Below are 53,451 nucleotides of genomic sequence, written 5' to 3'. Positions count from 1 at the left end.
GAGTCTCGGCATCAATGGCATGACCGTCACCTCCGTGCAGGGTTTCGGCAAGCAGATGGGGCACACCGAGGTCTATCGCGGCGTGAAGGTGGAGGCCAGATTGCTGCCCAAGGTCATGATCACCACGGTTGTCACCGACGCAGCCATGGCTGGGATGATTGAGGCGATCAAATCGACCGCCCAAACCGGCGAAGTGGGCGATGGCAAGATCATTGTCATGCCGGTTGAGGCCTCGATCCGCATCCGCACGGGCGAAACCGGCGACGTCACCCTGGATTGATTGAGCCTGGCCAGGCTGCCATCAAAAAACCAGCCAACCGGGCTCAAGTGAGCTCGGCTGGCTGGCTTCGATTAGCTGGCTGGAGCCAATCAGCCGACTGCAGCAGCAGCGCGGTCGAAGTAGGTGCCAACTTCGCTCATGAGGGCGGAGCAGTCGCCGGGGGTGATGCCGTTGCGATCGTTGGCGATCGAGATAGCGGCGTCCTTCATCTTGCGCACGCCTTCTGCCACGGAAGCACCGGGCACGCCGAGGGCGAGGTAGGTCTCACGCAGGCCGTTCAGGCAGCGGTCTTCCAGCACGGAAGCGTCGCCGGTGAAGATGGCGTAGGTGACGTAGCGAAGGATGATCTCCATGTCGCGCAGGCAAGCAGCCATGCGGCGATGGGTGTAGGCGTTGCCACCGGGTGCGATCAGGGCGGGCTGCTGATCGAAGAGATCGCGCGCCGCGTTGGTGACGATGGCGGAAGCGTTGGAGGTGATGCGGTTCACCGTGTCCATGCGCTTGTTGCTCTCGGCAACCATGGCGGCAAGGGCGTCGATCTGACCGGCATTGATGAATTCGCCACGGGCATCAGCCTGGGCAACAACCTTGGTGAAGGCGTCGAACATCGAATTGCATCGTCGAGAAGTCGATTTGCCCTAGGGAATGCCCCTCTGGTGCCGCGAGCCACTAGAAACGAGGCTGCTGCAGGGATGGGGATGGCGCCGATGGCGAACGCAGAGCTGAGCTGGCACGAGCTCGAACGTCTGGCGGCGCCCCCAGCCGATCCCGTCAACGGTCCCACCAGCGCCCAGGCCGGCCTGCGTCTGTTTGGCCAGCCGGAGCAGGCGGTGCGGGTCACCTTGTTCCGCGACCACCACGCCTGGTGCCCCTACTGCCAGAAGGTGTGGCTGTGGCTGGAGGAAAAGCGGATTCCCTACCGGATCCGCAAGGTCACCATGTTTTGCTACGGCGAGAAGGAGGCCTGGTTTCGACAGCTGGTGCCTTCCGGCATGTTGCCTGCTCTGGCGATCGATGGCCGACTGATCACCGAGAGCGACCGCATTCTTGAGGCCCTCGAAGCAGCCTTCGGCAGCCTGGGCCCGGGCATGGCCGACCCCGCAGTGCTGCCCCTGCGCCAGCTCGAACGCGTGTTGTTTCGCGCCTGGTGCCAGTGGCTGTGCAGTCCTGGCCTCCGTCCGCAGCAGGAGGCCTCGGCCCAGGCGGCCTTTCAGCGCATTGCTGCTGGATTTGAGCAGGCGCTCGACCAACACTCCGGCCCGTTTTTGCTGGATGAGCTGAGCACAGCTGATCTGGTGTTCGTGCCCTACGTGGAGCGGATGGCGGCCAGCCTGACCTACTACAAGGGCTTTCTGCTGCGGCAGGAGCATCCGGCCATTGATCGCTGGTTTGCAGCGCTGGAGCAGCGCTCCACCTACCTCGGCACCCAAAGCGATTTCCACACTCACGCCCACGACCTGCCGCCCCAGATGGGCGGCTGCTACGCCAGTGGCACGCCAGCTCAGCGCGATCTGGCCGCCCGCATCGATCAGGGCCCCTGGCCGATCGATGCATCCGATCCGGAAACCAGCCACGGCGAACCCTCCGATGCGGCGGCGGTAGCCCTTGCTCGGGTGCTCAAACACCGGCAAGCAATCCTGGCGCGCAGCCCCCTGGGGGCGGCCGGATTCGACCAGCCCCTGCGCACCGCCCTCACGGCCTTGATCCGTGGCGAAACGCAAAGGCGTGGCGAACCCCAAAGCTGGGGCGAGCGCCTGGTGCCGGCGGCCGGCAGCGCGGCCGCCCTGCGCTACCTGCGCGATCGCATCAGCGTGCCGCGGGACATGCCCCTGCATGCGGCCCGGCGCCTCCGTCAGGCCCTGGAGGCCACCGCCGGCCTCGATCCCGAGGACGGCACCGCCCAGGGCCCGCCCATTCCGGTGGCCCATCGCCGCGACCAGGACCCCCAGCCATTTCTGCAGGCCGCCTCTAGCGTTTTCCCAGCCGCCTAAAGCCCTGGTGCCTGTGCCCCGTCTTCGACGTGTCGCCGTTGCGCTCGGCTGGGCCCTGGCCAGCTGCGTTGCCGGGGCTCCGCTCCTGGGGCCGGGCGTGATCCCCGCCGCGCGGGCTCTGGAACTCCAGGGTGCCACCTACTTCACCAAGGCCCCCTGGAAGGTGGACCTGGTGAGCTACTACACCACCATCTGGCAGACCCGTGCGGAGTACTACTTCACGATCACGCTTGATCCGGAGGCGGGGGCAGCCCTCGGCGGCCTAACGATTCAGCAGACCCGCGGCGTCGACACCCGCTTTCCGTTCTTTGTGGATCGCACCTCCGCGTTCCTGGGCCGGCCGCGTCAGCAGGGCCCCCGCGTGCCGGTGCAGGCCCAGTTCGACAGCGCTGCGCGCCGCTTCACCCTCAGCTTCCCTGAGCCCGTTCCGCCCGGGGCCACGCTCACGGTGGTGCTCAAACCCTGGAACAACCCAGCCTTCTCGGACACCTACATGTTTCAGGTGACGGCCTACCCCGCTGGCCCCAACCCCTCGCCAGCGCCGGTGGGATTTGGCACCCTGCGGATCTACGACCCCGATTGGCGCTGAGCCCGATCCCCTGAGCCATGACCCACCGGAGCTGGCCCGTGCTGTTGCCGCTGCTTCTGGCCGCGGTGGCTGGCCAGTCGTCGCTGCGGGCTCAGAGCGCGGAGCCTCAGGCGCTGCTGCTGCCGATGCCCCAGGAGCTGCCGCGCCACGCTTCAGTGCCGGATGTGCGGCTCCCTGGATCGGTCGGCTCGGTGGCCCTGGGTGCATTGCGGGCGTCAGATCCGGATCCCGCGCCGCCGCCCCTGGCCTATCCCTTGGCCCAGCCGGCCGAAAGCCTGGACCCCTGGGGCTGGCGCTACTCGGAACGCCGCTCGGCGTGGCGGTTGCATACCGGCATTGATCTGGCGGCCCGGCAGGGCACGGCAGTGCTCGCCTCCCGGGCCGGACGGGTGCTGCTGGTGGAGTCGATCAGTGGCTACGGCACCACTGTGCTGCTCGACCATGGCGAGGGTTGGCAGACGCTGTATGCCCACCTGCATGAAGCCACGGTGCTCAGCGGCGCCTGGCTTGAGCAGGGGCATCCCCTGGGCACGGTGGGCATGACCGGCTCGGCCACGGGCCCCCACCTGCACTTCGAACTGCGCCGTCAGGGCGCGGAGTTGCTGGCCCTGGATCCCACGCCGCACCTGCCGCTCCTGCTGCCACCTCCAGCCCCGCCGCCGGCGCTTGCCACAATCAACCCTTGATTGCGCCCCAAGCCCCATGCAAGCCCAGTGGAACGGTCGGGTGATTGCCCGCAGCTACGACATCGTCAGCGTGGATGGCAACGCCTATTTCCCTGCCGAAGCCCTCGACCCCAGCTGCATCCGCCCCTCCTCCCACACCTCGGTGTGTGGCTGGAAGGGCACGGCCCACTACTACGACCTGGTGGTGGATGGCCAGGTGAACGCCAATGCCGTTTGGTTTTATCCCGAGCCCAAGGAGGCCGCCGCCAACATCCGCGGCCGGGTGGCCTTCTGGAAGGGCGTGCAGGTGAACTGATCCATTCCGCTGGTCGGTTTTGCAGCAGATCAGCTGGGCACCAGGGAGGAGTGGTGGTGCAGGATCCGCCACTCCCCCTCTCGCCTCCCGTAGACGAAGGTGTAGCGGGCGTCGACCTGGGCCTCGGGGTCGTGCAGGGCGAAGCGGTAGGTGCCCTCATCCACGGCCAGGTTGCAGCCCAGCTCGATCTGACGGTGAGTCACCGTGCCGCTGGGATGGCGGGCCAGAAAGGTGGCGAAATAGGCGGTGATGGCTTCGGGCGTGTCGCGAAGCTGCGCCGACAGGGTGGGCAGTAGCAGGGCGTGGCGGTCGTAGAGCTGGGCGACCTGGGCCGGATCACCACTGGCAAGGGCCTCGTTCCACCGCTCAAACCAGCCTTCCACCTGCCGCTCGTTGAGCGGGCTGCAGGCCTGAATGGGCGCCAGCTGGAGCGCCTGGGCTGCCGGAGCCTCCAGCGTCAGGGCGAGCACTGGCAGCATCAGCACCAGCACCAGCAGGACCGACCGGAGCTGGCGCGCCAGTGAGCTCAGCAGCCTGGAAAGCGCAAGGTGCGCCAGTTGCCACTGGCCGTGCTCACCTCCACGCCGATCTCGCAGGGCTCCTGGTTGCCACCGCAGTGCTCCTGCCACCAGCCCATCGCCTCGCTCCAGGCCGCATCGAGCGATTCGTAGAGATCGTCCAGCACCGGATGGGGCGCCCCCTGGCGGTCGACGAGACGGTAGTGCCGCACGTGGCTGGCGAAGGGGGGTCGCACGGTCTGGGTTTGTGGTGATGCCATGTCTGTCTGCACTACTGCTTGCTTGCATCATGGTCTGTGTGACAGATCGGAACTGTCACCTTCACAACATCTTTCGGTGTCGGGCGCCATGCGCGGCGGGCCCCTCAGCGCACGAACAGCATTTCCCGGTAGCTGGGCAGCGGCCAGAGGTCGTCGTCGACCAGGCCTTCGAGGCCATCCACCGCCGAACGCAGGACGCCGATCAGGGGCATCAGGGTGTCGGCGCAGTGGCGCATGTGGGCTTCGGTGTGGTCAGCCCCTTCGCCGTGACTGCCGCCGCTGAGCGCCTCTTCGAGCGCATCGCAGCCGTTGTTGAGCTGCTCGAGCAGCTCGCCCAGCTGGTTGCGCAGCTTGAGATTGGGATGCAGACCCATCGCCTGCTGCTCCTGCAGCGCCTGGCCCAGCTCGCCTAGGTAGCGCACAGCCGCTGGATATATCTGGGTGCGAGCGATCTGCAGGGCCAGCTTGGCCTCCACTTCGATGGCGAGCACATACTGCTCGCTGTACACCTCGAAGCGGCTCTCCAGTTCCACCGGGCTCAGCACCCCCTGGCGCTCGAACAGCTCCCGCACCTCCTGCCGTTGCAGCACGGGCAAGGCATCGGCGCAGGTGCGCAGGTTTTCCAGGCCACGCTCTTCAACAGCCAAGCGATGCCATTCGCTGGAGTAGCCATCGCCGCCAAACACCACGGCGCCGTGCTCGCGCATCACCTGCTGGAGCACGTGGAAGGCCGCTTCACTCAGGGCCATCCCGGCGTTGAGCTGGCTCTCCAGCTGGTCGGCCATCCAGCCGATCGAATCGGCCAGCACCGTGTTCATCGCCACTAGGGGCCCGGCTACCGATTGGTTGGAGCCAACGGCGCGGAATTCAAAGCGGTTGCCTGTGAAAGCAAACGGTGAGGTGCGGTTGCGATCGCCGGGGTCTTTGGTGAATTCCGGCAGGGTGTCCACCCCCAGGGTCATCACGCCGCCCTTGGCGGAACTCTGCAGGTTGCCCTCGCGGATCTGGTTGAACACATCCTCGAGCTGGCTGCCCAGGTACATCGAGATGATCGCCGGCGGTGCTTCGTTGGCACCAAGACGGTGGTCGTTGCCGGCGGTGGCGATCACGGCCCGCAGCAGCGGCCCGTAGCTGTGGACGCCGCGGATCACGGCGGCGCAGAACAGCAGGAACTGCAGGTTGTCGTGGGGCGTTTGGCCCGGGTCGAGCAGGTTGCCCTGGGTGGCGTTGCCGATCGACCAGTTGACGTGCTTACCCGAGCCGTTGATTCCCGCGAAGGGCTTTTCGTGCAGCAGGCAGGCGAAGCCGTGCTTTTTGGCCGTGGCCTTGAGCACGGTCATGGTGAGCTGCTGGTGGTCGGTGGCGACGTTGGCGGCCTCGTGGAAAGGCGCGATTTCAAACTGTCCGGGTGCCACTTCGTTGTGGCGGGTCTTGGCGGGAACGCCGAGCCGGTAGAGCTGGCGCTCCACGTCTTGCATGAACACCTGCACCCGCTCGGGGATGGCGCCGAAGTAGTGGTCGTCAAACTGCTGCCCTTTGGCGGGAGGAGCGCCAAAGAGGGTGCGTCCGGCGAGGAGTAGGTCGGGGCGGAGGGAGATGAAGGCGCTGTCAACGAGGAAGTACTCCTGCTCGGCGCCGCAGCTTGAGTTGACGGGGGCCACATCGGTTTCACCGAGGAGGCGGAGCAGGCGCTGGGCCTGCCGATTCATGGCGGCGTTGGAGCGGAGAAGAGGGGTTTTCTTGTCGAGGGCCTCACCGGTCCAGGAGACGAAGACCGTGGGGATGCAGAGGGTGACCCCGTTGGGGGTCTGCATCAGGTAAGCGGGGCTGGTGATGTCCCAGGCGGTGTAACCGCGGGCCTCGAAGGTGGAGCGGATGCCGCCGTTGGGGAAGGAGGAGCCGTCGGGCTCGCCCTGCACCAGCAGCTTGCCCGTGAATTCGGTGATCACCCGCCCATCGCTCTTGGGCGAGATGAAACCGTCGTGCTTCTCGGCGGTCGAGTTGGTGAGCGGATAGAAAACGTGGGCGTAGTAGAGGGCGCCACGGCCGGTGGCCCAGGTCTTCATGGCGTCGGCCACGGCATTGGCCAGCGACAGGTCGAGCTTGCCGCCCTCGCGGATCGTGCGCTGGATCGATTTGAAGATGCGTCCGGGCAACGCCTCCTTCATCGTCTCGAGGGTGAACACATCGCTCGCCCACAGCTCCCCGAATGGGGCGGCTGGTGCCGTCGCCGCCGGACGCCGCCGCTGAATCTGCTGCAGGGCGGCGAAGCGCTGGGGGCTGGGCATGGGAGGCGCCGTTCGGATGGGCTTCATCACACTGCCGCGCCCCGGCCCTTCCGTGTAGCTGTTGCTACCAAAATTTCGATCACCCCGTTGCGGTGCTCGGCCTCAGATCAGGTAGCGCCGGATGCTGGGTCGGCACCAATACACCAGTGCGGCCGTGGTCGCGGCCCAGAGCAGGGCGGAGAGCAGCGCCGTCAGCGGCCGTCCCTCACTCAGCAGCACCAGGCGCACGATGCCGTAGGGCAAGCCCACAGCCAAGGCCATGGCCAGCGCCACGATCGCCAGAATCTGTCCCCAGGCGCGCCACTTGAGCAGGGCGATCGAGGCCACCAGCCCCACCACGGCGGTGGGCAGCACGGCGCTGGCACCCACCACAATGTTGGTCACCCGCCAGGTGGGATCCAGCAAAATCACCGCCAGGCCCAGGGGAATGGCCAGGGCGTTGGCCACCAGGCCCAGCCAGGCCAGGGTCACGTAGCCGCGTGGGGGCTGCTGCAACATCGCAAACTCGGGGCAAGCGACCCACCATGGTCGGTCATCGGAGGACGGCAGGATGGTCGCTTCAGGAATGCATCAGCCCCTGCTCTCCAGTCCGTTCCCGTCGCTCTGGCGCGGCCCCCTCTCCACCCTCCAGGTGAACCTGGGCTACCGCTGCAACCAGGCCTGCAGCCACTGCCATGTGAATGCGGGGCCGACCCGCACCGAAATGATGGATCCGGCCACGGTCGCCCTGATCCCGCCGGTGCTGGCCGCCCGGTGGCTGGCCTGCCTCGATCTCACCGGTGGGGCCCCCGAGCTCCATCCCCAGTTTCGGGAGTTGGTGGTGGCGGCCCGGCGGCTGGGGGTGGAGGTGATCGATCGCTGCAACCTCACGATCCTGTCGGAACCTGGCCAGCACGACCTGGCCCCCTTCCTGGCGAATCAGGGCGTCACGGTGGTGGCCTCTTTGCCCTGCTATTCCGCCGACAACGTTGATCGCCAGCGGGGCTCCGGTGTGTTTACCCGCAGCATCGCGGCGCTGCAGCAGCTCAACGGGCTTGGCTACGGCCAGCCCGGCAGTGGCCTGCAGCTGCACCTCGTTTACAACCCTCAGGGGCCGACGCTGCCGCCTCCCCAGGCCCAGTTGGAAGCGGAGTACAAACGCGTGCTCGCCGCCGACTTCGGGCTGGTGTTCAACAGCCTCTATGCCCTGGCCAACATGCCGATTCAGCGGTTTGCCAGCTGGCTCCAGGCCCAGGGAAAGCTGGAGTCCTACCGAGCCCTGCTGCAGGCCCAGCATCGTCCCGACCATCTCGCCCAGGTCATGTGCCGCTCCCTGATCAGCGTTGATTGGCAGGGTTGGCTGTTCGATTGCGATTTCAACCAGCAGCTCGGTTTGCCTGCGGCGGAGTTAGGGCAGCCCCGGCGGCATCTGCGGGAGCTGCTCGAGCGCGATCCCGAGGGCGATCCGATTGCGGTGGCCGACCATTGTTTTGGTTGCACCGCCGGTGGGGGCTCCAGCTGCGGCGGAGCCCTGCAGGGCCCTTAGGGCGTCGCCCTCAGCTTCTGTCAGACGGCATTTTTTGCGTTCCGCTGCAAATGCTGCGCGCCGTTCTGCAAATGTCCGGCCAGGGATGTCGCTGCGTCAATCGCTCCCTATGGTTGATTCCAATCCGGCTTGCTGGTTCGCGAAGTTCTGCCCGGTTATGCAGATATTTCATTCAGATCGTTCATGCAGGCTGCGGGTGCTGCTGTTGTGCTCCGGCACGGCGTTCGGCGGATTCGGTTGATCAGACGATCCATCCCCTTTGCGCTCCTGACGTTCCTGGGGGTGGCTTTCGCCGCTCCGGGGTATGCCCTGCAGCGCCCGGTTGATCCGGTGGCGGTCTGTGTCGTGTCCCCCCGGGTGGAAGCGGTGGAGGAAGGGGATGCCGCGGGTGTGGTGCCCACGCCGAGTCCCCAGCTGGTGGTGATTGAACCGCTGCTGGAGTTGCGCATTGAGCGCCGAGGCCGGCTCGTGTGGCGGCGACTGGCGGCGGCGGGGCAGGCTCTCCCGGTTCCCTTGGCCTGGCCTTTGGAGCCGATCACCCCTGGCGAAGTGGTGCTGTTGCGGCTGCGACCCGAGCAGGCCCCGGAGGGGGCCTTTGCCCATGTGCACTTGGTGGGCGCCTCCGCCGAATGGATGGCGAGCACGTCCGCCCTGATCCGCTCCCTCGCTCAGAGCTCCCTGGCCTGGTTGGCGGCCATCGAAGCGGCCCTGGAGGCTGAGGATGTGCCGTTGGCTTGGACTTTGCTGTTTTCGCCGCAGCTGCCCGATGCTGCCGATCTCACGGCCCTGCGGGCTGAGGTGGTGCGGCGGGGCTGCGGCGACTGACGCCCGGCCTTGGTTCAGCTGTACTATTGCACCTGTTGTGTTGCGGAGGGTGGCGGCCATGGCCTATGCCCCCACCAGCGATCTGATTTGGTTGGGCCCCTTGCGCCAGGGGGATGGGCCCCTGCAGCTGCCCCTGGCGGTGGAGTCGGTGGCGGCGGGGTTCCCGAGTCCTGCCGACGACTATGTCGAGGCGGCTATCGACCTCAACGGCATTCTGATGCCCCGCCCGAGCTCCACCTTTCTGATGCGGGTGGATGGTGATGCGATGCGCGGCGACGGCATCCATCACGGTGATCTGCTGGTGGTGGATCGCAGCGTGGCGCCGCGCTCAGGCTCCACCGTGGTGGCGGTGCATGAGGGATGCTTTGTGCTGCGTCGGCTTGAGGGACGTCCCGCCCAGTGGTGTCTGGTGGCGAGTGATGCAACGATCGCCGCGATTGCCCTGCAAGGTGAAAACCCAGATCTGCTGATTTGGGGTGTGGTGATTCATGCGGTGCACCACCTCTCCACGCCGCTGTCGGGATCGCGACGGCGAGGTGCCGTTGCTGGAGGCTCACCAGAAGCCCTGGGAGTGGAGCCATAGCCCCAGCAGTCCCATCGGCACAAACACGGCACCGAGGATTTGCAGCTTGACCGTGCGAGGGGAGGGTTGCTTTTTGGGTGGCATGGAGGCTTAGGGGTGGCCGCAGGTGTAGGAGGGGTGGCCGCAGGCGAATCAACCGGAGTCCAGTTAGCTGAGGGCTTGCTGGAGGAGGCTGGCGAGCTCCTCGAGTTGGTCGTGGTTCAGCATCCAGTCTCCCTGGCCGTCCTTGGTGATGTGCTCAGCTTCCAGCATCCAGCCGTCTTCCAGCTGTTCCAGAACGAAGTGAAGGGATTGGTGGCGAGACATGGCGAAGGAAGGGGGGCGGCTCACGCCGAAGCAGAGAACAGAATCGGGCGGTAGGTGGGCTTTGCGGAGGGTGACAGGCTCCACTTCACCCGGCAGGTAAAGGTGCCGTATTCCCCCCTGATGGCCGTCGAGACGCGCATGGCCGTGACCGTGGCGTTCGGGGGAATGCGGGATTGGGCCTGGTTGCAGGAGTTCACCTCGGAGATGCAGGAGCTGTATTCGGCGGTGCCGCTGGTGGGAGTCTTCTGGGCGGCTGTTGGTTCGGCCTGGACCAGGCCAGGCTGGAGTAGGGCGGTGGCTGCACAGAGGGCGAGCAGCCGGGGGCCTACAGCGATGGGGCGCATGGCCAGAGAAGAAGGTGCATCCGTCCTAGCTGAACATGCCCTGATGTGCCTCTGGCGGCAGGCCGTGCGACTTGTTGGTCAGTCGCGCTGAGCCGGATCTCGTTGACCAGCTTGGCGGTGGCTTACCGCCATCCTGACTGATCCCGGTTTTCCGGTAGTGGTTGCTACAGCGATTGTCTGGTTTTTGGATTGGGGGGTCAAAGCAATTCATCCGGCCTGATGCCGAGCTTTGGATTGATCCAGATTTCGAATAGTTACAGGATAAAAATACACGAGGAACCGCATGTAGCCCTGCCCTGTTATGCCATGCGGGATTGCTGATCTCAAATTATATTGAGCTCTTGCACTCAGTCTGAGGTGGCTATAGGGTTAGGTTTCTTCCGCATACAGATGGCTGGCTTTGATCGTGATCAATTTGCATTTCTGAAGCCCAACAGACTGTCGGTCACGGTTCCTTTTTCTCTCTATGTCGCTCTGGAGCGGCGGGCCACGATGGAGGGTCGCTCTCTATCCAATCTGGCGGCCTATCTGCTCGAGAATTCCCTGGGCGGGCCACCGGCCAAGGGCTGACAACCTGGCTGACGGCCTCTGGCGATTGGGCCCTTTCTGCGGGGCGTGCGGCAGGTTTGCGGTGGAGTGGCCGCACGGCAGGCCAGGCCGGTAGATGGGCCCCATCCTTGGACCGGACCGCTGCTGGACGGGCCAGGCAGGAGAACGAGACATGGCCTCCATGGCGGCATTCGAACGCTCCGTCACGGTGCATGCAGCGGCGGCCGACTTGGCTGGCACCCTGACCCGGCCCAACCGTTGCCGCGGGTTGGTGATCTTTGCCCATGGCAGTGGCAGCAGTCGCTTCAGCAGCCGCAATCGTTTTGTGGCGGATCGGCTCGTGGAGGCAGGGCCCTCTTCGCGGTTTGCGCTCCAACCGGTTCGGTTCCGGTGTGGCCTGCCGCGGTCGCGGTGCAGAGCTCAGCAAAGGGCTTCAGTCGCAAGCATCCCCGCGCCACCAGCGCCAGCCCTCCACGTTGATCAACAATCCGAACACCGTCAGGGCTGCCATCAGCGCGATCTGATCGCCTCGGGCCTCTGGCACCAGGATGTCGGCGATCAGATGGGGCACGTTGGTGACTGAGTAGACGATGCTGAACCAGAAGTGCAAACGTCGCCAGGGCCGCAAGCGCAATGCCGGTTCCGGTGCGGTGTCGACATAGCTGATCAGCACGATTGCAATCAGCGGTAGCAGGAAGTAGCCGAGCATGGCGCTGAACAGCAGCGGTAGGGCGCTGGTGGGGAGCTGGCTGTGGATCTCCGGCGACTGACCGTGGAAGAGGGGCATCAAGCCCAGATCCACATGGAACAGCATGGCCAGCATCCAGGCGATCCACAGGGTGATCAGCCGCTGGGCATGGTTGGTGGCTTGGCGCATGGGCTTTGCCCGCATGCCGGGCGCATCCTTGGGTTCAGTGTGGGGCGGTTGCAGTCCTGCCGGCTGGTTTGCGGCTGAGCACCCGCGTCACGACGGGCTCCTTCAGGATCAGCAGCCTGCTGCATAATGTCTTTATTGTCATACTCACTTTCATGGCTGCCTCCGGCTCCATGCCCTCTCCTCAGTTGCTGGAGGAGTACAGCCAGTTCTTCCGACTGCTGAGTGAGCCGGCCCGCCTGCAGTTGCTCTGTCAGCTGAAGCAGGGGCCGATGGATGTGGCTGCGCTCATTGAGGCCACCGGCTTTTCCCAGTCGCACATCAGCCGCCAGCTGGGCCAGCTGCAGCGGGCCGGCCTGGTGCGGTGTGAGCGCGATGGAGTGCGCACGATCTGGACTGCAGAAGGCGAGCTGGTCAACGATCTCTGCACCCTGGTGCAGACCCGGCTGAAGCAGCGCCTAGAGGACCAGCTCTCCCAGCTGTAGTCGGCCTGAGCCTGCTGCTTGGGCGGCTGGTGGGTAGCCGTTGGTGGGGGCCATGCTTGATGCGTCATCGCCCCGTGGTCTCAATGGCTCCATCCGATTCGGCCCTTGCGCGTCTCCGGAGCCACCTGCACCAAACGCGCCTGCTGGGCTCGATCAGTAGTGCCCTCTACTACGACCAGAACACGGTGATGCCCGCGGCTGGCGCCGCTTGGCGGGGAGACCAGCTGGCCCTGTTGGCCGGCCAGCTGCACCAGCGCCAGAGCAGCGCGGACTACGCCGAGCTGGTGGCAGCGGCTGAGGCCGAGCTTGACGTCGATGCGCTACCTGAGCGCCGCCGCAACCTGCAGCTGCTGCGGCTGGAGCTGGAGCGTCAGCGCTGCCTCGATCCAGCCCTGGTGGCGGCCCTCGCCAAGGCCCAGTCGCGCGGCAATGCCGTCTGGCAGGACGCCCGCGCCCGCAACGATTTCGCCGCCTTTGCCCCGGCCCTCCAGGAGCTGATTGGCCTGCGCCGCCAGCAGGCCAGCCAGCTCGCCGCCGCTGAGCCGGTGGCCCGCAGCCCCTGGGAGGTGCTCGCCCAGCCCTTCGAGCCTGAGGTGAGCAAGGCGCGGCTGGACGAGTTGTTTGCGCCGCTCAAGGCTGAGCTGCCAGACCTGCTGCAGCAGGTCGCGGGACCGCCCTCAGTCGAGCCAGTCTCCGCCAGCCGCGGCGCTGTTGAACCGCTGGATTGGCCTGAGGCAATGCAGGAGGAGCTCTGCACCGCATTGCTTGAGCGCTGGGGCTACGACCCAAGCCGCTGCCAGCGCTCCCGTTCTGCCCATCCCTTTTCCTGCACCGTGGGCCCCCAGGACTTCCGCATCACCACCCGGGTGGTGCCGGGCCAGCCCCTCTCGGCCTTTCTGGCCACCGCTCACGAGTGGGGCCACTCCCTCTACGAGCAGGGGCTGCCACGCTCAGGTGATCACTATTTCCCCTGGCCCCTGGGGGAGGCCACCTCGATGGGGGTGCACGAATCCCAGTCGCTGTTTTGGGAATGCCGCGTGGCCCGCAGCCGCGCCTTTGCCGAGCGCTGGCATCCCCGCTTTTGCGCGGGGCTGTGCAGCGCGCCGGCCAGCGATCCCTGGGGCGGTGCCCAAGGCTTCTGGCGCGCCCTCAACCCGCTCAAGCCTGGCCTGATCCGGGTGGAGGCCGATGAACTCAGCTACTGCCTGCACATCGTGCTGCGCTACGAGCTGGAGCTGGCCCTGCTGGAGCAGGACATGCCGGTGGAGGCTCTCCCTGAGCAGTGGAACCAACGGATGCACAACCTGCTGGGCATCCAGCCGGACAGCGATGCCCAGGGCTGCCTCCAGGACATTCATTGGGCGGAGGGCCTATTTGGCTATTTCCCCAGCTACGCCCTCGGCCATCTGATCAGCGCCCAGCTGGCAGAAGCCATGGAGCAGGAGTGGGGTGATGGCGCCATCGAGGCGGCGATCGGCGCGGGCCAGGAGAGCCGCTTGCACGACTGGTTGGCCCAGCGGGTCTACCCCCTGGGCCGAAGTGTCGATGCCGAAGGGCTGGTGGAGCAGGTGAGTGGTGCCCCTCTGAGCGCAGCCCCGTTTCTCCGTTATCTGCGCCACAAGCTCGAGCCGTTTCAGGCCTGATGACCCCACTCCTTAGGATTCGCCCCGATTCCGTTTTGAAGCCGCGCCCATGGCGAACATCGACCACGCTCCCAGCCGCACGATGCTCAACCTGCTGCACGTGTTGCCGGCCTTTGCCGATGAAGCCGAGCTGCGTCTGAACGCCATCGTGGAGCTCAACTCCATGACGATCAACAAATACGAGCTGATCACGGAAACCGGCCACCTCAAGCTCGACCGCGTCGGCTATTCATCCCTGGCCTACCCGTTCGCCTACGGCTGCATTCCCCGCACCTGGGACGAGGACGGCGATCCCCTCGACATCGAAATCGTGGGCGTGACCGAACCCCTGGTGCCCGGCTCCCTGGTGGAGGCCCGCATCATCGGCATCATGACCTTCGACGATGGCGGTGAGGTGGACGACAAGGTGATCGCCGTGTTGGCCGATGACAAGCGCATGGACCACATCACCAGCTACACCCAGCTCGGTGCCCAGTGGGTGAAGGAAACCGAGTACTACTGGGAGCACTACAAGGATCTCAAGAAGCCCGGCACCTGCAAGGTGAACGGCTTCCTTGAACCCGCCGAGGCCGTGCCCATCATCAAAGAGTGCGAGCAGCGCTACCGCGACACCATCGATGCCAAGTTGGTGAACTGAGCCAGAGCTCGAAGCCGGCGTTTTCAGGCTGAGTTCGAAGTTTGCGCGCGAATTGCCGATGACTGCCTCCTTCAAACCCCTCTGGCTTGCGGCTGCCGCTCTCCTGGTGGCGCCGGTCTGGGCCCAGGACAGCCCTGTGCCCCCGTCGGTTCAACCGACAGCGTCCACCGCCACGGCTGTTCCTGGGCCTCAGTCAGCTCCCGCCCCCCAGGTCAGCACCCGTGAAATCGTGTTGTAGCTGAGCAAACGCACGATCAGCCTGCGTGAAAACGGCAAGGTGATCAGCAGTTGGCCCGTGGCGATCGGCGATCCCAGCACGCCCACCCCAGTGGGCCGGTTCACGGTCCAGAACAAGGTGGTCAATCCCAAGTACCAGAGCACCAAGAGCGGCAAGATCAACGCCACGGTGGGACCCAATGGTCCCCTGGGCGACCGCTGGCTGGGGTTCCAACAGAGCGGCCCGAACCAATACGGCATCCACGGCACTCCGTCTGCCTGGTCGTGGACGGTGACCTCCCGCGCCGCTGTGACCAACGGCTGCGTGCGGATGCTGCACGAGCATGTGCGCAAGCTGTTTGATCTGGTGGATGTGGGGACGCCGTTGATTGTGCAGCGCTGATCGGTTTAGCGCTGATCGGCCTAATGGAAAACATTCTGGAGATCGACAGCTCTCCGGCTAAACGTCGCATCAACACAAGTACCTTGTAAGGCCTCATCGAGGCCATGGGCCTCCCGCGGCCCCGTTCATGTCCCCGGCTTCCTCGTCCCACCAACCTGCCGATCCCCAGGCCAGCACCACGCTCAAGTGGGCCAGCGATGGGGAACTGTCGTCCCTCGATCTCGAGCGGATCCTGGAACGCTTGTGTGCCGTCGATCCGGCAGCCCAGCCGCTTACCGGCGCCCTTCAGGCCCAGTCCTGAGCTGACTGCAGGTGCCGTGCCAAGGCCCGGGCCATGCCATCGCGACTGGCCAGACCCCGCAGCGCTTCGACGGGGAGGCCAGGGTTGGGCAAGCCATGGGGGAGGGCCGCCGCCACGGCCGCCGGCACATCGAACACCGGCACTTGGCGTAGGCCATTGGGGGTGAGCTGGTCCTCAAGCTGGGCCATTTGGGCCGATAGGGGCAGCCACACCAGATCCCCGCGGCGGCAGTCCATCAGGCTGGGCATCAAGGCTGCGCCATTTGGGCTGCGCGAGGGTTCGGCACTGAGGGCCCGTTGCAGATCCGCCAGGGTCACCAGTCCCACCACCCAGGCCCCGTCGGCCACCACCAGGCAATGGCCGTGGGCCTCTACCAGCTGACGCAGGGCCAGGTGGGCCGGCAGCTCGGCCGGCAGCACCAACGGGGCTTCCGGCTCAAAGGCTTCCCCCACCGGCAACGCCGCCAGCTGGCGACGGCGGTGCTCCTCCAGGGGATCGGGGCCCAGCAGCCCAGGATCCGCTAGCCCCTGCCAGCGCTCCACCAGGGCGGCGCTGAGGCCGGCCGCCGCCATCAATGGCAGCACGATGCGGATGTCGCGGGTGAGCTCAAACAGCAGCAGCAGCGCCGTCAGTGGTGCCCGGGCGCTGCCCGCCAGCACGGCAGCCATGCCCACCATCGCGTAAGCCGGCGGTTCGGCCACCGGCAGATGCAGGCCGCTGGCGCCGAGCAGCTGGCCGTAGCAGTTGCCCAGCACAGCCCCGAGAAACAGCGAGGGTGCAAATCCCCCTCCCACGAAGCCGGTGGCGTTGCTGATGCCGGTGGCCAGCAGTTTCACGCCCAGCAACACCAGCAGGGTCAACAGCGGCACCCCGCCGTCACTGCCGAGCAGGGCTTCGATCGTGTCGTAGCCCACCCCCAGCACCTGGGGAAACACCAGGGCCATCAGGCCCACACAGGCTCCGCCCAGGGCAGTGGGCAGGCCAGGTGGCAACTGGGCTAGCCAGCCCTGAAGCCGTTCACTGCGGCCGGCGGCCAGCAGGCTGATCAGGGCCCAGGACATCAAGCTGGCCACCAATCCCAGCCCGAGATAGAGGGGCAACTCCAGTGGCGAGCGCACCTCGTAGGCCGGCAGCCGCAGGATTGGTGTGTCGCCGAGCAGCAGCTGGGTGACGAGCGAGGACGCCACCGCCGCCACCAGCACGGCCCGCAGGCTGGGTCGGCCCTGGACGGCGCTGAAGCTTCCCTCGAAGGCAAAGAACACCCCCGCGATCGGGGCCTTAAAGCCTGCCGCTAGGCCGGCGGCCACCCCGGCCGCCACCAGAGCTTTCTGGCTCTGGGGGGAGAGCCCGCCGCGCAAGGCCACCCAAAGGCCAAGGTTGCCGCCGCTCTCCACGCTGGGGCCCTCGGGGCCGAGGGAGGCGCCGCTGCCAAGGCTCAGGGATGCGCCCAGCAGGCGCTGAAGCGGCAGCCTGGGCTGGGCCGGCATCGCCCCATCCGCCATGGCCATCAGGCTGGGTAGTCCCGGACCGAGGTCGCCGCCGTAGCGGCGCAGCAGACCCACGGCCAGCCCCCCCAACGTGGGCACCACCACCACCGGCCAGAGGCTGATCCAGTCGGGGAGCGACGAGACGGGTAGGGGCAGCGGCTCGGGCGCTGCCGGCGGTGGCGGCAGAAAGCCCAGACCCCCCAGACCCACCTGCAGCAGGGCCCGCAGGGGGGTGCCCGTATCGGGGGGCAGGGCGGGCAGTTCGGGCGGGAGCTCGGGCGGCTGGCTGCGGCCGACGGTCAGCAGGCCCTCGACGAACGGGCCAAACAGCCCGTTGTTGATGAAGCCGAGCAATTCATGGAAGCCCACCACGGCCAGCCCGGTGAGCACGCCCACCAGAGCTGCCCAGGCGAGCAGATTCCACTGGTACGGGAGGGCGCGGGCCTCGGCTTCTGCCGGGGCCTGGTTCTCAGCGGGTTCGGATGTGGTTTCAGGCTTCAGGCCGGACCGTTGCAAAGATCTCCTCCAGGATTTCTCCTGCTCCCTGGGCTTTGAGGGTGTGGGCCAGGGCAATGCCGATGGCCTCGGGATCCGCCTGGGGGCCGCGGGCCTCATCGCGGATCAGGCGCTGGCCATCGAGGCTGGCCACCATGCCGGTGAGGATCAGCTCGCCGGTGTTGTCGGGGCCGGCAAAGCGGGTGTTGACGCCGATCGGCACCTGGCAGCCGCCTTCCAACTCCCGCAGGAAGGCTCGCTCCGCCAGGCAGCGGCGGGCGGTGGGGGGGTGTTCCAGCACCTTGATCTGCTCCAGCACGGTGCTGTCGCCCTCGCGGCACTCGATGCCCAGGGCCCCTTGGCCCACAGCGTGCAGGGAGATGGAGGGATCGATCAGCTCGTGGATGCGGTCGCCCAGCCCCAGCCGCCCCAGGCCGGCCGCCGCAAGGATCAGACAGTCGAATTCACCGGAATCGAGCTTCTCCAGGCGGGTGATCACATTGCCGCGCACGTCCTTGAAGGTGAGGTGCGGATAGTGGTGGCGAAGCTGGGCCAGGCGGCGCAGGGAGCTGGTGCCCACCACGGCACCGGCGGGCAGGGTGGCGAGTGTTTTGTCGTCGTGCTTGGCGTGCACCACCAGGGCATCGGCGGGATCTTCCCGCTCGGTGATGCAGCCCAGCATCAGGCCTTCAGGGAGGTTGGTGGGCAGGTCCTTGAGGCTGTGGACGGCGATGTCGGCCTGGTCGACCAGCATCTGGGCCTCGAGCTCCTTGGTGAACAGTCCCTTGTCGCCGATTTTGGCCAGGGCCACATCGAGGATCTTGTCGCCCTGGGTGGCCATCGCCTCGATGCTGATCTCCAGGCCGCTGTGGGCCTTGGTTAGCTCATCGCGCACCCAATGGGTCTGCACCATGGCCAGTTGGCTGCGGCGGGAGGCGATGCGCAGGGGATTGGCCATCGGTGCCAGATAACAGCCGCCCAGCCTAAGGAGTGGAGCTCTCTCGCAACGCCTGCGCTGTCACAAAAGCGCGGGATCGCTCAGGCGGCAAACAGATCGAGGGGGAAGGGCCCCCAGGTGTCTTCGGCGTCGGGATTGACATTGCTGTGGCCAGTGATGAGAAGCCCTTCCCCCAGCCCCGTTTCACGACGCACCAGAAAGCGGCCCGTGTTCTGGTTGGCCTTGAGAAACACCGGCCCCTCGATGGCCTCCAGGGCTTCGCAGGCCGGATCCAGCTCCAGGGGGCTCCAGCCCAGGGCCGTCTCCAGCTGGCGCAGGCAGGCCAGCGCCCTGGCCGCTGTGGGAGCCATCACCCCCACCGTGAACCAGTCACAGGCGGCAAGACAGGGCTGCAGTTCCGTCAACAGCGCAGCACGCTCAGGGGCCTGAAGCATCGGCGCGCTGCGCAGCTCCCGCAGGGCCGTCAGGCCCTCACTCACTTGATGTACTCCTTGAGCACGCCGTTGCGGTTGGGGTGGCGCAGCTTGCGCAGGGCCTTGGCCTCGATCTGACGAATCCGCTCGCGGGTGACATCAAAGATCTGGCCGATCTCCTCGAGGGTTTTCATGCGGCCGTCATCCAGGCCGTAGCGCAGGCGCAGCACGTCGCGCTCGCGGGGGCTGAGGGTGGCCAGCACGCCTTCGAGGTCTTCGCGCAGCAGGTTCTTGGCCACGTCCTGCTCGGGGTTCTCGATGTCGGCTTCGATGAAGTCGCCGAGGCGAGAATCCTCCTCCTTGCCGATCGGCGTTTCCAGGGAGATCGGCAGCTGGGCGCTCTTGGCGATGAAGCGCAGCTTCTCGATGGTCATCTCCATCGATTCGGCGATCTCCTCCTCGGTGGGCTTGCGGCCGAACTCCTGGGAAAGGGTCTTGGTGGTTTTCTTGATGCGCGAGATCGTCTCGTAGAGGTGCACCGGCAGGCGGATGGTGCGCGACTGGTCGGCGATAGCGCGGGTGATCGCCTGACGGATCCACCAGGTGGCGTAGGTGGAGAACTTGTAGCCCTTCTCGTGGTCGAACTTCTCAGCGGCGCGGATCAGACCGAGGCTGCCCTCCTGGATCAGGTCCTGGAAGCTCAGACCCCGGTTCATGTATTTCTTGGCGATCGACACCACCAGTCGCAGGTTCGACTGCACCATCTTTTCCTTGGCCCGGCGGCCCAGCATCAGCCGGCGGCGGAACTTGATCGGTGGCATCTCCACCAGAACCGCCCACTCCCGGTTGTCGGGCTGGCGGCCGTTGTCAGCCTCGAACTGAGCAGCAATCTCCTCGAGCTGCAGCAGATCAGCGATCTTGCGGGCCAGCTCGATCTCCTCGTCTGGGCGCAGCAGCCGGATCCGGCCGATCTCCTGCAGATAAACGCGGATCGAGTCTTCCGTGTAGACACCCTTCGGGCCCACCTTGATGCTGGCCAGGGCTTTGGCAGCCTTGTTGTCCTTTTCGGCTACCGCGGCGGCGAGGGCTGGGTCTGCCCCGTCGGCGGCGGGGGCTGCATCCGCAACGACAACCTTGGTTTTGGCAGGGGCCTTGGTGCCTGCAGCCTTGGCTTTGGCTGGGCTGGATTTAGCGGTTGTGGTTTTTGGGGCGGCAGACTTGCTGGAGGCGGCCTTGGGCTTGGCAGCAGCCTTCTTCGCTTTGGGCTTCACAGCCGCCTCTTCACCGGCCGCCGTGGCCACGATCAGGATTTCCGGGGTTGCTTTCAGCTCGGCAGCGGCGGCGGGGCTCATGGGATACGGAAACGAAGAGAGACAGAGCGTTGGGGGGGAAGCGGGTTTCCAGGGATTGCCCGGCGGCATTCAGCACGACTGCACAGTCGAACGGGGTTGGAAACGGCGATGGTCGGTCGGGTGGCTGGACTTCGAGAGGCCTCAAGGGTTTGAGGAGAGTCGACAGTGATGCTGAACAGCGGGGTCTACGGGACACCTCACGACAGAAAACGACCTGATGGAGCAAAAAGGTCGGCGGCGGAAGCCTGATTGGATGGCCGAAGCCAGGAAATTGGCTGGAGCCAAAAAATTGGCTGGAGCCAAAAAATTGGCTGGAGCCAAGCAGTGCTGTCAGGGGTGGTCGCAGACCGGGAGGCCGAATGGTGGGAGGCTGGCTCCCGGGGTCTCTCTTCAGGTCTTCCCGCTGGACGGAACTCTGCTCGGTTCCGACGGCAGCCATTGGACTGCCCAACAGACACATTCTATGAATGGGCTGTGACCTTTGCAAGCTCGACGCCCCCGTGGCTGCAGATCTGGCTTGAGGCCGGCCGCGAAGGCCAGGTCTTTACCTATGCCAACAGCGCTGAGACCCCTGCTGGCATCGGTGATCTGGTGCGGGTGCGTCTGCAGGGCCGCCTGCACACCGGGCTTGTGGTGGAAGCGCTCGATCAGCTGCCGGCCAGTCTGAGCGGCAAGACGATCCAACCGATTCTGGCGATCTGGCAGCGGGCCGCCGTCGATCCCCAATGGCAAGGGTTGATTGAGAGCGTGGCCGAGTCGTGCCACACCAGCCTGTTCAAAACCCTCAAAAGCGCCCTGCCCCCCGGTTGGCTCGGCCAGCGCAGCCAGGGGCCAAGTCGCACCAGCCGTCCAATCTGGTTGGTGGAACGCTCTGCCGCGCCGCTCCCCAGCCAGCCCCTTACCCCCCGGCAGCAGCAGCTGTTGGAGCACCTGGAGGGTCAAGCCGCTGCGGTGCCCCTGCGCCAGCTCTGCGGCGAGGCGGGCTTCAGCCGGGCTGTGCTGAAGGGCCTGGAATCTCGGGGGTTGGTGGTGCGGCGCTCGGAGTCGGAGCCGGGCAGCAGTTCTGCGGGCCTGCCGGCTGCCGCCTGGCCTGCTCTCACCGAAGCCCAGGCCGCTGCGGTGCACGCCCTGGCCGGGGCGGATCCGGGCGCTGAATTTCTGCTCTGGGGCGTCACCGGCGCCGGCAAAACCGAGGTGTATCTGCAGGCGGCTGCCCGGGTGCTCGCCGCGGGGGAGGGCTGCTTGCTGCTCACGCCGGAGATCGGCCTGATTCCCCAGCTGCTCGACCGTGCCCGTGAGCGCTTTGGCTCCCGGGTGGTGGAGTTTCACAGCGGCCTCGCCGATGGCGCCCGGGTTGCCACCTGGCGCCGCTGCCTCGAAGACGAGCCGGTGGTGGTGGTGGGCACCCGCTCGGCGATCTTTTTGCCGATGCCACGCCTGGGCTTGATCGTGCTGGATGAGGAGCACGACAGCTCCTACAAGCAGGACAGCCCGATGCCCTGCTATCACGCTCGGGATGTGGCTCGGCAGCGGGCCCGGCGCAGCGGAGCCCGGCTGGTGCTTGGCAGTGCCACCCCATCGCTGGAGAGCTGGCTGGCGTGCCAGGGGCCCCAGGCCTCCACCCGCCTGCTGCGGCTACCGGAGCGGATCGGAGCCCGGCCGCTGCCTGCTGTGCGGGTGATCGACATGCGCCATGAGTTGGCTGAGGGCCACCGCCGCCTGCTCAGTCGGGCCCTGATGGGGCGGCTTGAGCAGCTGCAGGAGAAGGGAGAGCAGGCCGTGGTGCTGGTGCCCCGCCGCGGCTACCGGGCCTTCCTGAGCTGCCGCAGCTGCGGCGAGGCGGTGCTGTGCCCCCATTGCGATGTGGCCCTCACGGTGCACCGCTCCAAGGGTGGCCAGGAATGGTTGCGCTGCCACTGGTGCGATCACCGCGCCGAGCTGGGAGACCGCTGCGGCCACTGTGGCTCCACCGCCTTCAAGCCCTTCGGGGCCGGCACCCAGCGGGTGATGGAGCAGCTGGCCGCCGAGCTGGAGGGTCTGCGGTTGCTGCGCTTCGACCGCGACACAACCCGGGGCCGAGATGGTCACCGCCGCCTGCTCGACCGTTTTGCCCAAGGTGAGGCCGACGTGCTCGTGGGCACCCAGATGCTGGCCAAGGGAATGGACCTGCCCCGGGTCACCCTCGCTGCGGTTCTCGCGGCGGATGGGCTGCTGCATCGCCCTGATCTGCGCTCCTCGGAGCAGTGCCTGCAGCTGCTGTTGCAGCTAGCGGGCCGGGCCGGGCGCGGTGAGAAGCCGGGGGAGGTGCTGGTGCAGACCTACAGCCCGGATCACCCCGTGATCCGCCATCTCGTGGATGGTCGCTACGGGCAATTTCTGCTGGAGGAGAGCCAGTTGCGTCGCCAGGCCAGCCTGGTGCCCTTTAGCCGGGCCTGTCTGCTGCGCCTAAGTGGCCCCACGGCCAGCGGCACCGCCACGGCGGCAGCGGCTCTGGCGGAGCGGATTCGCGGCGACCTCGAAGCGGCCGGTTGGCTGCTGATCGGTCCCGCCCCGGCCCCGGTGGCCCGGGTGGCGGGCAAGAGCCGCTGGCAGCTGCTGTTGCACGGACCCGCCGGCCAGCCGTTGCCCCTGCCCAGCGAGGCCGTGTTGCGCCAGGGGCTGCCGGCGGGGGTTGGGCTGGCGATCGACCCCGATCCCCTCACCCTGTAAGGGGTGGCTTAGGCCGGTAGCTCGGGCAGGCCGAAGCCCAGCAGCCGGCGCAGGCGCTCCAGTGCCAGCACCAGGGCCAGGCCCGCTGCGATCAGAAGGCCGCCCAGCCCCAATCCGCTCCAGCGCCAGCAGGTCAGCTGCAGGGTGTTGCGAGCCCCGAAGCGCAGCGGCCAGCGCAGGGTCTGCCGGCCTGGAAGAGCCTGGGCCGGCTCCGGGCCAGCGCGCTGCACGGCCCTGCTGCCGGCGGGGCTCAGCTCAACGGCGGCGCTGAAGCCCGGCAGGGGTTGCACCTCCCGCAGGTCTACGGCCAGCTCGAGGGTCTGGTGCACGCCCACCAGCCAGTTGCGCTCCTGCAGCGCGAGCTCCGGAGCCGGCAGGGTCACCCCGGCGAGCTGGGCCGCATCGCTGAGGTTGCGGGCCAGCAGCTCCAGGGCCCGGGGTGCCGCCAGCACCTGGCTCTGCAGCCGTTGTTGCCAATCCCCAGGGCCCGGTGACGCCGCGCCGGTGGGGGCAGGCCGAAAGCCCTGGCTCTGCAGGAGCTGGCTGAACTGGCGCCCCCAGGGGGGCGGCTGCGCGCCATCGCTGATCAGTGCATGGGTGATCTGCAGCCGGCCCGGTCCCTTGAAGTTGAGCTCGGTGCGCACCTCCATGCAGCCGCCGAGCAGCACCGTGAGCAACAGCAACACCACCGCCAGCAGGGCAAAGCCCACCGGGGCCCGGGTGGGCCCAACGGGCGGTGGCGGTGGCGGCGGCGGTTTGTTGGCGCGGCGGCTGCGGGCCAGTTGCTGCATCTGGCTGCCCATCGCTTGGGCTGAGCCCAGATCAGGCAAGGTGATCGACCAGTCGCGGGGCCGCTCCAGGGCGGGGGCTTCCAGCACGGTGAGCAGGTCCTGGGCCTGGGCCCGCAGGGTGGCATCCCGGCAGCGCTTGATCAGGCGGCAGCACACCATGGCGCGAGTGTTGTCACCCTGGCCCATCCAGGCCGTGGCCAGCAGCAGCTGGATCTCGGCCCCTGCCTGGGTGGTGGAGGGGTGTTCGCGGGTCAGGGGCTCGAGCAGCCGCACCACCCGCCCGTAGTCACCCCGCTCCAAGGCCGCGCGAGCTGCGGCCAGCTGTTCCTCCAGGGACGCATCCAGGGGCGCATCAGCCATGGCAAGCGCGTTGGCTGCCCACCACCATCGTGCCGATGCCCGCGTCGGTGAACACCTCGAGCAGCAGGGCGTGGGGCACACGGCCATCAACGATGTGGGCCGCTGCCACCCCCTGGGCTAGGGCGCGGATGCAGCACTCGGTTTTCGGGGTCATGCCGCCCTCCACCACGCCGTCGTGGATCAGCTGCCGGGCTTGCGAGAGGCTGAGCTGGCGGATCAGGGAGCCGGGGTCGTGGCGATCCTGCAGGATCCCCGCCGTGTCGGTCAGCAGGATCAGCTTCTCGGCCTGCAGTGCGGCGGCCAGTTCGCCGGCCACCGTGTCGGCGTTGATGTTGTGGGCCTGCCCCTCCCCGTCGGCCGCCACGCTGGAGATCACGGGGATGTAACCCGCATCGAGCAGAGGAAACAGCACGGAGGGGTCCACCGCCGCCACCTCCCCCACCAGGCCATTGGCCCCGTCGGCGTAGGTGCGGGCCCGCACCAGGGAGCCATCGCTGCCGCACAGACCCACGGCCCGCCCGCCCACGCGGTTGAGCCCGTTGACAATGTGTTTATTGACCCGGCCCACCAGCACCATCTCCACCACGTCCATGGTTTCCGGGGTGGTCACCCGTAGGCCGTTGCGGAAGGCCGGTTCGATGTTGAGGCGGGTGAGCCAGTCGTTGATCTCCGGCCCGCCGCCGTGCACCACCACCGGTTGCACGCCGACGGAGGCCAGCAGCACCAGGTCGCGGTAAACGGCATCGCGCAGCTCGTCGCGCACCATGGCTGCACCGCCGTACTTGACCACCACCCGGCGGCCAGCAAAGCGCTGGATGTAGGGAAGGGCCTCACTGAGGACCGACACCCGCAGGGTGTCCTGGCTGCTGATCAAGGGTTCGGAGCTCAAGGCGGGGCGCAGAAACGACGGTGAAAAGGGAACAAGCGGGTCTTAGCTCGCTGCAGCCGCGGGCACCAGGGCGAGGCTGAAGCTGTCGCGGCGCTCCGGTTGAATGTCGGCCTGGAGGCCTGGCCCGAAGAAGCGGCCGAGGCGGTCGGCGCGGGCCTGCCAGCGCTCCAGGGGCACCCCCTCACAACGAAACCGCAGTCTGAGTCCGTAGCGGCCGTCACAATCCAGCTCTTCGACGCTGATCAACTGGGGCGGGGCGTCCTCATCCCAGAGCTTCAGCACCTCCAGCGAGCTCTCCAGATGGGCTTTCTGGCCGTAGCGCCAGCGGTCTACGTCGGCGAGCAGCTTGCGCAGCGGTTCGCTCTCTGGGAGCTCCCGCAGTGCCTTGTACTGGGCGGCGGGGGTGAGGCGCTGGGGGGGCGGCAGCTCTGAAGATTTCAGGGCCAGACCGCCCAGCAGGATTGGAATCCCGTAGAAAATCGTCGGCAGGCTGAGGTTGGGGATGTCGGTGGCGTAGGCGATCGAGCCGATCACCGTGAGCACCGCTCCCGCAATTGTGACCAGGCTTCCGGGGGAAAGGAGTGCTTGCATACAGCCATCTTCCTGTATGCCCATGGCCCCCGAAGCCTCCAGCACGGCCACTGAGCCCAGCACAGCTGCTTTGATCGACGCCCTCAAGGCCGATCGGCTCTGGCTGTTGCGTCAGATCGATGCCGGCCGTTGGCCCCAATGGCGGCTCGACCTCGCTGCCCTGGAGCGCGAACTCGGTCAGCTGCTCGACCAGGCCAGTGAGCGGGTGGGCGAGTGAGCAGGTAGGCCGGTAGGGCTCAATTCAGAAGGGAATGTCGTCGTCGTCGGGCAGATCGGGCACCAGCGGCGAGGTGTTCCAGGTGGGGGGCTGGGCAGCCGGCTGGGCTGCGCTGGGGGGCGCCGTGCTGGGAGAGGCGCCGCCTGGAGCTGGTGCCATCCCGGAGCCGGTGGCGCGGCGCACCGGCGGCGCAGTGGCACTGGCGGCGGGGGCCGTAGTCGCGGGGGAGGGGGTGCCAGGAGTCATTCCGGAGGGTTCAGCACCCAGGGGGTGGAGGCGGGCCAGGGTGAATTCGGCGCGCTTTTCCTTGACCCCGTCCTGCCGTGTCACGGTGTTCATGCGAAGGCGGCCTTCGAGCATCAGCCGCTGGCCCACGTGCACGCTGTTTTGCAGCTCCTGGGCCAGATTGCCCCAGCCCACCACCTTCAACTGGCCCGGAGGATCATCGGGACGCAGACCGTCAATTTGGACGGCCATTTCCGCCACCGGCGTCTGGTTGTCCTGGGTGTAGCGCACCTGGGGCGCTTCCAGCACCTCGACCTCGAGCAGACAGTGATTCACTCCCCGGAAACCATTGGGCGACGCCCATCCTGATGCACCGACCCGAGATGCACCAGGATCGCAGCTACCAGGACTGCCGGCGCCTGTGGTTGGTGGCTGGCACCGGCGAGGGCCCCGAGCTGGCCGAGAGGCTGCTGGCCCTCGGCTGGCAGCTGACGGTGAGTGTGGTCAGCGCGCCTGCGGCCCTGGCCTACCGGCCCCACCCGGAGCTGACCCTCAGGGTCGGCGCTCTCGGTGGAGAAGCGGCTGTGGAGGCCGAACTGACGGCCGCCGCATCCAGCGGCCGCCCCTACGCGCTGGTGGTGGACGCCAGCCATCCGTTTGCCTGCCAGGTGAGCCGCCAGCTCATGGCGGGTTGCGCCCGTCAGAGGCAACGTCTGCTGCGCTTGCAGCGCCCCACTCTTGAGGGCCCGGCCACCTTGCTTCCAGCGCTGGAGACTCTGCGGGCTGTGCCGCTGGCGGGTCAGCGCCTGCTGCTGGCCATCGGCGCCCGGCAGTTGGCGGCAGCCGTCTCCCTCAGCCCCGGTGCCCTTCACCATGCCCGCCTGCTGCCCAGCGTCAGCTCCCTGCAACAGGCCATGGCAGCGGGCCTGACAGCTGAGCGGGTTGCCTGCCTCAGGCCCGGGGCGGCGCTGGCCGTGGAGCGGGCCCTGGTGCGTCGCTGGCGCATCAACACGGTGTTGGCGCGCCAGTCTGGCGGCTCCACCGAGGAGCTCTGGCGCAGGATTTGCTGCAGCGAGGGTCTGAACCTGCTGCTGCTGTGCCGCCCCCAGGAGCCGGCCGGGCTGGAGAGCCTCGATGCAGCGGCGCTGCTGGCGACACTGGCTGGCTGGACGCCCCCCCGCCCATGACGGACGCCAACACCAACCAGCCCTTGCAGCTGGTGCTCACCACCGAGGCCAGCCCAGAGCGCGCCCGGGCCTTGGCAGCGGAGCTTCTGGAGCGGCGCCTTGTGGCCTGCGCCAGCCTGTTGCCAGTGCAGTCGCACTACCGCTGGCAGGGGCAGATCACCTCCAGCGAGGAAGTGCAACTGCTGCTCAAGACCAGCCCCGAGCGGCTGGAAGCCCTGCGTGAGGCGTTGCTGGCGCTGCACAGCTACGACACCCCGGAGTGGATCCACTGGAGCGCCGTCAGCGCCGGTGCCTATGGCCAGTGGCTGGTGGAGAGCCTCAGCCCAGATGCTGGGCCACCAGGTCCTTGAGGGATCCCTGGGGCCGGGGGCCGAGCTGGGTCACCACCTGACCAGCGCAGAGTGAGCCGAGGCGACCGCAGGCCTCCAGGTCCTGGCCCTGGGTGTAACCATGCAGGAAGCCGGCCGCATACAGATCGCCGGCGCCGGTGGTGTCCACCAGGGGGCCGAGCCGGAAGGGCACGATGGCGTGGCTGCCCTGGCCATTGAGGATCACCGAGCCCAGTTCGCTGCGGGTCAGGGCCGCCACCTTGCAGCGCCCCCGAACCTGGTCGGCGGCCTCTTCAAAGCTGTTGGCTTTGTAGAGGGCCGTGATCTCCATCTCGTTGGCAAACAGGATGTCGACGTGGCCATCCACCAGCTCTTGGAAGCTGTCGCGGTGGCGCTCGACGCAGAAGGCATCGGAGAGGCTCAGGGCCACCTCACCGCCATGGGCGCGGGCCACTTCGGCCGCGGCGATGAAGGCCGCTTTGGCCTCGTCGCTGTCCCACAGGTAGCCCTCGAGGTACAGCACCTTGGCCTGGGCCACCAGGTCCAGATTCAGATCGGCAGGATCGAGGCCCACCGACGCCCCTAGGTAGGTGCACATGGTGCGCTGGGCATCCGGGGTAACCAGGATCAGGCAGCGGGCCGTGGACGGCCCCGTGGTGGCGGCCGGCGTGTCGAACCGGGCGCCGACCGAACGGATGTCGTGGGCAAAGATGCCCCCCAGCTGGTCGTCGCGCACCCGGCCGATGAAGCCGGCCCGCCCGCCCAGCTGAGCCACCCCGGCGAGGGTGTTGGCGGCTGAGCCCCCGGAGGTTTCCAGGCCTGGCCCCACGCTGGCGTAGAGCGTTTCGGCCTGGTGCTCATCCACCAGGGTCATGGTGCCCTTGGTGAGCTCGAAGTTGTCGAGCAGGTCGTCGTCGGCCTGCACCAGCACGTCCACGATGGCGTTGCCGATGCCGACAACGTCGAAATGTTTGGTCATCAGACGCTCAGCAGGGCTCGCTTGGGACCGTGGATGGGGTCTTCCACCACGATGGTCTGGTCGCGGTTGGCGCCCAGGGAGACGATCGCAATCGGCACTTCCATCAGGTCGGCCAAAAAGCGCAGATAGCTCATCGCCGTGGCCGGCAGTTCTTCGAGGCTGCGGCAGTTGGCGGTGGAGGTCTGCCAACCCGGCAGAGTTTCAAAGATCGGCTGGCAGCGGGCGAAGTCTTCCGAGCTGCTTGGGAAGTACTCAATGCGCTCGCCGTTGAGCTCGTAGGCGACGCACACCTGAATCTCATCGAGCTCATCGAGCACGTCGAGTTTGGTGATGGCCAAACAATCGAGACCGTTCACCTCCACGGCGTAGCGGCCAATCACGCCGTCAAACCAGCCACAGCGCCGGCGTCGACCGGTGGTGGTCCCGAATTCGCCGCCGCGGTCGCAGAGGTGATCGTTGAGGCTGCCTTCGAGCTCGGTGGGGAAGGGACCCTCACCCACCCGGGTGGTGTAGGCCTTGGCCACGCCAATCACCCGGTCGATCAGGGTGGGACCCACGCCGGCACCGATGCAGGCGCCGCCACTCACCGGGTTGGACGAGGTGACGTAGGGATAGGTGCCATGGTCGAGATCGAGCAGGGTTCCCTGGGCACCCTCGAACAGGATGTTCTTGCGGGCCCGGGCGGCTTGGTGAATGGTGCGCGTGCAGTCGACGACGTGGGGTGCCAGGCGCTGGCCGTAGGCCACGTATTCGGCCACCACCTCCTCAAACACAAGCGGTTCGAGCCCGTAGAGCTTCACCAGAATCTCGTTCTTCTCGGCCAGCGGCCCGGCCAGCCGGTCGCGCAGGCGGCCTTCGTCAAGGATGTCGAGGATGCGGATGCCATTGCGCTCCGACTTGTCGGCGTAGGTGGGGCCGATGCCCCGGCCGGTGGTGCCGATCCGACGGTCGCCGCGGCGCTGCTCCATCGCCTGGTCCAGCAGGCGGTGGTAAGGCATGGTCACGTGGGCCGTGGAGGCCAGCTGCAGGCCCTCCACGCCAATGCCGTTCTCGGCCAGCATGTCCAGCTCGCCGAGCATCACCTTCGGGTCCACCACTGTGCCGGAACCGATCAGGCAGACGGTGTCGGGATAGAGGATGCCGGAGGGGATCAGGTGCAGCTTGAGCACCTTGTCGTCCACGACGATGGTGTGGCCGGCGTTGACCCCGCCCTGATAGCGCACCACAACGTCGGCGGAGCGGCTGAGAAGATCTGTGATCTTGCCCTTCCCCTCGTCGCCCCACTGTGCACCGATGACGACAACGTTGGCCAAGGACGCAGCGGCCCGCAGCCGCTTCTGAGCACAATGCGAGAGCCTCTCAGATCGCGGTGCCGTTCGTCAAAGTCGGAACGGCACGGCTCGCTGTCCAGGCGCCGAGAACCAAGTGCTCAAGCCCCCCGGACGACGTTGGTTTCGGCCTTTTTCAGCTCTTTGCTGATGCGCACCCTGAGGGCTTCAGGCACCGGCCGATTCGGGTAGTTGGTGTAGTGGCCGGCCAGGGAGTTGAGGGCGGTCTGCATGGTGGTGAAGGAGCCGAGGCCGTTCACCGCGCTGCGGGGGCGGTAGCGGGCCATGTAGCCGTTAATCAGGCTGCGGGCTTCGGTCTCAGCTTCAGCGCGGCCGGGATCATCAGCCCCCAGGTTGAGGGTGGCCAGGAGGCTGTCAGCAACCGCCACGGTGTCGTCGACGTAGTTGCCCGTGAGCCCGCCACTGGAGGAGCTGCAGGCCGTCAGGGTCAGGCTCAGGCAGAGCACCAAGGCGATCGCCAGCCGCGAGATCAGCAGCCTCAGCCGCTGGCTGAAGGGGGCGAGCACAGCGGCCATGGGTGGGATGCAAGTGATTTGATCCTAGAAGCCGCCTCAGAGGAGCCCCTGGCGCTGGCTCTCCAGGCTGGGCAGCAGGGCCGCGAGCAGCTCGCTGGCGGGGAGCTCCCGCTTGTCGCCACTGGTGCGTTCCACCAGTTCCACCAGGCCGGTTGCGGCGCCGCGGCCTACCACCACCCGCCAGGGGATGCCGATCAGGTCGGCATCCTTGAACTTCACCCCGGCCCGCTCGCCGCGGTCATCCAGCAGCACGTCCACGTCGGCCTGCTGCAGCTGGCTGTAGAGATGTTCGCCGAGGTTGGATTGCTCAGGGTCGGCCCCGTTCGCCACCACCACGATCACCTCAAACGGAGCGATCGATACGGGCCAGCAGATGCCGTTGCCGTCGTGGTGCTGCTCCACCGCCGCCTGGGCCAGCCGCGAGACCCCGATGCCGTAACAGCCCATCCACAGGGCTTCCTCAACGCCAGCTTCGTTGGTGAAGCGGGCGTCGAGGGCTTCCGAGTATTTGCGGCCGAGCTGGAAGATGTGGCCCACTTCAATGCCACGGCTGGCCTCCAGCTGCTGGCTGGGATCGTGCTGGCAGCGATCTCCAGGTTGGGCGGCCCGCAGATCCACGCTCTCGGGAGCGGGGCATAGCGATCCCCAGGCAGCCCCCACCAGGTGGCTGTCCATCGTGTTGGCCCCACACACAAAGGCCTCGAGCGCGGTGGCGGTGGGGTCGGCGAGCCGCAGGAAGCGCGGCGACCAGCTGCGGGCGGCGGCCAGGGCGCCATCGCTCAGCTGGGGTCCCATGAAGCCGAAGGGGATGGGCTCCAGGCCTTCCTTGGCGGCTGCTTCGGCGCTGAGGGGGCTGATGTCCAGCAAGGCGCCGTGCTCGGCGGAGCCTCGGGCGGTCACCGCATTGGCCAGCTTGACCTCGTTGAGCTGTTGATCCCCCCGCAGGCTCACCAATAGGGGCTGTTGGTGGCCATCTTCGAAGCGGGCCAACAGCAGCAGCACCTTCACCGTCTGGGTGGGATCGAAGCCATGGGCGGAGCAGAGGTCTTCGATGCTGCTCTGCCCAGGGGTGGCGAGGGGTTCACCCTGCCCACCGGCGCGCACGCCGCCCAGCAGGGCCACGGCTTCAGGTGCCAACGACACGGCCCGTTCCTGGTTGGCGGCGTAGCGGCCGTCGCCGCTGGCCAGGATCAAGTCCTCGCCTGCCTCGGCGGTAACCATGAACTCCTGGCTTGCGGATCCGCCGATGGCACCGCTATCGGCTTCCACGGCCACGGCTCGGAGGCCGCAGCGGGCAAAGATGCGGCGGTAGGCCTGGTCCATCTCCGCGTAGGTCTGCCGCAGGGAGTCTTCATCGGCATGAAAGGAATAGGCATCCTTCATGATGAATTCCCGTCCGCGCATTAGCCCGAAACGTGGACGGATCTCATCGCGGAATTTGCTTTGAATCTGATAGAGATTCACGGGCAACTGCCGGTAGGAGCGCAGCAGGTCGCCGGCCAGTGCCGTGATCACCTCTTCATGGGTGGGTCCCAATCCGAGCTCTCGGCCCTGGCGATCCTCCAGGTGAAACATGATGCCCTCGCCAGCGGTGTAGCCGGCCCAGCGGCCACTGCGCTGCCATAGCTCTGCTGGCTGCAGCTGGGGCAGCAGAGTTTCGAGGGCACCGGCCCGATCCATCTCCTGGCGCACAACCCGGGACACCTTCTGGAGCACCCGCCACATCAGCGGCAGGTAGGCGTAAATCCCAGAGGCCACCCGGCGGATGTACCCCGCACGCAGCAACAGCTTGTGGGAAGGGATCTCGGCCTCGGCCGGATCATCGCGAAGCGTCACCAGCATTAGGCGGGAGACGCGCATGGCCGCAGATTTCAGAGGATCGCGGAACCTATCACCGACCCAAGCCCAGGGACGCAGTCGTCAGGGTGACCATCGCTGCAGCGGAGCCTCGCAACCGCTGCTAAGGTCTACGCCCAATCCCAGTTGTCCTAGGTCCGTCTCATGTCTCTCCACCCCGGTGCCGCACATGCAATGGGGTTGGGTGCAGCGGGATTAGGTCAGAAGGTGGCACTACCGCAGGAGGAAGCCGCTTCGGTCGGATCTGCGGAGGTGGGGTCAAAAGATTGCGAAGGTTTGATCGGTATTGACGAGGTTCAGAAGGCCCTCAACCGATCCCGCGCCTCGGTCTACCGCTACACCAACACCGATCCGCGCAATCTCAACCCTCCGTTCAATCCGCGTAAACTCAATCCGGAATACCGCAGCGATCAGAAGGATCCGCTGATGTTCCACCCCAACGAGGTGGCTCGCTTCGCCCGCGACGTCCTGCGGATCAAGGAGGTCACGGTGGAGGTTCTCAACTCCCCCTCCACAGCCACCCAGCAGTTGCTCGGTGCCATCCTCGAGGAGTTGCGTGTCATCCGCACCCGTCTCGATCACCTCGACGGTCGCCCAGCCGACCTCAGTGCCCGTCGCGATCAGCACGATCAGGGTGCTCGCCCCGCCGCCTGAACAAGACCGCTCGCCTGGCGGAACTCGCCTGGCGGAAAAAGTGCCAGAATTGTTGAAGTCTCTTGTGTCGTTACTGGTGGATGAGGTGCCTGCACCTTCCACAGCCCCATGGATCGTGTTTCCCGAGATTCCCCTACGACCCTCAGGCCCATCACTAGGCCCGACTGCCCCACGCCGATCCAGTTGGCCAGTCAGGAGCCCTTGGGCGACGATGGGGATGACCCTTTCAGTCCGGGCCCCCAAGCCCTACCGCTGCTCCTGGGCAGCCTGATTGCCTTGGCCACAGCCGTCGTGCCACTGACCACGGTGGTGACCGGCAGATCGTTAACCCCCATCCCGCCGAGCTTCGATGGATCTGCGCCATCTGCCGGCCTCCCCGGCGCCTGGGCTGGTGAACCTGGTGGTGGAAATTCCCGCCGGCAGCCGCAATAAATACGAATACAACGAGCAGGCGGGGGTGATGGCCCTCGATCGGGTGTTGCACTCGTCGGTGCGCTACCCGTTTGATTACGGCTTCGTGCCCAATACCCTCGCCGAGGATGGTGCCCCCCTCGACGCGATGGTGATCATGGAGGAGCCCACCTTTGCGGGCTGCCTGATTTGCGCCCGACCGGTCGGCATCCTCGACATGGTCGACTCCGGTGCCCACGACGGCAAGTTGCTGTGTGTGCCGGAGGCCGGCTTCCGGCACAAGGAGATCCGCTCGATTCGTCAGATCGCGCCCAACCAGCTTGAGGAAGTGGCGGAGTTTTTCCGCACCTACAAAAACATGGAGGGTCGGGTCACCGAGATCACCGGTTGGCTGGATCTGGAGGCGGTGCCGGCCCTGCTGCAGAGCTGTATCGAGGCCGCCAAGGCCAGCTGACCCTGGCCTCAGGGACGGCGCTGCAGCAGGAAGCCCTCGTAGCTCAGAGCCTGGAAGATCCGGGCCGGGTCGCTGAAGCCGGCCGCGTTGACCAGGGCGTTGAGCCGGGCCTCACCGATGGGGTGGAGCCCCTGGGTGAGGGGCTCCAGGTCGCGCGGCTCCGCCTCCAAGCCGCTGGCCCGCTGAAAGCCCAACCAGGCCGCGTCCACCTGGTTTTGCAGAGGGGAGCGTTCCGGCGCCATCAGATCCACCAGCACCAGCTGGCCGCCCGGCTCCAGGCTGCGGGCCAGGGCCGTGAGGAAGGCCAGCTTGGTGCCGTCATCCGGCAACGACTGCAACACCAGCACCGATAGGGCCCCGGCGAAGCAGGCATCCGCCTGCAGCTCCTCCACCGTGGTTTGACGCCACTGGATGCCCTCACTCCCCAGGCGCTTCTGGGCCGCGGCGAGCATCTCTGCGGAGGGATCAATCGCGGTCAGCTGCCAGTCGGGGCGCTGGGCCCGGGCTTCCACCAGCTCAGCCCCCGTTCCGCAGCCTGCCACCAACACACCGGCACCGGTGCGGCTGGCCAGCGGTGAAGCCGCCAGCAGGGCCACCGCCAATCGGGCCAGGCTGGCGTATCCCGGGATCAGCTGCTGCACGATCAGGTCGTAGCCGAGGGGAGCTGACAAGGCTTGAAGACGTGGACTCTGATGCTAGGCATCGGGACGGGCGTGGCTTAAGTTGGGCGGCGCACTTTGCCCCAGCTCGACCGTGCCCACCATCCGTTTTGAACAGGAAGGCCAGCAGGTCGGTTGCATCGAGGGGGCCAACCTGCGCAAGGCCGCTCTTGATGCGGGCATCAACCCCTACAAGGGACTCAACAACGTCAACAATTGCGGTGGCCTCGGCCAGTGCGGCACCTGTGTCATGGAGGTGGTGGAGGGCATCCAAAACCTTTCCCCCCGCAGCGATGTGGAAGAGGTGTACCTGGCGGATCGCCCCGCCAACTTCCGCCTCAGCTGTCGCACCACCGTCAACGGCGACGTCACCGTGCGCACCCGGCCCACCAATGCCGTGGGCAAAGGGTCCAACAGCCTGGTTGGGGCGCTCAAGTCCTTGATTGGCAGGGGCTAGGCCGCTGAAGCTCTACAGCTACCCGCGTTGCAGCACCTGCCGTAAGGCCATCGCTTGGCTGGCCGCCCGACAGCTGCAGCCTGAGATCCTCGACATCACCGAGCAGCCCCCAAGCTCCGCGGAGCTGGAGCAGGCCTTGGCGCAACTGGGGCGCCAGCGCCTGTTCAACACCAGTGGCCAGAGTTACCGCGCCCTGGGAGCGGCTGCAGTGCAAGCCCTCGACGATCAGGCGGCCCTCGCGGCTCTGGCTGCTGATGGCAAGTTGATCAAGCGGCCCTTCCTGATGACCGACGCCGGCCGCATCCTCACTGGCTTCAAGCAGCCGGAGTGGGTGGCGCTTCTAGAGGCCCAGGCTCCGGGTTAGGTGCCTGCACGTCTTCGGGTTTGACCGGGGCGGTGATCAATTGATCCAGCTCTTGGATCAGGGCCTCGATGCCGGCCCGGTTGATCTGGCTGAGGTAAGTGCCCTTGGCGCCATCGATCAGGGCGCAGAGGAGCTCCTGGGAACGCTCCAGGGCGGGCCCGCTCTCAAGGGCCGCCGCTAGTTCCTCCCAGAAGCGATCGATGAAGCGCTGCAGCAGGTCCAGCTGTACATCGTCGCGGCGAGAGAGTCGATTGCCGGTGTTGCGGGAGAGCTCCAGCAGGCTGTCGACCATGCCTGAGGCCAGCTGACGACTGATGCCGGTTTCCACCTGCAGCAGGGGTTGCAGTTGGCGCAGCGGCGGCGGCACCACGGTGCGATCAAGGCTTTGGCGCAGGCTGTAGCCCAACAGCCCTTGCAGCTCCGGGGCCAGCCGGGGGGCCACCCGGCTGAGCAGCAGCGGCGCCCAAATGCGCACCAGCTCCACCAGCGCCCGCTCATCGCTGCTGCTGGCCACGCTCTGGTGGCTGCGTAGGGCACGCAGCCGTTGGGGCCAGCGCCGCGAGCGGATCACCCCCTGGGTGCCGTCGAGGATCTGCAGCGACAGCACCTCGAACAGCTCCACCGCCAGCAGTGCCACCACGCCGCGACTAACCACGGCCCGTAGCGGCTCGAAATTGACCAGCCCCGACGTCTGCAGCCGCTCCAGCACCGGCACCACCCGCAACCAGCGCCAGAAGGGCAGCAGCAGGGGCAGGTCACTCCAGCGCCGCAACAGGGCATCGCCCCAGCTCAGCCCCGGCAGGCGCCGCCGCAGCCGGATCAGTCGCAGCAGGATGTCCAGGGCGAAGACGCTCTGGAACAGCAGCAGGTCGATGCGCCAGAAATGGTCGGTGGGGCGACCGTTTTCATCGATGAACCGCCAGTAATTGGTGGCCACCAGCGGCAGGATCTGGCCGTTCCAGAAGCGGCGCTCCTGGATCCAGCCCTTGCTCTGGATCCAGGCCGGATCCAGCAGCACGGCGGAGGCTTGGCGGGCGGAGTCCCGGTCGGCCCGCTGACGCAGGCGGCTTTTGATCTTCTCGAGGGTGCCGGAGGCCTCCGAGGCCAGGAAGGGGTTGCTGTCGATCAGCTGGGCGGTGAGCTGGGCCTGGCGGTTCAACAGGATCACCTGGCTCGCCTGGGGGGCCTGGCCGGTGGGCAGGGCCAGCAGGGCCGCATCCAACTGGCGGTATTGCTCGAGGTAGGCCTGGGTTTCGCGGTGCGGTTCGATGCCCTTGATCGGATCCACCAGCGGTGTGACATCCGGGATCACGGTGAGGGGCACCACCAGCGGCACCGAGGGGATCGGGTAGAGGTTGCGCTGCAGCCAGAAGGTGCGCAGCGGCACGTAGGTGAGGTCGAAGGCGACCCACAGCAGGTTGAGGCTGGCCCACACCGCCACAAAGCGATCCCAGCTCCGCGCCCAGCTCCCCGATGATGCCGCCATCGACGCAGCGGTTTGAGCTTGCCAGCGGGGGCGCGCCATGGAGCCGGGCGGGTGGTGGAGTGCCTAACCTGCCGAGTCTGGCCAGGGGACCCTGACTCCGCAGGGCCCGGGGGCCTTTGCGTCAACACAATGATGCGGCCGGGCCTGCTTGGGCTCTGCTTCCCCAGCGTCCTCCCGTTTCTGAAGGCCCCACCTGTTGAACAGCCCGTTGAACACTCCCGAAAGCCTGGATCAGCCCTCCCCGTCGCCGGCTGAGCCCCCCGCCGAGACTCCCGCTCAGGCCCTTGCGGAGACACCTGAAAGCCCCTGGGCCTTCTGGCGCAGTGTGGTGATCACCCTGGCCGTGGCGTTGGGCATTCGCCAGTTTCTGGTGGAGGCCCGCTACATCCCGTCGGGTTCGATGCTGCCAGGGTTGCAGCTGCAAGATCGCCTGCTGGTGGAAAAGCTCAGCTACCGCCAGCGCGCTCCCCGCCGCGGCGAGATCGTGGTGTTCCAGTCTCCCCACCATTTCGACCCGGTGCTCTCGGCTGGTGCCAGCCGCAACCCCTTGCGCTGCCTGGTGGTGAATCTGCCTCTGATCGGCAGTCTGCCCGGGGTGGCCAGCCCCGCCTGCGATGCCTACATCAAGCGGGTGGTGGCTTTGCCGGGCGAGCGGGTGATGGTGGATCCCAGGGGGCATGTGTTCATCAATGGCCAGCGGCTGCCCGAGCCCTACGTGCAGAACGACTGCCCGGTGGACAGCCAGGGGATGGGGCCCTGCCGCACCCTCAATGCGGTGGTCCCACCAGGCCATGTGCTCACCCTGGGTGACAACCGTGCCAACAGCTGGGACGGACGCTTCTGGCCAGGGGGCCCTTTCCTGCCCCAGGACGAAATCATTGGCCGTGCCTTTTGGCGCTTTTATCCCTTCAACCAGACAGGGGCGCTGGGGGTGACAGGCTCCAGTGATCAGCCGGCGTCAAGCCGGTAGCGCGCACCCCACCCTGGATGGTCCGGCCTCCCAGGGGTTGGTTGGCTGCGTGCGAGAGCGAATGGCTTGGTTCCCAGGCCCATTGCTGCTGCGGGTCGAACAGCAACCAGCGGCGCGACCCCACGCGGAGCTGTTCGGGCGGCAGCCCCAGCAGCGCGGACCCGCCCCAGCTCAGGGCCTGCCAGAGTTGCTCCACTGGCCAGCTGCGGCAGCCCACCAGCTCCTGCCAGAGCAGCGGCAGCACCAGTCCGCGGGGGGCGCCGTGGCCGGCCAGCCCAGGCCGCCGCTGGTCGAGGGGCAGCAGCTGCTCCTCCGCATCAAGCGGCAGGTGATGCACCGCCACGGCGGTGAGCACGCCATCGGCCAGGGCGGTGATCAGGGCGTGGCGATCGTCCGCTGTGCCCAGGGAGGGGTGCAGCCGCCAGCCCTCAGCGGTGGGATCCAGGTTGCTGCTGTCGGCCAGCAGGTGCCACCAGCTGACGCTGGCCAGGGGGCGGTGCTGGGCCGCCCGCAGCAACGCGACACCTGCGGCGGTGGAGAGGTTCATCAGCCGCAGGGCTGCCTCGGAACGGCTGGCGGCCAGGGTGAGCAGGCTCTGCAGAGGCAGGGTTTCGCTCAGCACCGGATCCGGCGGCCAGCCGGCCCGCAGGGCGTCGACGCCCTCGCGCACGAAGCCTCCACCGGTGAGGCTCCCATCCCTGGGTGCCACCAGCACGGGCCGCGGGCCCATCTCGCCGAGCAGCAACCCCCGCTCCAACAGGGCCAGGGGGGGCAGCTGGTCGTGGCAGGCCAGCCCGATGGCCCCTGCAGTGATCTGATCGGCGTGGGGGGCCAGCTCCTGATCGCCCCCCTCCAGGCTGAAGCTGCCCCAGCGCTCCAGGGCCAGCGGCTCCAGTCCGGGCGGGTTGAGGTTGAAGCTGAGGTTGAGGCGCTCGGGCCGGTCCCGCCAGGGGCTGGACCAGGGCAACAGGGCCACGGTGCCGTAGCCCCCCGCCGCTGCGGCGGCAGCCAGGCTGGTGAGGTTCTCAGCCCGCCCATCCCAGGGCTGCTCCAGCGCGCTGTGGGGATCCACCAGCATCGGCGCCAGCAGCCACCCCTGGGCAGCCGTGGGGGAAAGCCCGAGGGCTTCGGCCTGCTGCCCGGCCGGCTCTCCCCAGCTGAGCAGGGCACCGCTGGCATCGATCAGGGCATCGGCGCGGTGGAGGGGCTGGCCTGGCCCTGTGAGCAGTTGAACCTGCTGAAGCCAGAGGGGGCGCGTCAAATTTCAGAGCGCACCGGCGGCGGTGCGGTCCAACACGCCGCCTAGGTGTGGGGTGAGGTTCATGGCTGCCACCAGCGGGCGCCCGCCGGCTCCTTCGGGGTAGTCGATCACGGTGACGCCACCGTTGCCCTGCTTGATGGCCCAGATGTCGGCGGGCTGCAGGCCCAGCAGGCCGCAGAGAATGGTTTTGTTGACGGCGTCATGGGCCACCACTAAGGCGGTTTCGTCGTCGCTGAGGCTGGCGGCGATGCGGGCCCATGTGGCCAAGGAGCGGTCCCAGACCTGCTGCAGGGTTTCCCCCTCCGGCATCTGCACCGTCTGGGGCGCCCGCTTCCAGTCTGCGAGCAGCTGGGGCCAGCCCTCGGCGATCTCCCGCTCAAGCCGGCCTTCCCAGAGCCCGTGGCCGATTTCCACCAGGCCGGTGCTGCTGGTCAGGGGCACGCCAGGGTGGGAGGCCAGGATCGCTTCGGCGGTCTGACGGGGGCGGGCCATGCAGCTGGTGTAGGCCCGGTTGATCGTGACCGGCGCTAGGAAACGACCAGCTGCTTCGGCCTGGGAGCGCCCGGTGGCATTGAGGGGAATGTCGATCTGCCCCTGGAAGCGGCCTTCGCGATTCCAGTCGGTTTCGCCATGGCGCACCAGCAGCAGGCGCGGCCCTGGCCCCTTGGAGGGCAGGGGGTCGCCAAGGTGGGCCAGCCCGTTGAGGGATTCCACCTGCACTCCGCCGCCACTGAGGTTGAGCACTGATAGGGAGCAGTTGTCGACCCGCAGCCGGCGGAAGCCGGACAGGGGCAGATCCAGCAGCGCCAGCAGCAGGCAGCGCAGGATGGCGTTGTGGGCCACCACCAGCACCGTCTGGGGTGGACCCTGCTCGTCGGTGATTGCAGCCCCATGGCGCTCCAGCAGCTGCTCTCGGAATTGCTGGGCCTGGGCCATCAGCTCCTGCAGAGGCAGGTAGGTGTGGCCATCGGCCCGCTGCAGTTCGAGCCGTTCCGGTGCCAAACGCCACTGCCGCTCTAGCTCGGCGTGGTGCTCGCGCAGCTCCTGGCGCAACAGCCCGCTCCAGGGGGCCAGGTCAATTTCCAGCAACAGCGCATCGGACGTCGCCACCAGGCCCTGACCCTGCTCGGCCAGCAACAGCTGGGCGGTGTCGGCGGCCCGGCGCAGCGGCGAGGTGTAGGCCGCCGTGAAGGTCAGATCCCGCAGCGCGGCCCCTGTGGCACGGGCCTGGGACTGGCCGGTGTCGGTGAGGGTGGAGAGATCGTCGCGGCCCTGGATGCGGTGCTCCACATTGAAGCTGCTCTGCCCATGGCGCACCAACACAATCCGAAGGGGCACGGGCTTGACGCTGCTCTCCGCCCATCGTATGGGAGGGGGTGTGGGCAGAATCGCTCCACTCGTAAGCCCCGGAGGGCCTGCGCTTGAACGCCAGCCCCCCCCCGCAACCCCGTCCGAGCGCAGGGTGGACTGCTGGCCTGGCCCTGCTCAGCCTGGTGCTCAGTGGCTTGCTCTGGCTCAATGGCCTGGTGGACAGCCTGCAGCGCCCATCGGTGGGCAATGCCCTGGAGCTGCGCCAGCGGGAGCTGACGGCCCTGGCGGCCCCCGCCCTGCCCGCCAACTTGCGCCCGCTGCTGGCCGGGGATCAGCCGCTCCAGGCCTTGCAAAAGGAACTCCTGCAGCAGGTCAACGACGCCCCCCTGCCCCCTGCCCCCGAGCAGCAGCTGCAACTGGCTCTGCTGCAGGGTCAGACGGGGCAGCAGCAGGCGGGCCGGCAACGGCTGCTGGATCTGCAACAGCAGGTGCCTCCAGAGCAGCGGCCCCTACTGGCGGCCCTGCTCGCCCCGCCTGCGAACCGTGCCCCTGGGCCGGCGGAGGGGCTGTGGGCGGGCTGGCACCCCTCGCCCCTCACCCGTGCCTTGGCCTGCCAGGCCCTGGGCGGTAGTGTCGACGCCTGCAGCGATCAGCCGGCCCAGCGGGCGGCGGTGCTGCGCCTGTTGGGCACGGGGGTGGTGCCGGTGCTGTTGTTGCTGCTGGGCATCGGCCTGCTGCTGCGCGAGCTCTGGCTGCGCTGGCGCGGCAAGGCCCAGGCCCGGGCGCCCCTGCAGGGGCCACCCCTGACCCTGGCGGAGGCAACGCTGCTGATCGCCGGTGGCTTTGTGGTGGTGGGTGAGTTGTTGGTGCCGCTGCTGCTGGCTCCCCTGCTGCAGGGCGGACTCGGGCCGCTGGCCGCCCAGCCCGCCCTGCAGCAGGGGGTGTTGGTGCTGGGCCTGTACCTCGGTTTGATGGCGGTCCCGCTGGCACTGCTCTGGGGCCAGTTGCGGTCCCACGGTCCGCGGCCCCTAGGAGGCTGGCTGCAGTGGCACTGGCGACCACTGGGCGGCACCCTGCGCCGTGCTCTTGTCCAGGTGCTGATGGTGCTGCCCCTGGTGGCCCTGACGGGCTGGCTTCAGGAGCGGTTGGTTGGCGATCCTGGCGGCAGCAATCCCCTGCTCGAGCTGGTGCTGACCAGCGCCAACCCCCTGGCCCTGCTGTGTTTTGCCTTCACGGCCCTGGTGCTGGCACCACTGTTTGAGGAAACCCTGTTCCGCGGCGTGCTGCTGCCGGTGCTGGCCCAGCGCTGGGGCGGCCTCTGGGCCGTGCTGATCAGTGCCCTGGTGTTCAGCGTTGCCCACCTCAGCATCGGCGAATTGCCGCCCCTGTTTGTGCTCGGCTTGGGCCTGGGCTGGCTACGGCTCCAGAGCGGCAGGCTGGGGGCGAGTGTGTTGATGCACAGCCTGTGGAATGGCCTCACTTTTGCCAATTTGCTCTTGCTGGCAGGTTGAAGGCTCCAGTCCCCTTGCTGGTTCGCATCAGGGGTGGTTCAATCGCGCAGTGCTCGGGCCGTCCCTTTGGTTGCCTCCCTCTCGCCCCGGCAGGCTCCCGAAAGTCGTCTGATGGCGGGGAAACACGCCAGCCGACGGGCTCAGCGGCGCACCCTTCAGCTGATTCAGGGCTCCCTCTCGGGCCGCAGGTTGGAGCGCCGAGCTCCCTGGATCAGCAACCTCCACCGCGCCACCGACGGCACCCTGGCGGGCCTCGGCATCTGCATGCTCGCCCTCAGCGCCCTGACCCTGCACTGGCAGAACCGCTGGGGTGTGAGCTACCAGCAACTGGAGGCCTCCCAGGTGTTGGAGCACAAGCTGCAGGAATCGTCGGCGCTGCTGGAACAGCACCACCTGGGCGCGGTGAAGCGCCCGGGCTGGCTGGTGCCGACCAGCAGTGAAAAACTGGTGTACCTCCCGCCCCCTAAGTCCGCTTCCCTCTCCGTCGGTTTGCCCCTGTTGAGCAGCATTCAGTTGCGTCAGATCCGCTCGGGTTACTGATTCATGTCGATGACGTCCAGTCGTCGCCGCGGTCCCAGCCGCAGTCGCAGCAGTTCTCCCCAGCGGGTCGTGGCGATCCAGCCGGTGCCCACCGGTCGTTTGCTGGCGGTTTACGGGCTGTTGTGCGCGGGCCTGGTGGGGCTGGCCGTACGGCTGGCCTGGTTGCAGGTGGTCGATGCGACCAACCTCCAGAACCGCGCCCACGCCATCCAGACCCAAACCACCAAGCCGATCGGCAAGCGACGCACGATCGTTGATCGCAATGGGCGCCTGGTGGCCCTTGATGAACAGCGCTTCACCCTCTGGGCCCATCCCCGTTATTTTAATTTCCCGGGCGACGACCCCCAGAAGATCCGCAGCGTCGATGAGGTGGCCAGCAAGGTGGCGGCGGTGTTGGCCCTGCCGAAAGCCGGGCTTCTGCAAACGATGGCGGGCCGCCGCAGTGGCATCAAGCTGCGCACAGACCTGGATCCGGAGACGGCTGAGCGGGTGCGGCAGCTGGGAATCAGTGGCCTGGATCTCGAGGCCTACCCCCACCGCATCTATCCCCAGGGCCCCCTGTTTGCCAACGTCGTCGGCTTCCTCAACCTGGAGCGCGTGCCCCAGGCCGGCCTGGAGCAAAGCCGCGATGGCGACCTCAAGCGCCAGGAAACGGCCCTGCAGATGCGCCGCGGCGCCGACGGCACCCCACTGCCCGCTGGCCTGACAGCCGGCTCTCTCTACGGCGACGACCTGCGCCTGCAGCTCACCCTCGATGCCCGGCTGCAGCAGGTGGCCCAGCAGGCCCTGGTCAAGCAGGTCAAGAAATGGAATGCCAAGCGCGGTGCGGCCCTGGTGATGGACGTGCGCAACGGCGAAATGCTGGCGCTGGCTTCCACCCCCACCTACGACCCCAACGCCTTCTGGAAGTTCAACCCCGGTCTGTTCCGCGAGTGGTCGGTGCAGGACCTCTACGAACCGGGCTCCACCTTCAAGCCGATCAACCTGGCCCTGGCCCTGCAGGAAAAGGCGATCCAGGCCAATGGTCGGGTGGCCGACACCGGTCAGCTGACGATCGGGGGCTGGCCGATCTTCAACCACGACAAGCGGGCCAATGGCCTGATTGATTTCCCCACCGTGCTGCAGGTGTCGAGCAACGTGGCGATGGTGAAGGCGATGGCTCAGGTGAAGCGGGACCGCTTCTGGCAGTGGCTGCGCACCTTCGGGATTGATGAAAGGCCCGACACCGACCTGCCGGGGGCGGTGGCCGGGGAACTCAAGCCCCGCAATGCCTTTACCAGCCAGGCGATTGAGCCGGCCGTGGCTGCCTTTGGCCAGGGCTTCTCCTTGACGCCGCTGAAGCTGCTGCAGCTGCACGCCATGTTGGCCAATGGGGGCCGGCTGGTGAGCCCGCACATCACCCGAGGTCTGCGCTCAGGAGATGCACTGGCCAGCGCTCCGGGTGGGAGCGGGATGCCGTTGCTCGATCCCGCCGTCACCCGCACGGTGATGGGCTGGATGGAGTCGGTGGTGGAGAACAGCAGTGGCTTGGGCATCAAGATTCCCGGTTACCGGATCGGCGGCAAGACGGGCACCGCCCAGAAAGCGGAGCGGGGTGTGTACATCCCGGGGGCTCTGATCACCAGCTTTGTCGGGCACCTGCCCATCGACGACCCGCGCTACGTCGTGCTGGTGGTGGTGGATGAACCGAAGGGCGGCAACATCTACGGCTCCACGGTGGCGGCCCCGGTCGCCCGCCAGATCATCGACGCCCTGCTGGTGCTGGAGCGGATTCCGCCCTCGCGCCCCAAGGCCTGACGGCTCGTGTTGCCGTTCCCTCAAGGATCGGTCTGCCGTCTGGGTGAATCCGTCCACACTGGCTAGCGTGATGGCACCCAGGGCTGATGCCCAGCCAGCTCGACCCGTCCCTGCCCATGGCCAACCTGCTCGATCAACTCGCTGCCATGACCGTGGTGGTGTCCGACACCGGCGATATTGATGCGATCAAGCAGTTCACCCCCCGCGACGCCACCACCAACCCGTCGCTGATCCTGGCCGCAGCCCAGATTCCCACCTACCAAAACCTGATCGACCGCTCCCTGCAGGAGTCGCGCCAGGTGATGGGGGCCGATGCCGGCGCCGACGCGGTGGTACTGGAAGCCCTCGATGAAATCTGCGTCACCTTCGGCAAGGAGATCCTCAAGATCGTGCCCGGCCGCGTGTCCACAGAAGTGGACGCCCGCCTCAGCTACGACACCGAAGCCACCATCGCCAAGGCCCGCAAACTGATCGGCCTGTACAACCAGGCGGGCATCAGCAACGACCGGGTGCTGATCAAGGTGGCGTCCACCTGGGAGGGCATTCGTGCCGCCCAGCAACTGGAGCAGGAGGGCATCCACTGCAACCTGACCCTGTTGTTCGGTTTTGCCCAGGCGGTGGCTTGCGCCGAGGCCGGCGTCACCCTGATCTCCCCCTTCGTGGGACGCATCCTCGATTGGTACAAGAAGAGCACCGGCCGCGACGTCTACCCCGGCCCAGAAGATCCCGGTGTGATCTCCGTGAGCCAGATCTTCAACTACTTCAAAACCTACGGCTACAAAACCGAGGTGATGGGAGCCAGCTTCCGCAACATTGAGGAGATCATCGAGCTGGCGGGCTGTGATCTGCTCACCATCTCGCCGGCGCTGCTCGATCAGTTGCGCCACACCGAAGGGGAACTGGAGCGCAAACTCAACGCCTTTGATCCGGCTCCCACCGAAGCCCAAATCCATCTCGATGAAGCCCACTTCCGCCAGATGCTGGCGGCCGATCCGATGGCCACCGAGAAGTTGGATGAGGGGATCCGCGGCTTCTGCAAGGCGATCGAAGCCCTGGAGGCCCAGCTGGCCCATCGCCTGGCCGAGCTGGAGGGTGGTGCCGCGTTCAGCCATGCCGTGCACGAGATCTTCCTGCTCAATGATCTCGATGGCGATGGCTGCATCACCCGCGAGGAGTGGCTGGGCAGTGATGCGGTGTTCGATGCTCTCGACACCGATAAAGATGGCCGGCTCGCCCCGGACGACATCAAGGGTGGATTGGGAGCGGCCTTGGTTGGTGCTGGCTAGAGCCAGCCTTAACCGGCGTGGGGCACACTGGCCCCATCTCCGTCCGTAGCCGTCGCACCGTGAACGCCCTCGACACCATGCGCGCCCTGGCCAGCAACGGTGAGGTGGTCACTGTGGAGCCTGGGGAGCTGATTTTTGCCTCGGGGGAATCGGGCGATTGCATGTTCGGCCTGCTGGAGGGCTCGGTGCAGTTGAGCTGGAACGGCGACCAGGGCCATGAGCAGATCAATGCAGGCGATGTGTTCGGTGCCGGTGCTCTGGTGACGAGCGATCACCGCCGCTACGGCAATGCCCGGGCTTTAACCCCCTGCCGGTTGCTGGTGATGAACCGCGAAAAGTTTCTGTTTGCTGTGCAGGAGTCGCCGATGTTTGCGATCGAACTGCTGGGCTCGATCGATCAGCGCCTGCGGCAACTCAAGGATTGCACCAAGATCTGAGGCTTGCACCAAGATCTGAAGCCCGCCTTCAGGAGCGCTGGAACAGCAAGCGGCGGATCACCCGTTGGGCGATGTCGCCATAGCCCATCTCGCCGGAAAGGATCTGGGCAATGCGCTGCGGTGCGGTGGGGCGCTTGATGCCCAGCTGGTAGCCCACCCGCGGCACCCGGTAGAACACCTGGGCGATGCGTTTGCCCCAGGCCATCGACTCGCCCCATTCGGCCCGCATGCGGCGCGTGTAGCCGGCCAGGGCCGAGGGCTCACCGGCCAACCAGGCTGCGATCGCCTCAGCGGCCCGGCAGCCGCTGATCAGGGCGGGACGCAGACCTTCGGCCAGGAAGGGATCGCACAGCGAGGCGGCATCGCCTACCACCACCAGCCCGGTGTTCTCCCCCTGGCCATGGAGCGGGTGGTGGCCATCCCAGATGCGCAGCTGGCCCGCACGGCGCTCGCCGGCATCGGCGGGCAGGCCCAGGCTGGGCAGTAATTGGCTCAGCACCGCATCGGCATCGGCGGGATCGCGGCCGATGAAGGTGCCCACGCCGATGCTGTAGCCCCCCTGGCGGGGGAAGGACCAGCAGAAGCCATGGCGCACCAAACCGAATTCAAAGCGGGCGGTGCTGGGCTCGCTCACGGCACATTCCACCTCCACCGACACCGTGTCGGCAAAGCGCGGTCGGGCTGGCCCCAGGCCATGGCGGGCCGCCAACTGCGATCCCGAGCCGTCGGCGATCACCACCGCCCGCGCCTGGAGCGATAGGGCTGCGCCGGTTGGCCCGATCGCCTGCAGCTGCCAGTGATCCCCTGATCGCTGCAGGCTCTGCACCGCCACGCCCGGCTGGAAGTCCACCCCAGCTGCCGTGGCCTGCTCCACCAGGTAGGAATCGAGCACGGAACGCCGCACGATCCAGAAGGGGGCATCGCCGGGCAACACGGCCGTCACGGGGTCGCCCAGGCACCAGGTGAAACGCACCTGGTCGATCACCGCATCCACGGCCGGGCCCAGGTCAAAGGGGAACAGCGCCTGCATCGAGGCCGCCATGCCGCCCCCACAGGGCTTGGGGCGTGGGAAGGCGGCGCGATCCAAGAGGACCACCTTCTGACCCTGCTGCGCCAGGTGGAAGGCCGCTGCGCCACCAGCAGCGCCGGCCCCCACCACCACCACGTCAGCTGGCGTGGCGTTCACACCTTGAGGATGTCGGCTTCCTTCTCGGCCAGGTGCTTCTCGAGCTCGGCGATGAACTTATCGGTGAGCTTCTGCACCTTGTCCTGATCATCGCGGCTCTGATCTTCTGAGAGCTCGCCGTCCTTCTCCTGCTTTTTCACCTTGTCGATGGCATCGCGGCGCACGTTGCGCAGGGCCACCTTGCCCTCTTCGGCATACTTCGCGGCCAGCTTGCAGAGCTCCTTGCGGCGATCTTCGGTGAGGGGCGGGATGTTGATCCGGATTACCTTGCCGTCGTTGTTGCAGGTCAGGCCCAGATCACTCATGGAGATGGCCTTCTCAATCAGTCCCATCGAGCCGGTATCGAACGGCTGGATCTGAATCGTTTGGGAATCGGGGGTGGACAGGGTGGCCAGAGACTTCAGCGGCGTCTCAGCGCCGTAGTACTCCACACTGATTTTGTCGAGCAGGGAGGGGTTGGCCCGGCCCGTGCGGATGGTGTTGAAGGTGCGCTGGGTCGCTTCGAGCGACTTGCGCATGCTGGCTTCCAAATCCATGGCGGGGGTCAGGGGTGAATGCGGGTGCCGATCGGCTCGCCGGCCACGGCGCGGCCGATGTTGCCGGCGCCGAACAGATCAAACACCACAATGGGAATGGCGTTGTCCTTGCAGAGGGAAATGGCCGTGCCGTCCATCACCTCGAGCTCGGAGCTGAGCACCTCCAGGAACGAGAGGCTCTCGTAGCGCACAGCATCGGTGTGCTTGTTGGGGTCTTTGTTGTAGACGCCATCCACCTTGGTGGCCTTGAACACCACATCGGCGCCGATCTCAGCGGCCCGCAGGGCTGCGGTGGTATCGGTGGTGAAGAAGGGGTTGCCGGTGCCGGCGGCAAAGATCACCACCCTGCCCTTTTCCATGTGGCGGATCGCCTTGCGGCGGATGTAGGGCTCGGCTACCTCCTGCATCGAGATGGCGCTCTGCACCCGGGTGGGCACGCCAGCCCGCTCGAGGCCGTCCTGCAGGGTGATGGCGTTCATCACGGTGGCGAGCATGCCGACGTAGTCGGCGGTGGCCCGGTCCATACCGGCGGCCGATCCTTTCAGGCCGCGGAAGATGTTGCCACCACCCACCACGATCGCCAGTTGGGTGCCACCGGCCACGCAGGCGGCCACATCGGAGGCAATGGACTGCACGATCGCCGGATCGATGCCATAGCCCTGCTCCCCCATCAGCGCTTCGCCGCTGAGTTTGAGCAGCACGCGCTTGTAACCCATCGACCCCACTGATTTGCCGCACCGTAGCAACGCCCTTGCGTCCTGCCCGCCCAACCGCTTCAGTGCCACAAAGCGTGAGCGCCATGGGCCACCTTCCCCTCGGCCAGCCCCAGCCTTACCGCCAGCCGCGATCCTGTGGCGTGATGGCGCGCCTCACCCTTTCGGCCCTGGATCGGGCCAGCGCCGACCCGGCGATCTGGCGCGAACCCGATGTGCACCGGGCCGTGTTGATCAGCGGCCTCACCGTGCTGGTGAGTGCCCTGGCCCAGCTCCAGGACGACCTGGGCTGAGCCGTGCCTAAAACTCAATCCCTCGCTGAGCTTTCACGCCCTGCTCCCGGAAGGGATGGCGCAGCAATTTCATTTCCGTCACCAGATCGGCCCGCTCCACCAGGGCCGGGGGGGCACCGCGGCCGGTGAGGGCCACGTGGGTGAGCTCGGGGCGCAGGGTCAGGCCCTCCAGCACCTGTTCCACCGCCAGGTAGCCCAGCTTGAGGGCGACATTCACCTCATCGAGCACCACCAGCTTGCGGTTGGCGTCGGCGAGGTAGCTGAGCGATCTCTCCCAGGCGGCCTGGACCAACACACGATCCCGCTCCCGGTCCTGGGTTTCCCAGGTGAAGCCCTCGCCCAGGGCGTGCCAGGCCAGCGCGTCGCCAAACAACTCCAGGGCCTTGGCTTCGCCGGGCTGCCAGCCGCCCTTGATGAACTGCACCACCGCCACCGCGTCGCCGTGGCCCAGGGTGCGCAGCACCAGCCCTAGGGCTGCGGTGGTCTTGCCTTTGCCATCGCCGGTGAACACCAGCACCAGCCCCTTCTCCAGGTTGCGCTCACCCACTCGCTGCTGCTGCACCTCCTTGCGCCGTGCCATGCGGCGGCGGTAGCCATCGGCATCCGCTTCTGGCGCCAGAGCGCCGCCGGGGCCGAGTTCCTCTGCCACCGCATCGAGGGCCGACCCTGGCGCAGTGGCGTCGGGCTGGGGTGCGGTGGGATCGGGTTGGCTCACGGCAGGGCAACGGCAAGGCAGCCACTCTGGCGGGCTTAGGCCACCGACTGCCGGCGCGCCAGGGCCGCATCCACCGCCTGCTGCTGGTCGCGGCGGGTGATCCAGTGGTGATAGGTGCGGGTGTGAATGGCCACGGAGTGACCCATCATCCGGGCTGCCACGGTGTCGGGCAGGCCGATGTGGATGGTGCGCACCGCCCAGGCATGGCGCAGGTCGTAGGGGGTGATCGGCAGGTCGTAGCGGCGAAATTGTTCCGCCACCCGCCGGCCCACCTGCTGCAGGGTGGTGCGGCGTAGGTCGGTGGCCACTGGGGGCAAAGGTGGGGCGGTGCTCCCCAGTTGCTCCAGGCCGAAGTGTTCCACCCACTCCGGCTGGAACGGCCACACCTGGTGCTCCCCGGTTTTGGAGGTGGGCAGCACCCGGATCACCCGGTCGCCGCCGGGGGCCAGGGCCGAGAGGTCGCAGAAAAAAATCTCGTGGTTGCGTAGGCCATAGGTGGCCATCAACGCGTAGGCCAGCCGCCAGCTGGGGTTGGGGATCTGTTCGGCCAGGGCGAGGATCTGCGGATCGCCGGGCAGCCTGCGGAACTGGGCCGCATGCAGGCCGTAGCCCGCCGCCCGTTCGGCCCAGTCCTCGGGCAAGGGCTGGCCCAGGTGGCGGGCCAGGGCCGCCAGGGCGGTGCCGCACTGCTGGCGACTGCGGCTGGTTGGGGCATAGCTCTCCAGAACCGTCTCCAGCAAAGGCAGGACCAGGGGCCAGTTCCGTTCCGCCGCCACCGCCGCCAGGCGCCGCAGGTAGGGACGGTAGGCGCTGATCCAGGTGGTGCGGCAGCCGGCGGGGTTGCGGCGGCGGCGGGGGTCGGCAAAGAAGGCCGCCTCGAAGCTCTCCAGCCCGAGGGGATCGCCGCAGCCCTTCACCACCGGCCTCGTCACCCGCTCGGTCACAGGGCTTCCTGGGGTCGGTTCCGGCAGCGCCCGGGCCCACACCGACCAGTCGAAACGGCCCTGCTGGAGCTGACGCAGCACCTCCTTGAGGCGCTCCTTGGCCTGATCCAACCCCGCTGCGTCGGCGGGCAGCCCCAGGCTGATGCGCTGCACGGGGTGCCGACCCGTCCCATGGCGGCAGGGCAGCGGCCCCCGCAGCCCCAGCCGTTGGCCGCGCAGCTCTAGACGTAGCGAAAGCCCCGCCCGCGCCAGGGCGCTGTTTTCCTGCGCCAGCTGGGCATGCAGGCTCGCCAGATCGGGCACCGCAGCTCCGCTTGCCATGGCCCTTGCACAGGTCTCGACGTTATCGATCCGACGCCGAAGCCGCTAGGGGTGTAGCGGCAGCGTTACGCTCGGCCTTCCTGAGCCGCACGGAACGAGGGCATGGCCAAGGTTGGCGTGCTGCTGCTGAACCTCGGCGGGCCCGAGCGTATTCAGGACGTCGGTCCGTTTCTCTACAACCTGTTTTCCGATCCGGAGATCATCCGGCTGCCGAATCCTGCTCTCCAGAAGCCCCTGGCCTGGTTGATCAGCAGTCTGCGGGCCGGCAAATCCCAGGAGGCCTACCGCTCGATCGGCGGTGGCTCGCCCCTGCGGCGCATCACCGAACAGCAGGCCCGGGAGCTCCAGAGTGAATTGCGCTCCAGGGGCATCGAGGCCACCAGCTACGTGGCCATGCGCTATTGGCACCCCTTCACCGAATCGGCGGTGGGCGACATCAAGGCCGACGGAGTGGATGAGGTGGTGGTGCTGCCCCTCTATCCCCACTTTTCGATCAGCACCAGCGGCTCGAGTTTCCGGGAGCTGCAGCGGCTGCGTCAGGCCGATACAGGCTTTTCGCGCCTGCCGATCCGCTGCATCCGCAGTTACTACGACGACCCCGGCTACATCGGCGCTATGGCCGGCCTGATTGCCCGCGAGATCCAGGCCTGCCCCGAGCCGGCCCAGGCCCATGTGTTCTTCAGTGCCCATGGGGTGCCCAAGAGCTACGTGGAGGAGGCTGGCGACCCCTACCAGCAAGAGATCGAAGCCTGCGCGCGCCTGATCATGGAGCGGCTCGAGCGCGATCTGGGCCACGCCAATCCGTTCACCCTGGCCTACCAGAGCCGGGTGGGTCCGGTGGAGTGGCTCAAGCCCTACACCGACGACGCCCTGCAGGAGCTGGGGGCCGCCGGTGTGACCGATCTGGTGGTGGTGCCGATCAGTTTCGTCAGTGAGCACATCGAAACGCTCGAAGAAATCGACATCGAATACCGGGAAATCGCCACCGAGGCGGGCATCATCAATTTCAGGCGCGTCCCGGCCTTGGACACGACCCCAGCTTTCATTCACGGCCTGGCCGATCTCGTGCAGCACGCCCTGGAGGGCCCCGAGGTCAACCTGGATCAGGCCGCCGAGTTGCCCACCAAGGTGAAGCTCTATCCCCAGGACAAGTGGGCCTGGGGCTGGAACAACAGCTCCGAAGTGTGGAACGGTCGCTTGGCGATGGTGGGCTTTTCCGCTTTCCTGCTGGAACTGATCAGCGGACGGGGCCCCCTGCATGCGCTCGGCCTGCTTTAAGCACCGCCCCCTGACGAAACGTTTCAAAGGCCCTTTCAGACGTTGTTTGACACGCTGCTCAACAGGGTTTTGCAGGGGTGAAAGAACCGCTGCCTGGCCCGGTCTGATCTGTGCGGCTGTGGCTGTCACGGTTCAGCTGGCTTGCGGTACGGCCCTCGCGCAAGCCCATTGGCAGATGGGGGTGTTTCCGGTTGCCAACTTCCTGGCCTACACCAGCCACTTCGGCACCCGCACGGGGCCCTGGGGCCGGGTGGAGCCCCACTACGGCCTCGATATCGCCGCCCCGATGGGCTCGCCGATCCGCAACTGGTGGGCCGGGGTGGTGCAGGACGTGATCCACGACGGAGCCTGTGGCATCGGCCTGGTGATCCGCTCGGGGGACTACGAGCACATTTATTGCCATCTCGCCGGCCACGTGGCCGGCGGCACCTATCGCAGCGGCCCCGTCGCCCTGCGCCAGGGGCAACGGCTGCGCACCGGTCAGTTGATCGGCCATGTGGGCATGAGTGGTCGCACCACCGGCCCCCATCTGCACTGGGGCATGCGTCACGGCGGGCGCTGGCTCGATCCCGCCCAGATTCTGCGGGCCATGGCGGCAGGCCGCGTCAAAAGCCGCGCCGGCACCTAGGGTTGCCGTAGTTCGTGAACCAGCCTCAGTGGTTGGCCTGCTGCAGCCGTGACGCTGACGCCCCTCACTCCTGCGGCCCAGTCCGCCCCTGCTGTTTCCAATGGCGACAGCTCCACCGTTGCGGCCAACCCTCCGCAACGCGTTAGTGGCGGCTACGCCCTGATGGATGCGCTGCATCGCCATGGGGTGGAGCACATCTTCGGCTACCCCGGCGGCGCGATCCTGCCGATTTACGACGAGCTGCACAAGGCCGAGGCCCGTGGCTGGCTCAAGCACATCCTGGTGCGCCATGAGCAGGGCGGCACCCATGCCGCCGATGCCTATGCACGCGCCACCGGCAAGGTGGGTGTGTGCTTCGGCACCTCCGGCCCCGGCGCCACCAACCTGGTTACCGGCATCGCCACCGCGCAGATGGACTCGGTGCCCATGGTGGTGATCACCGGGCAGGTCCCCCGGGCCTCCATCGGCACGGATGCGTTCCAGGAAACCGACATCTTCGGCATCACCCTGCCGATCGTGAAGCACTCCTGGGTGGTGCGCGACCCGGCTGGTATCGGCCGAATCGTGGCCGAGGCCTTCCTGATCGCCGCCAGCGGCCGCCCCGGCCCGGTGCTGATCGATGTGCCTAAGGACGTGGGCCTTGAGGAATTCGACTACACCCCGGTGGCCCCTGGTACGGCCATCCCCGCCGGTTTCAAGCTGCCCCCCAGCCCCGATCCGGCGGCGATCGCCGCGGCCCTGACGCTGATTCGTCAGGCTCGCCGTCCCCTGCTGTATGTGGGAGGTGGCGCTATCAGCAGCGGTGCCCATGGTGCCGTCAAGCAACTGGCTGAGCGCTTCCGGTTGCCCGTCACCACCACCTTGATGGGCAAGGGGGCCTTCGATGAGAAGCATCCCCTGGCGGTGGGCATGCTGGGCATGCATGGCACCGCCTACGC

61 protein-coding genes (2 of these 61 cut by a window edge) are annotated in these 53,451 nt (G+C 67.2%); 32 read left to right on the top strand and 29 right to left on the bottom strand.

The annotated features are described in order from the left end of the window. Nucleotides 1–280 carry the 3' portion of a P-II family nitrogen regulator gene (locus tag CJZ78_RS05760; RefSeq protein WP_094559942.1) on the top strand. Its footprint begins 62 nt before the window's first position, so only the last 280 of its 342 coding nucleotides appear in the window; the start codon falls outside the window, past its left edge; its stop codon occupies nt 278–280. A gap of 89 nt (nt 281–369) precedes the next feature. Here the strand turns inward: CJZ78_RS05760 and CJZ78_RS05755 are convergent, their stop codons facing one another. Then, on the bottom strand, nt 370–888 hold the full coding sequence (locus tag CJZ78_RS05755) for a phycocyanin subunit beta (RefSeq protein ID WP_094559941.1): 519 nt from the start codon (nt 886–888) through the stop codon (nt 370–372). Between the two features lie 90 nt (nt 889–978). Between CJZ78_RS05755 and CJZ78_RS05750 the strand changes: the two genes are divergently transcribed. From CJZ78_RS05750 to CJZ78_RS05735, 4 genes are read left to right on the top strand one after another with little or no spacing between them, the layout of a single operon-like run. Continuing rightward, the gene (locus CJZ78_RS05750) at nt 979–2,271 is read left to right on the top strand and encodes a glutathione S-transferase family protein (RefSeq protein ID WP_369802024.1); all 1,293 of its coding nucleotides are present in this window, start codon (nt 979–981) and stop codon (nt 2,269–2,271) included. Between the two features lie 7 nt (nt 2,272–2,278). Further along, nucleotides 2,279–2,860 carry a DUF2808 domain-containing protein gene (locus tag CJZ78_RS05745; RefSeq protein WP_233128530.1) on the top strand — a complete coding sequence of 194 codons (582 nt, stop codon included), beginning with the start codon at nt 2,279–2,281 and terminating at the stop codon, nt 2,858–2,860. A 17-nt stretch (nt 2,861–2,877) separates the two neighbouring features. Next, nucleotides 2,878–3,546, top strand: a complete 669-nt coding sequence (locus CJZ78_RS05740; protein ID WP_094559940.1) for a M23 family metallopeptidase — start codon at nt 2,878–2,880, stop codon at nt 3,544–3,546. Between the two features lie 16 nt (nt 3,547–3,562). Then, nucleotides 3,563–3,841, top strand: coding sequence for a DUF427 domain-containing protein (locus CJZ78_RS05735; protein ID WP_094559939.1), 279 nt, complete (start codon nt 3,563–3,565; stop codon nt 3,839–3,841). Nucleotides 3,842–3,870: 29 nt separating this feature from the next. Here CJZ78_RS05735 and CJZ78_RS05730 read toward each other — a convergent pair whose 3' ends face one another. The 4 genes from CJZ78_RS05730 to CJZ78_RS05715 all read right to left on the bottom strand — a co-directional run bounded on the left by CJZ78_RS05730 (nt 3,871) and on the right by CJZ78_RS05715 (nt 7,405). Continuing rightward, nucleotides 3,871–4,320 (bottom strand): SgcJ/EcaC family oxidoreductase, encoded by a 450-nt coding sequence (locus tag CJZ78_RS05730; protein ID WP_143592855.1) that lies wholly within the window; start codon nt 4,318–4,320, stop codon nt 3,871–3,873. 47 nt (nt 4,321–4,367) lie between these two features. After that, entirely contained in the window at nt 4,368–4,619 is a 252-nt protein-coding gene (locus CJZ78_RS05725; RefSeq protein WP_094559937.1) for a hypothetical protein, read from the bottom strand. Between the two features lie 104 nt (nt 4,620–4,723). Then, nucleotides 4,724–6,907: a glutamine synthetase III gene (locus tag CJZ78_RS05720; RefSeq protein WP_094559936.1), complete on the bottom strand. Its 2,184-nt coding sequence runs from the start codon at nt 6,905–6,907 to the stop codon at nt 4,724–4,726. A gap of 102 nt (nt 6,908–7,009) precedes the next feature. Then, a complete protein-coding gene (locus CJZ78_RS05715) occupies nt 7,010–7,405 on the bottom strand; it encodes a Hepatitis C virus core protein (protein WP_198953849.1) in 396 nt (131 codons plus the stop codon). Between the two features lie 52 nt (nt 7,406–7,457). On the opposite strand from CJZ78_RS05715, the gene arsS reads away from it, so the two are divergent. The 3 genes from arsS (at nt 7,458) to CJZ78_RS05700 (ending at nt 9,840) form a co-directional block, all read left to right on the top strand. Beyond that, nucleotides 7,458–8,432, top strand: a complete 975-nt coding sequence (gene arsS / locus CJZ78_RS05710; RefSeq protein WP_233128529.1) for an arsenosugar biosynthesis radical SAM (seleno)protein ArsS — start codon at nt 7,458–7,460, stop codon at nt 8,430–8,432. 282 nt (nt 8,433–8,714) lie between these two features. Further along, nucleotides 8,715–9,257 carry a hypothetical protein gene (locus CJZ78_RS05705; protein WP_143592854.1) on the top strand — a complete coding sequence of 181 codons (543 nt, stop codon included), beginning with the start codon at nt 8,715–8,717 and terminating at the stop codon, nt 9,255–9,257. Nucleotides 9,258–9,315: 58 nt separating this feature from the next. Beyond that, entirely contained in the window at nt 9,316–9,840 is a 525-nt protein-coding gene (locus tag CJZ78_RS05700) for a LexA family transcriptional regulator (RefSeq protein ID WP_094559980.1), read from the top strand. Between the two features lie 147 nt (nt 9,841–9,987). Here the strand turns inward: CJZ78_RS05700 and CJZ78_RS14030 are convergent, their stop codons facing one another. Both CJZ78_RS14030 and CJZ78_RS13685 read right to left on the bottom strand, forming a co-directional pair. Next, entirely contained in the window at nt 9,988–10,146 is a 159-nt protein-coding gene (locus CJZ78_RS14030) for a hypothetical protein (protein WP_158217038.1), read from the bottom strand. Between the two features lie 20 nt (nt 10,147–10,166). Continuing rightward, on the bottom strand, nt 10,167–10,490 hold the full coding sequence (locus tag CJZ78_RS13685) for a hypothetical protein (RefSeq protein WP_143592853.1): 324 nt from the start codon (nt 10,488–10,490) through the stop codon (nt 10,167–10,169). 390 nt (nt 10,491–10,880) lie between these two features. Between CJZ78_RS13685 and CJZ78_RS05690 the strand changes: the two genes are divergently transcribed. Next, nucleotides 10,881–11,060, top strand: a complete 180-nt coding sequence (locus CJZ78_RS05690) for a hypothetical protein (RefSeq protein WP_094559932.1) — start codon at nt 10,881–10,883, stop codon at nt 11,058–11,060. 412 nt (nt 11,061–11,472) lie between these two features. Here CJZ78_RS05690 and CJZ78_RS05680 read toward each other — a convergent pair whose 3' ends face one another. Then, entirely contained in the window at nt 11,473–11,916 is a 444-nt protein-coding gene (locus CJZ78_RS05680) for a hypothetical protein (protein ID WP_094559931.1), read from the bottom strand. Between the two features lie 170 nt (nt 11,917–12,086). Between CJZ78_RS05680 and CJZ78_RS05675 the strand changes: the two genes are divergently transcribed. From CJZ78_RS05675 to CJZ78_RS14180, 5 genes are all read left to right on the top strand, one after another. Beyond that, nucleotides 12,087–12,398 (top strand): helix-turn-helix transcriptional regulator, encoded by a 312-nt coding sequence (locus CJZ78_RS05675; protein WP_094559979.1) that lies wholly within the window; start codon nt 12,087–12,089, stop codon nt 12,396–12,398. A gap of 83 nt (nt 12,399–12,481) precedes the next feature. After that, nucleotides 12,482–14,041, top strand: coding sequence for a carboxypeptidase M32 (locus tag CJZ78_RS05670; RefSeq protein WP_094559930.1), 1,560 nt, complete (start codon nt 12,482–12,484; stop codon nt 14,039–14,041). Between the two features lie 49 nt (nt 14,042–14,090). Beyond that, complete coding sequence (locus tag CJZ78_RS05665; RefSeq protein ID WP_094559929.1) at nt 14,091–14,678, top strand: inorganic diphosphatase; 588 nt, start codon at nt 14,091–14,093, stop codon at nt 14,676–14,678. Between the two features lie 238 nt (nt 14,679–14,916). Then, nucleotides 14,917–15,297 (top strand): L,D-transpeptidase, encoded by a 381-nt coding sequence (locus tag CJZ78_RS14375; RefSeq protein WP_369802026.1) that lies wholly within the window; start codon nt 14,917–14,919, stop codon nt 15,295–15,297. Nucleotides 15,298–15,424: 127 nt separating this feature from the next. Then, nucleotides 15,425–15,598, top strand: a complete 174-nt coding sequence (locus CJZ78_RS14180) for a hypothetical protein (RefSeq protein ID WP_198953848.1) — start codon at nt 15,425–15,427, stop codon at nt 15,596–15,598. Here the strand turns inward: CJZ78_RS14180 and CJZ78_RS05655 are convergent. The 4 genes from CJZ78_RS05655 to rpoD all read right to left on the bottom strand — a co-directional run bounded on the left by CJZ78_RS05655 (nt 15,583) and on the right by rpoD (nt 20,303). Continuing rightward, a complete protein-coding gene (locus CJZ78_RS05655) occupies nt 15,583–17,601 on the bottom strand; it encodes a chloride channel protein (protein ID WP_094559928.1) in 2,019 nt (672 codons plus the stop codon). The two genes, CJZ78_RS14180 and CJZ78_RS05655, sit on opposite strands and share 16 nt — an antisense overlap. Next, a complete protein-coding gene (gene hemC, locus CJZ78_RS05650; protein WP_094559927.1) occupies nt 17,576–18,538 on the bottom strand; it encodes a hydroxymethylbilane synthase in 963 nt (320 codons plus the stop codon). The genes CJZ78_RS05655 and hemC overlap by 26 nt, the downstream gene beginning before the upstream one ends. A gap of 80 nt (nt 18,539–18,618) precedes the next feature. After that, on the bottom strand, nt 18,619–19,017 hold the full coding sequence (locus tag CJZ78_RS05645; protein ID WP_094559926.1) for a DUF1824 family protein: 399 nt from the start codon (nt 19,015–19,017) through the stop codon (nt 18,619–18,621). Further along, entirely contained in the window at nt 19,014–20,303 is a 1,290-nt protein-coding gene (gene rpoD, locus CJZ78_RS05640; RefSeq protein ID WP_094559925.1) for an RNA polymerase sigma factor RpoD, read from the bottom strand. The genes CJZ78_RS05645 and rpoD overlap by 4 nt, the downstream gene beginning before the upstream one ends. Before the next feature lie 474 nt (nt 20,304–20,777). Here rpoD and priA point away from each other — a divergent pair, with 474 nt between their 5' ends. Beyond that, complete coding sequence (gene priA / locus CJZ78_RS05635) at nt 20,778–23,012, top strand: primosomal protein N' (protein WP_094559924.1); 2,235 nt, start codon at nt 20,778–20,780, stop codon at nt 23,010–23,012. An 8-nt stretch (nt 23,013–23,020) separates the two neighbouring features. On the opposite strand, the gene CJZ78_RS05630 is transcribed toward priA, so the two are convergent. Genes CJZ78_RS05630 through CJZ78_RS05620 form a run of 3 tightly spaced genes read right to left on the bottom strand, consistent with a single transcriptional unit; the run spans nt 23,021 to nt 25,643 of the window. Continuing rightward, nucleotides 23,021–24,163: a DUF3153 domain-containing protein gene (locus CJZ78_RS05630; RefSeq protein WP_094559923.1), complete on the bottom strand. Its 1,143-nt coding sequence runs from the start codon at nt 24,161–24,163 to the stop codon at nt 23,021–23,023. Further along, nucleotides 24,156–25,052, bottom strand: coding sequence for an acetylglutamate kinase (gene argB, locus CJZ78_RS05625; protein WP_094559922.1), 897 nt, complete (start codon nt 25,050–25,052; stop codon nt 24,156–24,158). The genes CJZ78_RS05630 and argB overlap by 8 nt, the downstream gene beginning before the upstream one ends. Before the next feature lie 42 nt (nt 25,053–25,094). Beyond that, nucleotides 25,095–25,643, bottom strand: coding sequence for a DUF2854 domain-containing protein (locus CJZ78_RS05620; protein ID WP_094559921.1), 549 nt, complete (start codon nt 25,641–25,643; stop codon nt 25,095–25,097). A 16-nt stretch (nt 25,644–25,659) separates the two neighbouring features. Between CJZ78_RS05620 and CJZ78_RS05615 the strand changes: the two genes are divergently transcribed. Next, nucleotides 25,660–25,860 carry a hypothetical protein gene (locus tag CJZ78_RS05615; RefSeq protein WP_094559920.1) on the top strand — a complete coding sequence of 67 codons (201 nt, stop codon included), beginning with the start codon at nt 25,660–25,662 and terminating at the stop codon, nt 25,858–25,860. Nucleotides 25,861–25,884: 24 nt separating this feature from the next. Here the strand turns inward: CJZ78_RS05615 and CJZ78_RS05610 are convergent, their stop codons facing one another. Further along, complete coding sequence (locus CJZ78_RS05610; RefSeq protein ID WP_094559919.1) at nt 25,885–26,421, bottom strand: single-stranded DNA-binding protein; 537 nt, start codon at nt 26,419–26,421, stop codon at nt 25,885–25,887. Nucleotides 26,422–26,453: 32 nt separating this feature from the next. Between CJZ78_RS05610 and CJZ78_RS05605 the strand changes: the two genes are divergently transcribed. Continuing rightward, the gene (locus CJZ78_RS05605) at nt 26,454–27,272 is read left to right on the top strand and encodes a precorrin-6A/cobalt-precorrin-6A reductase (RefSeq protein WP_233128527.1); all 819 of its coding nucleotides are present in this window, start codon (nt 26,454–26,456) and stop codon (nt 27,270–27,272) included. Next, complete coding sequence (cutA, locus tag CJZ78_RS05600) at nt 27,269–27,622, top strand: divalent-cation tolerance protein CutA (RefSeq protein WP_094559918.1); 354 nt, start codon at nt 27,269–27,271, stop codon at nt 27,620–27,622. Before CJZ78_RS05605 ends, cutA begins: the two co-directional genes overlap by 4 nt. Here the strand turns inward: cutA and CJZ78_RS05595 are convergent. The 4 genes from CJZ78_RS05595 to CJZ78_RS05580 all read right to left on the bottom strand — a co-directional run bounded on the left by CJZ78_RS05595 (nt 27,591) and on the right by CJZ78_RS05580 (nt 32,304). Beyond that, nucleotides 27,591–28,580: an adenosine kinase gene (locus tag CJZ78_RS05595; RefSeq protein ID WP_094559917.1), complete on the bottom strand. Its 990-nt coding sequence runs from the start codon at nt 28,578–28,580 to the stop codon at nt 27,591–27,593. The two genes, cutA and CJZ78_RS05595, sit on opposite strands and share 32 nt — an antisense overlap. Then, nucleotides 28,580–29,893 carry an adenylosuccinate synthase gene (locus CJZ78_RS05590; protein ID WP_094559916.1) on the bottom strand — a complete coding sequence of 438 codons (1,314 nt, stop codon included), beginning with the start codon at nt 29,891–29,893 and terminating at the stop codon, nt 28,580–28,582. Before CJZ78_RS05590 ends, CJZ78_RS05595 begins: the two co-directional genes overlap by 1 nt. Before the next feature lie 116 nt (nt 29,894–30,009). After that, entirely contained in the window at nt 30,010–30,444 is a 435-nt protein-coding gene (psb27, locus tag CJZ78_RS05585; protein WP_094559915.1) for a photosystem II protein Psb27, read from the bottom strand. A gap of 36 nt (nt 30,445–30,480) precedes the next feature. Next, entirely contained in the window at nt 30,481–32,304 is a 1,824-nt protein-coding gene (locus CJZ78_RS05580; RefSeq protein ID WP_094559914.1) for a proline--tRNA ligase, read from the bottom strand. A gap of 171 nt (nt 32,305–32,475) precedes the next feature. On the opposite strand from CJZ78_RS05580, the gene CJZ78_RS05575 reads away from it, so the two are divergent. Then, a complete protein-coding gene (locus CJZ78_RS05575; protein WP_233128538.1) occupies nt 32,476–32,955 on the top strand; it encodes a hypothetical protein in 480 nt (159 codons plus the stop codon). 349 nt (nt 32,956–33,304) lie between these two features. After that, complete coding sequence (locus CJZ78_RS05570) at nt 33,305–33,820, top strand: inorganic diphosphatase (RefSeq protein WP_094559912.1); 516 nt, start codon at nt 33,305–33,307, stop codon at nt 33,818–33,820. Between the two features lie 8 nt (nt 33,821–33,828). On the opposite strand, the gene CJZ78_RS05565 is transcribed toward CJZ78_RS05570, so the two are convergent. Further along, on the bottom strand, nt 33,829–34,491 hold the full coding sequence (locus CJZ78_RS05565; RefSeq protein ID WP_094559911.1) for a class I SAM-dependent methyltransferase: 663 nt from the start codon (nt 34,489–34,491) through the stop codon (nt 33,829–33,831). An 82-nt stretch (nt 34,492–34,573) separates the two neighbouring features. Here CJZ78_RS05565 and CJZ78_RS05560 point away from each other — a divergent pair, with 82 nt between their 5' ends. Together CJZ78_RS05560 and CJZ78_RS05555 are read left to right on the top strand one after the other, a co-directional pair. Next, nucleotides 34,574–34,936, top strand: coding sequence for a 2Fe-2S iron-sulfur cluster-binding protein (locus CJZ78_RS05560; protein ID WP_094559910.1), 363 nt, complete (start codon nt 34,574–34,576; stop codon nt 34,934–34,936). Beyond that, entirely contained in the window at nt 34,923–35,300 is a 378-nt protein-coding gene (locus CJZ78_RS05555) for a Spx/MgsR family RNA polymerase-binding regulatory protein (protein ID WP_094559909.1), read from the top strand. The genes CJZ78_RS05560 and CJZ78_RS05555 overlap by 14 nt, the downstream gene beginning before the upstream one ends. On the opposite strand, the gene CJZ78_RS05550 is transcribed toward CJZ78_RS05555, so the two are convergent. After that, entirely contained in the window at nt 35,251–36,825 is a 1,575-nt protein-coding gene (locus CJZ78_RS05550) for a hypothetical protein (protein WP_233128526.1), read from the bottom strand. The two genes, CJZ78_RS05555 and CJZ78_RS05550, sit on opposite strands and share 50 nt — an antisense overlap. 157 nt (nt 36,826–36,982) lie before the next feature. Here CJZ78_RS05550 and lepB point away from each other — a divergent pair, with 157 nt between their 5' ends. Beyond that, entirely contained in the window at nt 36,983–37,756 is a 774-nt protein-coding gene (lepB, locus tag CJZ78_RS05545) for a signal peptidase I (protein WP_369802023.1), read from the top strand. Here the strand turns inward: lepB and CJZ78_RS05540 are convergent. Continuing rightward, the gene (locus CJZ78_RS05540) at nt 37,695–39,017 is read right to left on the bottom strand and encodes a dihydroorotase (protein ID WP_094559908.1); all 1,323 of its coding nucleotides are present in this window, start codon (nt 39,015–39,017) and stop codon (nt 37,695–37,697) included. The genes lepB and CJZ78_RS05540 overlap by 62 nt on opposite strands. 3 nt (nt 39,018–39,020) lie before the next feature. Beyond that, the gene (locus tag CJZ78_RS05535) at nt 39,021–40,355 is read right to left on the bottom strand and encodes a histidine phosphatase family protein (RefSeq protein WP_094559907.1); all 1,335 of its coding nucleotides are present in this window, start codon (nt 40,353–40,355) and stop codon (nt 39,021–39,023) included. Nucleotides 40,356–40,438: 83 nt separating this feature from the next. On the opposite strand from CJZ78_RS05535, the gene CJZ78_RS05530 reads away from it, so the two are divergent. The 5 genes from CJZ78_RS05530 to CJZ78_RS05510 all read left to right on the top strand — a co-directional run bounded on the left by CJZ78_RS05530 (nt 40,439) and on the right by CJZ78_RS05510 (nt 45,899). Continuing rightward, nucleotides 40,439–41,839, top strand: a complete 1,401-nt coding sequence (locus CJZ78_RS05530) for a CPBP family intramembrane glutamic endopeptidase (protein WP_233128525.1) — start codon at nt 40,439–40,441, stop codon at nt 41,837–41,839. A 66-nt stretch (nt 41,840–41,905) separates the two neighbouring features. Continuing rightward, a complete protein-coding gene (locus CJZ78_RS05525) occupies nt 41,906–42,379 on the top strand; it encodes a hypothetical protein (protein ID WP_233128524.1) in 474 nt (157 codons plus the stop codon). A 9-nt stretch (nt 42,380–42,388) separates the two neighbouring features. Next, nucleotides 42,389–44,176, top strand: coding sequence for a penicillin-binding protein 2 (locus CJZ78_RS05520; RefSeq protein ID WP_233128523.1), 1,788 nt, complete (start codon nt 42,389–42,391; stop codon nt 44,174–44,176). Between the two features lie 116 nt (nt 44,177–44,292). Next, nucleotides 44,293–45,462, top strand: coding sequence for a transaldolase (locus CJZ78_RS05515; RefSeq protein WP_094559975.1), 1,170 nt, complete (start codon nt 44,293–44,295; stop codon nt 45,460–45,462). Nucleotides 45,463–45,521: 59 nt separating this feature from the next. After that, on the top strand, nt 45,522–45,899 hold the full coding sequence (locus CJZ78_RS05510) for a Crp/Fnr family transcriptional regulator (RefSeq protein WP_094559904.1): 378 nt from the start codon (nt 45,522–45,524) through the stop codon (nt 45,897–45,899). 28 nt (nt 45,900–45,927) lie between these two features. Here CJZ78_RS05510 and CJZ78_RS05505 read toward each other — a convergent pair whose 3' ends face one another. Genes CJZ78_RS05505 through pyrH form a run of 3 tightly spaced genes read right to left on the bottom strand, consistent with a single transcriptional unit; the run spans nt 45,928 to nt 48,337 of the window. After that, nucleotides 45,928–47,085: an NAD(P)/FAD-dependent oxidoreductase gene (locus CJZ78_RS05505; protein ID WP_094559903.1), complete on the bottom strand. Its 1,158-nt coding sequence runs from the start codon at nt 47,083–47,085 to the stop codon at nt 45,928–45,930. Further along, a complete protein-coding gene (gene frr / locus CJZ78_RS05500; protein ID WP_094559902.1) occupies nt 47,082–47,621 on the bottom strand; it encodes a ribosome recycling factor in 540 nt (179 codons plus the stop codon). Before frr ends, CJZ78_RS05505 begins: the two co-directional genes overlap by 4 nt. A gap of 8 nt (nt 47,622–47,629) precedes the next feature. Beyond that, nucleotides 47,630–48,337 (bottom strand): UMP kinase, encoded by a 708-nt coding sequence (gene pyrH / locus CJZ78_RS05495; RefSeq protein ID WP_094559901.1) that lies wholly within the window; start codon nt 48,335–48,337, stop codon nt 47,630–47,632. Between the two features lie 83 nt (nt 48,338–48,420). Between pyrH and CJZ78_RS05490 the strand changes: the two genes are divergently transcribed. Continuing rightward, complete coding sequence (locus tag CJZ78_RS05490) at nt 48,421–48,627, top strand: hypothetical protein (RefSeq protein WP_094559900.1); 207 nt, start codon at nt 48,421–48,423, stop codon at nt 48,625–48,627. 7 nt (nt 48,628–48,634) lie between these two features. Here the strand turns inward: CJZ78_RS05490 and cobO are convergent, their stop codons facing one another. Both cobO and CJZ78_RS05480 read right to left on the bottom strand, forming a co-directional pair. Next, on the bottom strand, nt 48,635–49,342 hold the full coding sequence (cobO, locus tag CJZ78_RS05485) for a cob(I)yrinic acid a,c-diamide adenosyltransferase (RefSeq protein WP_094559899.1): 708 nt from the start codon (nt 49,340–49,342) through the stop codon (nt 48,635–48,637). Nucleotides 49,343–49,377: 35 nt separating this feature from the next. Next, nucleotides 49,378–50,607, bottom strand: coding sequence for a site-specific integrase (locus CJZ78_RS05480; RefSeq protein WP_094559898.1), 1,230 nt, complete (start codon nt 50,605–50,607; stop codon nt 49,378–49,380). 102 nt (nt 50,608–50,709) lie between these two features. On the opposite strand from CJZ78_RS05480, the gene hemH reads away from it, so the two are divergent. From hemH to ilvB, 3 genes are all read left to right on the top strand, one after another. Continuing rightward, nucleotides 50,710–51,885, top strand: coding sequence for a ferrochelatase (gene hemH / locus CJZ78_RS05475; RefSeq protein WP_094559897.1), 1,176 nt, complete (start codon nt 50,710–50,712; stop codon nt 51,883–51,885). A 118-nt stretch (nt 51,886–52,003) separates the two neighbouring features. Next, nucleotides 52,004–52,513: a M23 family metallopeptidase gene (locus tag CJZ78_RS05470; protein ID WP_233128522.1), complete on the top strand. Its 510-nt coding sequence runs from the start codon at nt 52,004–52,006 to the stop codon at nt 52,511–52,513. Between the two features lie 162 nt (nt 52,514–52,675). Then, nucleotides 52,676–53,451, top strand: the beginning of a protein-coding gene (gene ilvB / locus CJZ78_RS05465; protein WP_233128537.1) for a biosynthetic-type acetolactate synthase large subunit. The gene runs 997 nt beyond the window's last position; 776 of the gene's 1,773 nt are visible here — the first part of the coding sequence; its start codon is at nt 52,676–52,678; its stop codon lies beyond the right edge, outside the window.

Source organism: Synechococcus sp. 8F6 (assembly GCF_002252665.1).
GTDB lineage: Bacteria > Cyanobacteriota > Cyanobacteriia > PCC-6307 > Cyanobiaceae > Cyanobium_A.
Note: the sequence above shows the minus strand (reverse complement) of the source record. Positions and strands in the feature narration are given on the sequence as shown.

Excerpts from the sequence above, each read along its gene's own strand:
- CJZ78_RS05665 (WP_094559929.1), top strand. The coding sequence starts at position 14,091 with ATGGCGAACATCGACCACGCTCCCAGCCGCACGATGCTCAACCTGCTG.
- pyrH (WP_094559901.1), bottom strand. The coding sequence starts at position 48,337 with ATGGGTTACAAGCGCGTGCTGCTCAAACTCAGCGGCGAAGCGCTGATG.
- CJZ78_RS05570 (WP_094559912.1), top strand. The coding sequence starts at position 33,305 with ATGGATCTGCGCCATCTGCCGGCCTCCCCGGCGCCTGGGCTGGTGAAC.
- CJZ78_RS14180 (WP_198953848.1), top strand. The coding sequence starts at position 15,425 with ATGTCCCCGGCTTCCTCGTCCCACCAACCTGCCGATCCCCAGGCCAGC.
- CJZ78_RS05735 (WP_094559939.1), top strand. The coding sequence starts at position 3,563 with ATGCAAGCCCAGTGGAACGGTCGGGTGATTGCCCGCAGCTACGACATC.
- CJZ78_RS05630 (WP_094559923.1), bottom strand. The coding sequence starts at position 24,163 with ATGGCTGATGCGCCCCTGGATGCGTCCCTGGAGGAACAGCTGGCCGCA.
- arsS (WP_233128529.1), top strand. The coding sequence starts at position 7,458 with ATGGTCGCTTCAGGAATGCATCAGCCCCTGCTCTCCAGTCCGTTCCCG.
- CJZ78_RS05720 (WP_094559936.1), bottom strand. The coding sequence starts at position 6,907 with ATGCCCAGCCCCCAGCGCTTCGCCGCCCTGCAGCAGATTCAGCGGCGG.
- CJZ78_RS05670 (WP_094559930.1), top strand. The coding sequence starts at position 12,482 with ATGGCTCCATCCGATTCGGCCCTTGCGCGTCTCCGGAGCCACCTGCAC.
- rpoD (WP_094559925.1), bottom strand. The coding sequence starts at position 20,303 with ATGAGCCCCGCCGCCGCTGCCGAGCTGAAAGCAACCCCGGAAATCCTG.
- frr (WP_094559902.1), bottom strand. The coding sequence starts at position 47,621 with ATGGATTTGGAAGCCAGCATGCGCAAGTCGCTCGAAGCGACCCAGCGC.
- CJZ78_RS05480 (WP_094559898.1), bottom strand. The coding sequence starts at position 50,607 with ATGGCAAGCGGAGCTGCGGTGCCCGATCTGGCGAGCCTGCATGCCCAG.
- CJZ78_RS05740 (WP_094559940.1), top strand. The coding sequence starts at position 2,878 with ATGACCCACCGGAGCTGGCCCGTGCTGTTGCCGCTGCTTCTGGCCGCG.
- hemH (WP_094559897.1), top strand. The coding sequence starts at position 50,710 with ATGGCCAAGGTTGGCGTGCTGCTGCTGAACCTCGGCGGGCCCGAGCGT.
- CJZ78_RS05515 (WP_094559975.1), top strand. The coding sequence starts at position 44,293 with ATGGCCAACCTGCTCGATCAACTCGCTGCCATGACCGTGGTGGTGTCC.
- CJZ78_RS05675 (WP_094559979.1), top strand. The coding sequence starts at position 12,087 with ATGCCCTCTCCTCAGTTGCTGGAGGAGTACAGCCAGTTCTTCCGACTG.
- CJZ78_RS05550 (WP_233128526.1), bottom strand. The coding sequence starts at position 36,825 with ATGGCGCGCCCCCGCTGGCAAGCTCAAACCGCTGCGTCGATGGCGGCA.
- CJZ78_RS05615 (WP_094559920.1), top strand. The coding sequence starts at position 25,660 with ATGCCCATGGCCCCCGAAGCCTCCAGCACGGCCACTGAGCCCAGCACA.
- CJZ78_RS05595 (WP_094559917.1), bottom strand. The coding sequence starts at position 28,580 with ATGACCAAACATTTCGACGTTGTCGGCATCGGCAACGCCATCGTGGAC.
- CJZ78_RS05730 (WP_143592855.1), bottom strand. The coding sequence starts at position 4,320 with ATGCTGCCAGTGCTCGCCCTGACGCTGGAGGCTCCGGCAGCCCAGGCG.
- CJZ78_RS05620 (WP_094559921.1), bottom strand. The coding sequence starts at position 25,643 with ATGCAAGCACTCCTTTCCCCCGGAAGCCTGGTCACAATTGCGGGAGCG.
- CJZ78_RS05725 (WP_094559937.1), bottom strand. The coding sequence starts at position 4,619 with ATGGCATCACCACAAACCCAGACCGTGCGACCCCCCTTCGCCAGCCAC.
- hemC (WP_094559927.1), bottom strand. The coding sequence starts at position 18,538 with ATGGCCAATCCCCTGCGCATCGCCTCCCGCCGCAGCCAACTGGCCATG.
- CJZ78_RS05605 (WP_233128527.1), top strand. The coding sequence starts at position 26,454 with ATGCACCGACCCGAGATGCACCAGGATCGCAGCTACCAGGACTGCCGG.
- psb27 (WP_094559915.1), bottom strand. The coding sequence starts at position 30,444 with ATGGCCGCTGTGCTCGCCCCCTTCAGCCAGCGGCTGAGGCTGCTGATC.
- CJZ78_RS05750 (WP_369802024.1), top strand. The coding sequence starts at position 979 with ATGGCGCCGATGGCGAACGCAGAGCTGAGCTGGCACGAGCTCGAACGT.
- CJZ78_RS14030 (WP_158217038.1), bottom strand. The coding sequence starts at position 10,146 with ATGTCTCGCCACCAATCCCTTCACTTCGTTCTGGAACAGCTGGAAGAC.
- CJZ78_RS05690 (WP_094559932.1), top strand. The coding sequence starts at position 10,881 with ATGGCTGGCTTTGATCGTGATCAATTTGCATTTCTGAAGCCCAACAGA.
- CJZ78_RS05520 (WP_233128523.1), top strand. The coding sequence starts at position 42,389 with ATGACGTCCAGTCGTCGCCGCGGTCCCAGCCGCAGTCGCAGCAGTTCT.
- CJZ78_RS05490 (WP_094559900.1), top strand. The coding sequence starts at position 48,421 with ATGGGCCACCTTCCCCTCGGCCAGCCCCAGCCTTACCGCCAGCCGCGA.
- cutA (WP_094559918.1), top strand. The coding sequence starts at position 27,269 with ATGACGGACGCCAACACCAACCAGCCCTTGCAGCTGGTGCTCACCACC.
- CJZ78_RS05680 (WP_094559931.1), bottom strand. The coding sequence starts at position 11,916 with ATGCGCCAAGCCACCAACCATGCCCAGCGGCTGATCACCCTGTGGATC.
- CJZ78_RS05575 (WP_233128538.1), top strand. The coding sequence starts at position 32,476 with ATGGGGTTGGGTGCAGCGGGATTAGGTCAGAAGGTGGCACTACCGCAG.
- CJZ78_RS05715 (WP_198953849.1), bottom strand. The coding sequence starts at position 7,405 with ATGTTGCAGCAGCCCCCACGCGGCTACGTGACCCTGGCCTGGCTGGGC.
- CJZ78_RS13685 (WP_143592853.1), bottom strand. The coding sequence starts at position 10,490 with ATGCGCCCCATCGCTGTAGGCCCCCGGCTGCTCGCCCTCTGTGCAGCC.
- CJZ78_RS05700 (WP_094559980.1), top strand. The coding sequence starts at position 9,316 with ATGGCCTATGCCCCCACCAGCGATCTGATTTGGTTGGGCCCCTTGCGC.
- CJZ78_RS05580 (WP_094559914.1), bottom strand. The coding sequence starts at position 32,304 with ATGCGCGTCTCCCGCCTAATGCTGGTGACGCTTCGCGATGATCCGGCC.
- CJZ78_RS05755 (WP_094559941.1), bottom strand. The coding sequence starts at position 888 with ATGTTCGACGCCTTCACCAAGGTTGTTGCCCAGGCTGATGCCCGTGGC.